This is a genomic window from Desulfosporosinus acididurans (assembly GCF_001029285.1).
In the GTDB taxonomy this organism is placed as follows: Bacteria; Bacillota; Desulfitobacteriia; order Desulfitobacteriales; family Desulfitobacteriaceae; genus Desulfosporosinus; species Desulfosporosinus acididurans.
Map to the genome: position 1 here is coordinate 1 of NZ_LDZY01000006.1, position 57,671 is coordinate 57,671.

Sequence of the window (57,671 nt, forward strand, 5' to 3'; positions counted from 1 at the left end):
TTTTTCTTAATTCCCCAGTGAGGCATCTGCGGGATTTGCTGTTCGATCGCCTTAAAATCAAGAGGAAGTTGTGCTTCAATTTTCTTCTCAAAGAGGGGTCGATTCTCTTCCAGTTCCTGTTGCTCTTTGAGCCATTTCTCCCGTTCCGCTTTCGGTTTTCGTCCGCGTTTTTTGGGGGTTTGCTCGACTGGGGCCTCTTCTTCTTTCTTTTTCTCAGGTTTACGATCTCTCGCTTCAATATGAGTAGCATCGATGGCGATAACATCCCCATCGATGAAGCCTTCTTGAAACGCCTGAGAGACTAGTTCATTTTGAATGTTTCCTAAAGCAGAAGAGACATGGATTTTTTGAATCATCCGAGTATAAGAGGACTCACTAGGGACTGAATCTGCCATCGTAAAACCGCAGTTGAAACGGAATTCCAAGCTATTTTTTAATCGTTTTCGTAAGTCTTTAATCGTAGGAATTCGTTCGATGACTCGAATGAATAAGGAGTAGATCATGGCAGAATAGTTAAGTCTTGTTGGAGCTCCGAGTATTGCTCTTTTGGAAACAACTCTCAACAACGAGGTGATGTCAAGTGTATCGAAAATGAGGGGATATGATTTTTTGGGAGACATTTCTAAAATTTCCTCCAAGGAAAATAGCCTTTCTTGGCGAATACTAAACATTGGGAGTACTCCTATCTACCTCTCGGTGTTGGTTTGGTCGCTTACACTTTTTCGAGGTTTTGGGGAGGTACTCCTCTTTTTGTCCTTAAAAAGATTAGTAATATCAATGGGTTCAAGTTATGAAACTAATTCAATTTCCGAAGGAAAATACTGATCTAAATCTAAAATTTCTTTGAGATTGGAATCATCAATTTCACATCGAAATTTTATTATATTATTTAGGGTTTTTCTTGACTGATCATCAGTTAAAATTTCTCGTAATAAATTTATTTTCTCTATATTATTTATAATAATTTTTTTGTCATAAAGATTATTAATAAGTCCATGACAATAAATAATAGAGTAATCATTAAACCCCATAAGGTCTAATTGGTTTTTAATTTCTGAAAAAAAGTTACTAGCGATAAAAATATGAAGATTAGGCATTAAATTAATCAAATTATCTGGCGAAATTATTTTTATTCCGAAAAGAGCTTTTCCCCACTTATTACTATCATTATCAATGAAATAGCTAATGTTTAGACCATTGTCTTTTAAATAATTAAAAACATATTCTCCACATTTTGATGCGCCGAAAATAACTAACGTATTATTTTTAAATTTATTTAAAGCTGTGCTCATATTCTTTACTCTCCTTCATTTAAAGAAGTTTCAATAGAAATCTCCTGCTACATTACGGAGATTGCCGAAAGTAATTATTTTTACTTTACATCGTTGAAGGGAATCTAGGAATGATGCTTGTTCAAACTAGTCACTCTCCCGCTATTTCGCGCTAATAATACGAGACAACGTACCCACCAGATCATAACCATCCCATATAACATCAATATCCATGGCATCCCCTATTGGGACAATTCTATCAATCCCAGGAATCTCATTGGCAATAACAAAGTTCTGCAGTTCATCTTTTTCCAGTCCAAAATAAGTCATCGTCTGATATTTTTCAGTTATAAAGGGTATCAAGTCTCTATAATCCTGAATGGCAAATTCATAGAAGTAGCCATTCTTTCCCCTCAAACATGTCAAATCGTTGGGCAAATTAACCAAATCAATGCGATAAAGCAAGTTGCTTTCATGGTATGTTCCTTGAATAGTATTCATCTCAATAATGTCTTCACAAAGATGACTATACTTATCCATTGCTGCGGCCTGTTCGAGAATATAGTGCCGGTTTACATAAGATTTTACCGAGCCCCAGAAACGTTCACGAGCCTCCCTGCTATCCTGCAGCCAAAAGACAGTTTGCGGTGAAGAACAGGCATTTTGATCCATTAGATACGTATCATTGTAAAATCGTTCAGCAAGTTTATTCATTATGGCTTCATCCGCCTCGATGATAGCCTCACCGTTTATGATGGCTATCGAATAACGATCAGCAAAGGTAATATCCACACAACGAGGTTTTGAAGGCATGGCCTTAATTAATTTTATGGTTTCATCTCCGCCCCAGATCACCCGTGCGTCCGCCATGGCAGAGAAGACGGAGGTGGTATCAGAATTCGCTGGATAAGAGATAATGGCATTTCTCTCTTTAAGCGTTGGAAATTCTGCGAAGACCTTCTCTATAGCTCTGCAAATGATTTGAACTTGCGGAAACGGCTTCGACGATACTCTGACAATATTGGAATTCCCGGCGAGCAGAGAAAACATCCAGGAAAAGGAAAAGTTTACGGGAATGTTTGAAGGAGCAATATGAAACGTCAATCCTCTGCCCAACCTGTTCTCATAGGGGCCATAGTTCTCTTTCAGCTTGGTAATATTTGCTTTTCTGCACCAGAAAGCGAACGACATGATATCCGAATACTCTTTCGCTTCTTTGCTATGCATCAGTACAGATGACAACCTATAAGCAAATTCACAAGCCATGCCGTTATAAGGCCTGGCGGGGACATTTACGATATTATCTGTGCCAGCCAAACAATTAACGCCGTTCATAAGTATCACTGCACCCCCTTATTTCAGCTCCCTTAACCCTGCCATGAACTTTAAAATACTTTCCCAAGCGTCCGCAGGGACAGTCATCAACCCCTAATAGTTCCCCCTCATCCTCGGTCAGCAGAACGTGTCCCGGATAACTGGTGGGAAGCAGCGAAGTACATTGGATCAGACCTTTTCCGCTTGGCAGCTCTGAAAAATCGAGGGGATTACGAATGCTTATATCCGAAAAAATTGAGGCGTGCAGATGCCCGTACTCGCATTCCATGAAAATCGAACCGGTTTGTTCCACCATACCGTAATAATTCAGAACCTGGTCAATACCCGCTGCTGAGCGGATTTCGTTTTTGAAAGTCTCATTATCGACAGATAAATCTCTAAGTTTCTTCCAGCCTCCCCCATGAATCATTACCCCGTTCAGGGAAAAGGAAATGCCTCGTTTCTTCAGGGCTAAATAAAAATGCTCCCATATCATGAAGGTAAAGCCAAAGACCAGGATTTTTTCCCCCGTATGTTTCTGACAAAAATCTTCAATGGCTTGGAGATTAAGGTTCATTTTTTCATCCAAGGCATACGTTATATCTCTGCCCAAGATAGAAAAGCCCAATATACCGGCGCCTCGGGCTGAAAACATATCTCTGTTTTTGAGTACTGCGGTTGAATCAATGATCAACATAGGCATACGTGCTTTACCGGTAAAATCGGATACGATTTTTGCTAATACTTTCGTCTGCCGGGCAGAATTTTCACGATCTAAATAAATTTTCGAGACAGCTTGTCCTGTAGTACCGGAAGAAGTCATGGTTTTAACGATTTTCTCTTTATCAATACTCAATAATTCATATTTCTTAAAAAGCCGTACGGGCAGAGGCCTTCCTAAACCTAACACTTTTGAAAGCTTCTTGTATGCCTCGCAATGTTCATAATGGTGGCGGGATAACTCCATGACTGCTTGTTTGTATAAGTCGTCTTTATCAGATTGGCGCAGCCCAAAAGGCGGCATTACAAACAATGTTTCATAATTTATCATTTCCACTGCCCCAATTCAGAATATAAAATTTTCCCCGACTCATTGCGCGGAATGCTCTCAATTTTGCTAATCTCGAAGGCACTTCGATTAAGTCCGGTCAAGCCGGTCATTATTTTCAAAACTTCATCAGGCTCGCCGTGATCAAGATAAATTCTGACATGATCATCTTCGCCGGCACAGGCTGCCTCAAACCCGCTTTTCTGGAGCAAACTTTCCAATTCATCCAGATTTACTCTGTTTCCATAGACTTTTAAAAACCGCTTTTTGCGGCCCACAATATAATAGAACCCATCTTCATCTCTCCTTGCCATATCGCCGGTCCTTAATATACCGCCCAACTCATCGCCCTTGGCTAAATCCTCTTGGCAGGTAGAATATCCCATCGTTACGTTATTTCCGTGATAAACAAGTTCTCCCGTTATATCGGGTTCATTAATCACCGAACCGTTATCGTTCTCAAGCCAAAATTTCCCGCCCGGAATCGAGATACCGATACTTCCCGCCTTACTAATTGAATACTCCTGGGGAACGTAAGACATCCGTGCCGTTGCCTCAGTTTGGCCGTACATGACTATGAAACGAATCCCTTTTTCAGCACAGCCCTGAGCAAACTCAAGATGCAGCTCCTTGCCCAATCTGCCGCCCGCTTGAGTCAGAACTTTTAGGGAAGGTAAATACATTCTTAAAAATCTCAAGCGCTTGAGCATTTCATAGGTGTAGGGAACGCCGCCGAAGGTGGTTGCCTGTTTTTCTTTAAGCAGTGACCAAAATGATTTTTCCATTAGAGAGTCATTCGTTAAAATGATCGCTGCACCTTTGAGTAAATGGCTGTTAATAATTGACAGTCCATAGGTGTAACTCATCGGCAATGTGGTAATAGGCCTGTCGTCACCGCTAATCGTTAAGTACTGGGCGATGGATTCCGCATTATGATTAATATTACGATATGTTTGACGCACAAGTTTGGGACTACCCGTACTACCTGAAGTTGTGAGAAGCAAAGCCAGTTCCGGATGAAGTTCAGCCTTCTGCCCATACTCAGTTTTAATAAGAGCATAATCCTTATACACATAGCGGGCTTGTCCTGGACAAAACCCTTTTGGGGCCCAAATATAGTTCGGTTCGTAAGTATGCAGCAAGCTAGCAAAGAGCTCTCTGTTAATAACCGGGTTGATCATCACCGGAACAACCCGCATCTGCAAAAAAGCAATATATCCTGTAACTGATTCAACATTATTGCTGCAAAGACAAAAGACCAAACACCGATCATTTATTTGGGCGCGGAGATCATTCACCGCAATCTGTAACTGTGCGTAGCTCAAACACTCTTGCTCAGTAATAAGGGCCTTTTTTTCCCCAAACTGTTCAAGCTTATCGTAAAACGTCATAATTACAGCTCCACTTCATATTTTGTCATGAACTCCTTACCCTTGTCGTAGGAACTGAAGTCAACAATGTCATCGGTATCGAACATAATGTCAAAAGCATCCTCCAGTGCTGCAATCAGCTGCATATGCCCAACACTGTCCCAGGCCTCAACCGACTGATAAACAAGGTCACTGTTCAATTGCTCTTCAGTTATATCAAAGGTCTCCATAAATGCCGTATTATATTTTTCCAAGTTTGTCATCCTTAAACCCTCCCTAGCATCATTCGCTAAAACTGATAGTTCTTAATCAGAAATTTTTCCCCATGCCCCGGATAGACAAGGGTGTCCGGCTGCAATGCCTTTAAAAAAGGTTTTGACGTTTCCTCAAAATCCTTAGACCCGTTTTTGTAATTCTTAGTCTCTGTTTTAACCTCAGGAAGCAATGTATCCCCGGAAAGGAGAATAGTTTTATCTAGCAGAATACAAATACTTCCTCTGGTATGGCCCGGTGTTTCTATGAGTTCAATTGTATGGCCCTGCCAGTCAAAGCTCTGATAATCAGAGAAGGTATCATCGGCAGTACAGGAATAGGGTTCAACCTTTGGCGCCTCCCCTTTTTTTAGGCCATTTTGAATAATACAGTAAGCTTCAAAGTGACGGGAATAATTTAAGCGGGAATCGATAATTCTCTCAGCACAAGCTTTACTGCAGAGCACTTGACATTCAAACTCTTTCTTAAAAGCATTAACCCCGCTGATATGATCATAATGTTCGTGGGTAAGAAGCAGATAATCTACACTCCCTCCCCATTTCCTTATTTTTTGCAGAAGTTCTTCTGTGGCATAGGGATCTATGATCAGAATGTGTCCGTCTTCAATGAATATATACATGTTTGACTTAAGAAATGGTGTAATAAACGTTTTAATTTCCATAGAAACTCCTGAACCAGATTTAACAATGTTTAATTGCATTAGTGAAGGTACTAACGCTGTTCACAATGTTAGCGACTCCTTCTCTGCAAACGAGTTGGAGAATCTTCTGACGAATTCGCTTTCTTTCCGCCGGAGTATCCAGAAGGGTATTCACGGCTTCAGACAATGCTGAAGAATCCACATCGGTATAGTTTCCTAAGACAAGAGAAAGATTATATCTCTCTAAAATTTGCTGTAAAGGCAGCTGGTTAGCAGCCTGCAGCACAAACAAGGGCACAACTCCCATAGCAAATAATTCTTTGACCGTTCCGCCGCCGGCAGAGATTGCTATATCACATTGGGCCATAAGTTTCGCCATTGACACAGGATTCCTGATAATCTCCACTTGGCTTTGGCACAAGTCTGCTGCACGTTCAATAGCGCCGATATTCTCCATGAGCGGCCCACAGATCACTTTTAGATTAATATTTTCAAGTTTACCCAAAGCCTTTAAAACAACGGGAGTAAAATTCCGGACATCGGCACCGCCCATGGTAATAAGTATCGTTTCGACGTGTTCACGGAATGGAGCCGGTGAGATTTCCCGAAATTCCTGCCTAAGAATACTAAACTTATGACCCAGAAGCTTTAGTTTTACATTGCTGGAACTATAATCTTTAGCAAGAGCATCGAAGTTGTCGTTGACAATCACATCACAGTCATAGCGATAAGTTAATGAACTGTCATCAATCGCAGCAACAACCGCTCCCGATTGTTTTAAAACTGGGTAATACTCATCAATGAGCCAATAAGAATCAACAAAAACAACATCTGTATTACCTCTGCTTAAATATGAGGCCAATTCAAAGGCTTCCTCCAGCAGTGAAGAATGTTGTTTAAGTTCAACAGCCTTAAACCCCTTTTCCCGCAGCCAATTCAGGCCCTTCGACTGGTACTCAGAATAAAAAACGACTGAGTCGCCCTGGCGAATGAACTCAGAGGCAATCGCACTGCAGCGCATAAGGTGTCCCATACCCTTTTTTCCGTCTCCGTCAGCACGAAAGGCAATGTTCATTTATTTAACCAGCTCCCACCTTAATGGCGTTCCCATCTCGATATCACAAGCTGCTTTTCTGCCCAGAATTTCATAATAATATCGAGTATGCAGCCCTTTTCCCGGCCTTACAGAACGAAGATTCTCTGCCGTAAATTCTTCGCCGGACTTAATGTCTTTGCTGACATACAGCGACCGTCTGAACCCCCGGCCATATAATTCGTCCTCTCCGTAACTATAGGGCGTCTCGCCAATCGCCGCCTGCGTTGCCCTCACCTCATCGACCATCTGCTTGAACTCTTGAGGTTCCATGGAAAAACTGCTGTCGGGATTTTTAATACGTCTATCGAGACAAAAATGTTTCTCGATAATCCTTCCCCCAAGTGCGACGGCAATGACTGAGGCCAGCGAACCCATCGAATGATCTGACAAGCCGGAAATTACATCAAAGCGTTCTGCTAAATCAGAGACTGTAATCAGATTCATTTTTTGTGGAATTGCCGGATACAGGGTGGAGCATTTAAGCAAAGCTAACTGATCGTTTCCTGTGCTTCGAACTGCCATCACTGCCTCTTCAATTTCCTCGACACTAGCCATTCCGGTAGAAATAATCATGGGTTTCCCTTTTTCTGCAGCATATTGAATCAAGGGAATATCAACAATCTCTGAAGAAGCTATCTTATAAAAATCTACATTGAGATCTTCCAGAAAATCAACCGCTGTGTTATCAAAGGGCGTAGACAAAAAATCGAGACCGATCTTTTCAGCCTCCTCCTTGATCTTGCCTTGCCATTCCCAGGGGGTATAAGCCTCTTTATACAAATCATGGAGATTGTATCCGCTCCAAGTACCGCTTTGAAGCATAAAATCCGGTTTCCGGCAATCGAGAGTTATGGTATCAGCCGTATAAGTCTGAACTTTGACACAGTCTGCTCCGCTTTCCTTGGCAGCATGAACGATTTCTAAGGCATTAGACAAAGATCCGGCATGATTAGCGCTCATTTCCGCTATTATATAAGCAGGGTTTTGCTGGGAGATAATTCTGTTTCCAATTCTTAATTCTTTCATAGCTCTATCTCCAGTTTGTTGTATTTAAAACGTGTTTTGCCGGCTGCCCATTCTTCTTTCAGCATTGAACAAACGATAACATCGAAATATTCACCATTTTTATAGACAGCCTTCCGCAAAACTCCTTCTTGGGTATAGCCATTAAGCACCAACATTTTCGCAACTCTTTGGTTGTTGCTCATTACCTCCGCTTGGATACGATTGAGCTTCAAGATGTCAAAAGCAGCCGTTAACAAACCGGTTTCCTGCGCTATCACCGTGCCAAAATCTCTGTCCTGCCGTTCGGCTATATATCCACCGGATTTGCAGCAAAGATTTTGATAGTCAATTCCAACTAAACTGGCTATACCTACCGGTTTATCGTGCACCATCGTAATCCAATGCTTTTGTGTAGGGTCAGTTTGAATTCTCCGGAACCACTCGCGCTGTCCGTCTAAGGTGAGAACGGGATCTGTAAACATGACCCTGGTAATATCCGGACGCATACGCCAGTTCATAATCATTTCCAAATCAGATTCCTGTATTTTCCTCCATTGAACCATTTTTATCACCATCCCCCAAAAAGCAAGTTTTTGTGAGTCTGTCGGTTAATATCATCTTCCGCTAGGTCTACCTAGGTTGTTTAGAATAAATAAAAATCCAGAGGAAGCCTTAGGTCAAGAAGTTGTTAGAAGTTTTAACAAGCCCCTGTCAGGAGAATTACTTTTTGGGATCCTTTTGCTGAATATGCCCATTTATGGTCTGCAGTTCAGGACTATGATCCATTAACTCAATAACTTTTTGCAAATCAATAATTTCGCGCTGACTAAGCAAGATCTCGTAGATACTTCGAATAAGTTGAATATCTGCCGGAGTATCAACAGTAAGCCTATAATTAGGACGATGCATCCATGCCGGTGCTTCCACAGATGCCAAACGGAATTTTTCCGGGTGTTCATACATATGGATCGTTACATGTTCCCGTTCGTAGGGCTGATGGGCTGTTTCATGGGCAAGCTTAAGAGCTGCAAAGGTAAAGACTTCACCGGTAAGCCCCCTTGGCAAGGGTTTACTATTAAATGATAGATAATCAACGTTTCTTTGTTCAATCTCCCCGATAAGTTCATCAATACCTTCATAATCCACAAGAGGGCAGTCCGCAGTCACTCGCACAACGATATCAGCCTGATACTGGCAGGCCGCATCGTAATAACGTGCTAAAACATCTAATTCGCTTCCCCGAAAAACAGAAGTGTTTCTTTCTTGACAAAAACGAGCAATTAAATCATCTTCTGGATTTGAGCTTGTAGCTACAACGACTTCAGTTATACGCTGAGAATGACTGAGCCGGACAAGAATATGATCCAGCATCGGTTTGCCGACAATATCCATCAGAACTTTGCCTGGTAATCTCTCCGATCCCATTCTGGCCTGAATTATACAAACGACTCTCATCTCGTTCCCGCCTTCCTAAAGACTTAAAGATTTAAAGTTTCAAGCACTTGCTAAAAACGTTTAGCTTCCTATGTTAATAGGATGGGGATTTTAGCGCAGATAGTGGGCGATAACCTTATGGACTGCTTCAATAACATCTTGAACATCCTGATCCTTCATCGCCGGAAAAGGCGGCAAGGTCACGATCCGTTCATAAAACCTCTCGGTTTGAGGACATTCCGGACGATAATCCAGACGAACGCCTTGGTAACTTGCACCATAAGCGTGAGCAGCATCCTCAATAATAGTCAAGCCATACTTTTGCGAGATTTGGCGAATTTTATCTATTTCTACAGGTCTGCCCGTATAATCTACAGGTATGATAGTCCTGGTTTTTGGCGTAATAAGGTCTTCAATCGTTTCTGGATCAATATTTCCCGTCAGAGGATCAATGTCGGCAAACACCGGATGTCCTTTTTGATATAGCACACAATTAGCCGAGGCAGCAAAGGTCATAGGCGTTGTGATTACTTCATCATTTTCCCCAATTCCTGCAGCAAAAGCCGCGCCCACATATGCCGCGACCTCCTGTTCAAACTGTGCAATCGCGGGTCCCGTTGTCAAAAAGTCCCCGCGCAGAATCTGAGCAACTGCTTCAACATCCTCGTCGCCAATCCACTGTTTGCCATAAGGGAGATAAGTATCACGTACTGGTTTTCCGCCGCAAATAGCTAATTGTTCGGTCATCATCTCATTATTTTTCTCCCATAAACTTAGATAAGATCTGTTTACTATTAATTTGCCATGTTTAAATTTTCAAATATCAACGTTCAGGTATCGACAATTATTTAATTTAGGTACTTATAACATCGGGTTGCTCACTCATCCAAGTCCTTATCCTTAATAATCCATCCTCAAGACTAACTTTTGGTTCCCAATTTAAGAGTTCTTTAGCTTTATTGGCATTGCAAAGTAATTTCTGAATCTCACTTTGAGGATGAATATGAGCAATGTGGTTAATTTGACGAGCATCTCCACAAATTTTATAAGCCAAACCGTTAATGGAAATATCTTTTCCTAAACCGGCATTGATAATTTGACCATTAACAGAATCACTCAGCCCTGCTGCCACGACAAAACGAGCACAATCCTCAACGTACAGCAAGTCGCGAGTTTGTTCCCCGGAACCATAAATATTTAATGTTTCATCTTTAAGAGCCTTACTGGTGAAAATGCTGACCACTCCGCCTTCTCCGGAGGCTTTCTGTCTCGGGCCATAGGTGTTAAAGGGACGTATGACCACAGTAGGCAAACCATAAGCATAAAAATAGGACAGCACCATATTCTCTCCAGCGATCTTTGAACCGGCATAAGGAGAAGCAGGCTTAATCGGTGAATTTTCATCGATCCCCTTGGTGCCTGTCGCTTTGTCATAAACCATGCAAGTGCTCATAAACACCATTTTAACACCATGGTTTCGACAATATTCCAGAACATTAAAGGTTCCAATCACGTCATTTTCAAAGGTTGTCTGAGGATCATCAATACTGTCTTGGACATTGATGCTGGCGGCTAAATGGTAGCATACAGCAAAGTCATTGGCGAACAGTTCCTCAAGGATACGATTATCTTTAATATCGCCGCGTATAAAGCCTTTAAACCCACTACTCTTAACATAAGATTTCAAGTTCTCCTCTGAACCATTGGATAAATTGTCTAAGGTCCAAACCTCATGTCCATCCTGTAATAACTGAGCAACAACCCAAGAACCGATAAACCCGGCGCCTCCAGTAACTAATGCCTTCATTGCCTATCCTCTCCAGTCAAAAGTTCTGCAGCCAGCAAACGGCGTATCTCGTTATGAGTGAGAACTTGTCCCCTTTCAGAGCTGTAATTTCCCTCAGAAGCTTTCTTAGCCGGATGTTTGACGGTTCTATTGCCGCCAAAAGGAGCAGGAATAGCATACATATGTGTGTATTCATAAGCATTCTTAGACTCTTCTGAAGTCATGAGTTCCTCATACATCTTCTCACCCGGTCGAAGCCCGATCTGCTGGACTTCCACTTCACTAGCTTTAATTCCATATTTTTCGCAAACAAGATCGATAATGACTTCCGCAAAATCGCCTAAGCGTACAATAGGCATTTTAAATACAAAAACTTCACCGCCAACTGCAAGCTTTATGGCTTCCAGTGTTAAGCGCGTTGCTTCAGAAACGGTCATCATAAAACGAGTCATCTCCGGAGAAGTTAAGGTAATTCTACGCTGCTTAAGAATCTGCTGCTCAAATAAGGGAATCACAGACCCTCTAGATCCCATAACATTGCCAAAACGCACGGCTGAAAAAACAGTAGAACCTGAACCTTTTTGATATTCGGCAGCGACAATTAAACGCTCTGCCATCAGTTTTGTAGCGCCCATCGCATTTGTCGGGCTAATCGCTTTATCTGTGCTGGTAAAAATAACTTTCTTCGCTTTAGATTCTAAAGCTGCTTGTATTACATTTTGAGTGCCGACAATATTCGTTTGAACTGCTTCAAAAGGATTGTACTCACAGGCCGGTACATGTTTTAAAGCAGCTGTATGGAATATATAATCAATTCCCTCAAAGGCTCGCACCAGACGGGAATAGTCTCTTACGTCTCCTAATAAGAAGCGAAGATTCGGAGTTCCCTGATATTGTTGCTGCAATTCAAACTGTTTAAACTCATCACGACTGTAAATACGAATAACTTCCGGCCGCTCTGCAAGCAGGGCCTCCAATAGAGACCGCCCTACAGTCCCTGTTCCACCGGTGATTAAAATTCGTTTTCCTTTAAACACTGACCGAACTCCTTTCTGCCTTACATTCAGACTTCCGAGAAAACCTTCAGAAAAAGAAGTCTTTTTGTGCCGGAAGATGATCACTGAGCTGCCACAGATATACCGATACTGCTGTTGAATGAGATAAGGCAAGACGTTGTGTGATATAATCAGATGTTGGAAAACACCATTTTTCCAGATCCTCTGTTAGCTCATGCTTATTTTCTTCTTCATAGTATAAACTTCTACGATTTCAATAATTTTTTCGGCTCTATTCCGCCATGTATGTTTTGTCTCAGCTTTCTTTCTTCCTTTATTTGCAATTGCTGAAATTTGATCAGGCTTTGAAAGATAGTCTGCAATTTTGTCCGGAAGAATATCAAGATCTCTCCAGTCAAATAAAAGAATTTCCTCCTCGGATTCAAATGCTGAGGCAAAATATTGATTGTTGTCTGCAACCGCCATTGCTCCGTTAAGCATCGCGGAGAAAACCCTTTCATGGGATCCGTTAGCAAAGTTCGGACCAATATTTAGAACAATTTTCGACTTATTCATTAACTTCAACATACTTAAAAAGTCTACCGGCTGATGTATTCTTAATGAGCTTGCACGATAGATATCTTCCCATCCATTCCCATAAATGTCGACTTCTATGCCGCTTTTTGCCAAAACTTCGATAACCTTTTCTCTTCTGCGAGCTCGGATAAATTGATCAACTGGACGAAGAAGCAAGTTCAATTTATAAGACAATTCGTCATCCACGTATATATCACGGTTTTCGATCAGCTTATTCAGTGAATCCTCCATTGAAATACCATTTTGCCATAAGGTCGCTTCAATTACTTCATCTAGAATTCTCTTTATATAGTTTGGTAAATCTTTGATTGGCTCATAAGCATGGTTAGAATTTAGATATGATCCCCCAAAGAGAACATTGATCTTCCTATTGCTTTCATCGGAGTCATTATCACCGATCCATTTGCTTCCTCCATGAGGTAGAAAAGCCTTTGTCGCTTGGTGTTTTACCTGCTTTAAATAATTAACATGATCACGATCGACACATGTTACAATCATGTTTTTCACTAAGCCAAGCCTTTCTTCATGATACAAAGGGTGATCCACGAGTACCGCTACAAAAGGGATGTCTAAAACATCATACATGTTTTGATTATCCAAATTAATAGCACCCCCCATAGCATTAAAGGCTACGGCAAATTCACAGGGTTGAGAAAACGCCTTGTTAAGTTCATCGTTCATATTTGGCGAAAGCAAATCGACAATATAGACTTCTTTTCCTAATTGTTGGCTAAAGGCAGCACCCAGTTGGTCAATAAAAATTCTAAGAACATCATACTGCGATTGCCCTTTTAAAAGCACTATTCTACCCATTTGTTACCTCATTATAATTATTATTGTTTCATATTTTATACTTCCCATAATACCCCTTTGTTTAGAAATTTTCTCACACTCTGTACTTCCTTAATAAAATTAGTTTGGGAATATTTTATCAAACATATTACCATCAATATTCTCATCTATATCATCGAGCCTAATAACTCTATTTTTCCTCTTGCGCCAGATTAGAAACAGCATCTTCGAGAATCTTTTTAAGTTTCGCCAGGAAGTCATTTAAATCCAAAAACATTTCCTGCAATAATTTAGCTTTATTAATAACCATTTCCTCTGTATGATCATCCATAATACCATTATTTAAGTTTATATAATCACCCATCCTGCTGACATATTCAGGTCTGAACAGGGAGTATATCCAATCATCGGCAATAATGTCATAAGCTATCTGATACATTTGGTTTAAGTACCTTTTTTTAATCTCAATAGAAATATTAACATCTCGAACAAATTCATACATATTCGCAGCTCGTATATAAACCTGTTCGGCTATACTCAATTTCTTAATTCTTGTCATAAACGATTGCTTGATTATTTCAATTCTCTCTTCGTATAGGATATCTTGAGAATAATCATCTAGCCAATTTGCAAAAGAAGTTTTCTTAGGCGAACCTATACCAACATATTCTTCCATAGCTTCCTGCAAGGTCATTTGAACAGTACCCATAATTTTGGCTCCACCTTCAGTTGCATTAATGAGTAACGTCGGATAGCGCTCCAAGAATATTTCATACCAATCTCTGAAAAATTTCCATGTTATTTGCGATGGTACCTTTTCTCCGTAATAGCCCTCTAAATAGACAACTTCAGATAGAGACTCTAAATTTACTTTAGCCTGATCGTATACACTTCCTGCACTATGAGTATGTCCTTCTTCGCCAAAAGCTAAATCCTGACCAATTAAAATAATTGCCGTAGCGCCAATATGACGGGCAAAAACAAAGGTAGAATGGGTTACCGATAATCCTAGGGGCATAATACCGTTCCCCAAAGCATGAGCCAACTCGTGCCCGAAATATTCTCCTCCTCCGAAGATAAATAAATGATGCTTAAACAAACTTGCACTGCGTGAGTCAATAACCGGGTTAGCGACTAAGACAATGGACTCAGGAATTGGTTCATCCCTCTTATAATGCTTTTCCGGAATAAGAGGGGTTCTATCCACACTAAAAGTAGCATCTGGAACTATCCCATTGTCCAATAATTTATTAAAAACAGTATTCACGCAAAAAATCGTGACTCGATCTTGCCATTCCTTAAGCACAGCAATATTCTTATTCAGAGATGGTCCCGCCAAAACAATTACCACCGGCTTTTTCCAAGTATTATAAATACGGTCAAGTGATGGTGAAGCGGCCAAATAAGGGACATGCTTTACGTGATTAGTCAAGCCTTGAACCGGCCAATTCAAATCACTCCCTAGGCCATGACGATGATACTGTAAAGTTTCAAGAACATAATGTCTTATTTCTTGTACTGATGGCAACTCTAAACGGTATTTCGGAGGAAAGTATAAGAAACCGATTCTCTGCAGCTTAAGCATTACTTTTCCTAAGATAAAAAGTCCGTCCAAAATAGCCCTGATTTCTGATGGTTTGCCAAAAGCCAAGACGACTCGACCGGTAGCTATTATTTCCTCAAAATCGATTACGTGCATTGCGGCTTTCACGATATCCCAATCTGTCTCTAAGACAAAAATAAGAGTTGATTTTGGTGTTTGATCTAATAACTCGATCAAATGATAACCTAAGCCTAAACCAAAAAGAAAAATTGAATGATAAGAGGCAATATCCCCTCCGGCAATCAATATTGAGGCCTCTTCCAAAGGGGCATAAGCGCTATGCAGGAGAATATCCTGCCCTTCTATTCGCTTTGTTGCCGTATAGTACCCCGTCTCACCCATTATTAGACTTACCGAGGAAGGTCTGTGCGAATCTAAGACCTGTTCTTCGAACCCTTGAGAGATAAGATAGGCTAAATTTTTCTCAAAAAAAGTCACATTAATCATCCTCATTCAGTCTTTAATAATGGTTTAATTTCATAGATCAATACATCTGAAAGCCGGACATAATCCTTAGCCTCTAGATATTTTAAAGACCGCAACAGTAATTGCTGAAATGTCCCTTGTGCAAGGACAGGCATTTCTTGGGCAATTACCTCCAATCTCTGAAAAACACACTCAAGCTCTTGGAGGGCCATACTATCCTCATTATGAATAAATAATTCACGAATATAATCTAAAGTAAGAATTAATTCCGGTTCTCGCTCTTCATTGTTTGTATTTTGCATTGTTTACCTTTTCCCCAGTCCGTTAGTTTGCTGATTAACAATCTTAGCGGCCTTTGCCCAAGTTTCACGAAAACTTCTCAAAAAATCTTCAACCGGTTTAAGACGTTCTGAACTTTTTTCGATATTCGCCATGAGCACTTCGTTTTGGTAAAATTCATAAAGTTTCCTTAAATTAACAGCAATTTCCCCTTGTTCCATGTCTAACGAAATATTTAATTCCGTAAAAATGTCTTGAAGTTTCTGCAGCCACTTATTCGTTTCTTCATAATTCCTCTGTTCCATTGCAACACGTGCCTGAATAAGGAACCGGATCGCTCCATCATATAGCATTAATAACAATTTATCCGGCGTGGCTGTTGATACTGAGGTTTGTCTATAGGCACTATAAGGATTACTGTTTGTTGAGTTAGGCACGATAGAGCGATCCTCCCTTGGCGAATTTTGTTAAAACAATAGGATGCATATACAACCTTAAGATTTTGAACTTGAATAACTTGGAATTGAATTAATCATGTTTGTTAACGAAGTTCCTTGCGAATTAAGTGAAGATAATATTGTCTCTAAATTAGAGAATTTTAGATTTAACATATTTTGATAGTCTGTAACCCGTTCTTGAAAATCGCTGATATCACTTTCCAGACCCGAAATCTGATTAGTATAATTTGTATTTATCGTACTAAGAACCCCGCCATACTCAATTAAAGGATTGAGATAAGCTGACAAGGTATTTCCCAGCCCTTGGACAGCTGTGCCGCCTAAACCGTTTGTTGGGAGTACTCCGTTATATGAAGCACTAAACAGGTTGGCGACACTTTGGGGATTGGCAGCATAGGCTGTTTCGAATTTTGAAGTATCAAAGTTTAAGGATGCACTTTCGCCAAAATTATCACTTGAAGTTGAGATACCAACAGCACTTAAAATATTATCCCCAGTGGTAGGATTATTAAATGTTCCCCCCATCATTTCTCTGAGCTTTGACTGGATATTCTCAAGTTCCGCATCTCCATACAATACACCCGCAGTACCTGTTGAGGTATCATAACTAAGGTCGGTGGAGATTAAACTTTGCACAGAATTATAAGCACTCACGAAGGATTTAATGGCGCTCTCCGCAGTTGATGTATCCGAAGCTACTGTTACCGTTGAGCTGCCGGGAGCAACCAGGTTCAAGGTAACTCCTGGGATTGCCGTTGTCACCTTATTGGAACCACTTGTTATACCGATACCATTAACGGTAAAGCTGGCATCCTTTGCAGCTTGAGATATTCCGGCAGGGGTAGCGGACAACGTGTCATAGGTCTGAGGATGACCTGAGCCATCCAAGGTCAATCCGAGCGCACTTAATGTCCCATTCGGATCTGTAAATGATATTGCATTAGCTTGCCCTGTGCTATTGCTGGTGACGGAAAGACGGTAGCTACTGCTGCCCACTTGGATTACCGATGCGCTAACTCCAACCTGAGCACTATTAATTGAGTTCGCAATATCCGTCAGTGATGGATCTCCTGAAGAAGAACTTTTCACAGCAATGTTTTTTCCATTAATAGCGAAGTCCCATGTTGAAGTTCCTGCTGTAGAATTGTAGCTATAATTGTTTGAGCCCATAGCACTTTGAAAAGTAGAATCATCGGTGGCAGCGCTGACCACCGTCTCGGCTGTTGCCGTATTAGCAACAGCGACTGTATAATTTCCCGCTAAAGCACCAGGTCCTCCCGTTGCATTTACGTAGCTTGTGTTACTGGAAGTTGCAGTAGTTGCACTCCATGTATCAGAAGACTCAAGTGCCGCAATGGTGTCATTTAAAGCAGATAAACGGGTGTTAATATCCTGCCAGGCAGATTGCTGCTGTTGCACCGTACTCTCTTGATTTTGCATTTGAGTTAAGGGAAGTTCATAATTTTGAACCATCGCCTGGATAACGCCTGTGAAATCATATCCTGACAACCCAGTCAGAGCCGTTGAAGATGTAGAGGATGTTGAACTGACGGACATAGAATATCACACCCTTTCTAAGTAAACTTATTAAGGATCAGCCCCGCTAAACTGCTAAAAGAACCCATTAATTCCATAAGGCTCTTGGGCGGGACTTCCCCTAGAACTTTACCTGTATCGCTATCTATAACCTTTACCGACACCTGATGGTTCTTATCATCGACACTAAATTTCATCCTTTTGTCGACAATCCCCATCATGCGATTCATCTTTTCTGCCGCTTTCTCAACTTCTTCCCGCGAAATTTCTTCTCGAGACGATGGAACTTCATCTTTTCGGTCTACAATCGGCACTAATATTTCTTGTGTAGTATTCGACTTCTGGTCAGGAAAAGCGTCGACCGGCAGAACGGCGACCCCGTTATTGGGCTGGATCGGATTAACCACTCTAGCACCTCCTGCTCAAACTCCATCAAACAGTTTTCTAATTTAACAAAAGAGACCGACCGGCTGACCGCCGACCGGCTCTCTTGTTAAGAATAACCTTATTCTAAAAATACCTATTGCAGGAGTTTAAGAATCATTTGAGGTGTTTGGTTAGCCTGAGCCAACATGGCCGTCCCAGCCTGAGCCAGAACTTGGTTTTGGGTAAAGCTTGACATTTCAGAAGCCATATCTACGTTAGTAATTTGCGATTGGGCAGATGATAAATTTTGTGCAGCCGTTGTCAAGTTATTCATCGTAAAGTTAAGCCGATTTTCCAAAGCTCCTAACTTTGCCCGTGCCGAAGATACGGAATCAATTGCCGCGCTGATAGCTCCGATTGAAACGCTTGCACCACCCCTAGTGGTAACAGAGACTTTAGTCGTATCAACCTTCAACCCTGACGCTGTCATTGTGGCAATATTAAGGGAAATTGTTTGACCCCCATTAGCACCAATTTGGAATTTTAATGCGGAGCTACTTAAACTTCCATTAATAAGGTTTTTAGTGTTGAATTGCGTTGTATTTGCAATCCTGGTAATTTCGGATTGCAGAGCTTTTACTTCAAGACTAATTTGGGTGCGGTCAGATGTTGTATTCGTATCATTGGCAGACTGGACAGCTAGTTGTCTCATCCGTTGAAGAATAGCTTGAGTTTGACCCATGGCACCTTCAGCAGTCTGAACTAGAGAAATTGCGTCTTGCGCGTTTCTGTTTGCTTGATTCAAGCCATTGACTTGTGCCGTCATCTTTTGAGAAATGGCTAATCCTGCGGCATCATCTGCAGCCGAATTGATCCGATAACCTGAGGACAGCTTGGCCAGCGAACTTTGAAGTGAGTTCTCAGTTCTGTTTAAATTGTTTTGAGCAGTTAAGCTGCCCATGTTGGAATTAATAAACATTGACATTGTTTTTCCCTCCATGAATTTAATTTTCCCACATCCGTGTGAGAATTTTACCAATCCTCTTACTCGTCGACGAAAGTAAGTAATTACATAGTATTTATCGAATAATCCTTTCACTTTCTAAAGGGCATTTTTAGGCAAAATATCAATAATTACAATGTTTATCTCTTTTTTTCTCGTATTTTCGCCCCATATTAATAAAGTCAATTCTTTGCCTTACGTTTTTACATAGGTTTTAATCAATTAATTATGAATTATCAAAAATAAAACACAATTGATCTCAAAGGAACAGGTTAGTAAGTATTACCACCTATAATGATAATGGGTCAATATATTAAAATCTGTTTGTTTGCTAACACATCTGGATGATTTGGTTTGTAAAATTCCGCTAAAGAATTGTGTTTTAATGCCTCTGTCATATCGCCTAATTTAATAAAACATCTACACATTTGAAAATTTGGTATAAAGTTCATATAGTCAATATTTAAATCCGCGCTTGCAGCACCTGAAGCCAAATAATACCAATATAAAGCTTCTTCGTAATCTTCCATTTTCATGTAATAACTGCCTAATTCACAACATATTTCAGAGCTAACAACTCCATTTAAGGTTTTTGTTATAACCTTAAACAGGTTATGCGCATCTGAAATTAAATTATAATATCTAGCTAAAACGCAATAAGAAAGTCTTTTATCGTCTGGTTTTAAAGTCTCTTCCATTAACGATCTATTAAAATAGTCGAAAGCTTTTAAGAAATCCTCATCAGTTCCGCAGATAAATAATTCTCTGGCATACATCATATGCAATCTTGAATTCAAGACTTGACCATTACCGGTAGATTTAACAAATATTGAAAGATCTCTTTGAAAATGGCCTTCTTCAGGTTTATGGATTATTTTTATATCACTTGTTAAGACGTTATTGTAACAATCGATTACTTCATGTATCGGGTCAATCCATCTAAAAGTCCTCAATCTCTTAAAAAGTTTGGGCCGATTCTCTTCATCAAAATTATAGGTACTACCCTTTTCCAATTGATTGGTGTATTGCATTTCTACAATATCAACATCAGGGCTGATATCACTTTTTAATAATAAAAATTTTTTAATATTATCATCATCGATAACTTCATCGGCATCGGCAGTATAAATATAATCCATGGTCGCCTTAGAAAAACAAAAGTTTCTTGCAGCTGCAAAATCATCTACCCATTCGAAATCATAAATCCCTGGTGTATAATTACCTGCTATTTCTTTAGTTCTATCGGTTGACCCGGTGTCAACTATGATTATCTCATCTGCTATATCTTTTAAACATTCCAGGCAGCGTTTAATAAACTTTTCCTCATTCTTCACGATCATACATAGGCTAATAGTTGTCACTAAAGTCGTCACCCCTACTTGTGTTCCTTAGCTATTTTCTTTTTTAACGATCCCAAGATCCCTTAAAATAATTTTAAGGGACTGTTCAAATTCTTCCCCTGTCACCGCTTCACGGTTTTGTCTCTGGATTTCTCCGTAAACCTCACTTCTAAGAATCCGAATTTCCCGCGGTGCCTCAATACCGAGCCGCACATTATCCCCAGATATGGCCACAACGGTTATCTCTATGTCATCGCCAATCTTGATGGTTTCATTCAGTTTCCGTGTAAGAACCAGCATTTAATCAACTGCCCCTTCCTGTCCCTGATTGCCAGCATCATCAAAAATCAAGGGTTGCTTCGTGAGATACTTTTCATCCATTAAAATAAGCTGAACTCCCACTTTTTGAACGTTATTCAAAAGAATCGGAGCCCTCAAATTCACAGTGCTCTGAGCCACATCCTGTCTATCCAAAGTTACTATCGACCAGATATCCACATTGATATTTGATCCTTCATCTGAAAGGGCGCCAATGCTTGCAGATCCCTCTGACACTTGATTTAGTTTTAAGACCTCTGCATTGTCATCATCAACTTCCACACCATAATCCGGGAATAATAACCCTGGTCGAATAAGAATAAAGCCAATTCTTTCTTCATCAACAGAAATAAGCCGGGCAAATGGTACACCTTTTTCCTCAATAAGGCGAAACTTTCTATAGTCTTCGAAGCCCGGAATGCCCTTAACAAAATTGTAGACATTATCTATCATTATAAAGTCCTCCACTTCAACCTTTCCCGTCAGGAATTTTTCTACATCTTGTCATCAAATACAGAACCCGTGGTATAAAAATGTATATAGGGGTTCTGCTCCATATAAGCTTGAACCGACCCGTATTGTACTTCTCCCTCTACTGTGCCCGGGGTTACGTTTACTGATACCCCACCCATTTGCGCCTGACATTCAACAGATTGAGACGTCACTGAAATCTGTATAGGCTGGGTACAGGCAATTTGAAGCTTTTTCTGACGCGGTGCCGCAGCGTCAGAGACAATCTTGGCTACGGATGCCTTTTGGCTAAGATTGCTGAATAGATCTCCTTCTAAGACAATCCGTGAAATCCCGGCTTCACATGCTCTCTTTGCGTCTTGTCCGGCGATCTGCTGCTCGGCAGCCATACCATAATACCCCAGCGATTCTCGCGCTGGGGTATTATCGATTTCTAAAGTTGCCGCCGGTTGTTGCAGGAAAATTTCCGCGGGACTCTGCTGCAACTCCAGATCCGCCTGGTTGACTGTTAAGTTATATTGTAAAGGAGTAATCGTCAGTCCTATCTGGCCAAATTGTTGCTGAATCTGCAAATCAATCATATGCGGTCACCTCAACCTGATTTTTACAACCTTAACTCATAAAACTAACTAAAGAAGGCTGAATAATCTTAGCTCCAACAGACAAGGCGGCCTGATAAGTATTTTGCTGGCTCTCAAAATTTGAGATAGCTTGCGCCATATCAACACTCTGAACAGACGAAATGGCAGAATTCAAATTCGTTGATGCTACAGTTAATTGGTTTGAAATAGCGGTTATGCGATTAACGTTAGCGCCTAATGTAGCACGCTCCGTTGAGATAGTGTCAAGACAGGCTGTTATATTATCGATAGCGCCAGAAATAGTCGAAGAATCCCCGTTCCTTAAGGCATAGCTCAGTCTATCCAAAATACCTGTAGAGGAACCCGGAGGCGTACTGCCAGAGGGATCGAAAGGAGAAGATGATGACGATAGTAAACCATAGTAAGTAACCCCACTAGGAGCAGTAGGAGCGTTCTTAAAGACATCCTCCCCATTTACTGAAATATTAACCGTCGTTCCATTGCCAACATCTAATGTAAGCGGCGAGTAAGTAGACGCGAAGTTTGAGCTTGTCGTATCATCTACCGGCGCTTGGTCTGTCGAAGTACCATTAAATATATATCTGTCGCCATATTTGGTATTAGCAAGGGTTCCAACCTGCTTTGTTATCTGATCTATTTCTGCAGCAATGTCTTCTCGAGAACTTGTTGTGTTTGTATCATTGGCCGCTTGTATAGCCAGCTCATAAGCGCGTTGAAGCGTTGACTGCACGTCAGACAAGGTTGAATCCGTCGTGCCCATGAAAGACGAAGCTTGGGTCGCATTGGTCTGGGTTTGCGTAAGCATAGACAAACTTGTTTTAAGACCCAGTACTTTGTTTGCACCTGACGGGTCATCTGACGGTTCTTGAATACGAAGTCCTGAAGACATTTCGTTTTGAAGGTTCAACAAACTTTCTTGAGATATATTAAGATTTTGGAGAAAATTTCTCGACATCATTCCACTGGTTACCCGCAAAATACTCCCTCCTCTAGATACTGGGATTATCCTTATCTTGTAACTCCTAAGCCCGTCACAATCGTGTTGAGCATATCATCCAAGGTCGTGACCACCCTCGCGGCCGCAGTATAACTCTTCTGAAATTGAATCATATTGGTCATTTCTTCATCCAGCGATACCCCTGATACCGAATCTCGCTGATTCGTTAAATTAGTAACCAAGGTATCCTCTCCGGTTTTCATTCCGGTTGCTTCTTGAACCTTTACCCCAAACCCGGAAACAGTAGAATCATAATAACCTCCTAAGGAGGATGCAGATCCAAATTCAGATTCCAGATTTGATAAGGCAGTGCCTGATAAAGTGGACCACCCAGACGATAAATTGGCAATTGCTGAAGCAATGCTCCCATCACCTGAGCCCGAAGTCCCAGCAACAATATTATTAACATTAGTGTCATATTCGGTATCTACAGACGAGTCCAGGGCTATGTCACCTGCAGTAGTATCAGTACCATTAAAAAAATTAGTACCTGTTCCGGACGGATTGTAAATACCGTTAACAGCCGTAACTATTCCTTGGGCTAAGGTATTATACTTTGACACTAAGTCCGGAATGTCCTTGTCGCGAATATCAATATCTGATTGAAGGGTACCTGTTCCAGAAGCTAGACTAAGATTGGTACCCGCTTGAGCGGCATGAGGATCAGAAGAATCTATAGTCACCTGTGTTCCATCCGGAAGATAATAAGAATTTGCCCATTTAATAGAGGTAATAGTGTTCCCCCCTATACCTGATGTATTCGACGAAGTCGCTAATTGATAAGCCCGATCATTACTGACAAGCACTTGCGAGCCATCTCCGATATCCAATTCAAAATCCGTAACATTCGCGTTACTATTTGGATCAGTGCTGCGCGATTCTTTCACGTTAACGTTAACAATTTTAGATAATTCGTCAATCAGATTATCCCTGCTGTCCAGGAGAGAATTCGGATTATCACCCGTTCTTTCCGCTTCTTGAATTTGCTGTGTGAGAGCAGCAATCTGCTTGGAGTAACTGTTTATTTTGCTCACTTGATCATTAATATCCGAATCAGTGTTACTTTGCTCTGTTTTGAGTTGATTATAAACAGAATGGAAAGCATCTGTCAGCGTTACACCAGTTTCCTGGACAACGGCACGTGATCCGGAATTTTGAGGGTCTGTAGAGAGATCACTCCACGCAGTCCAAAAACTGTTTAGATCTGAACTCAAGCCTGAACCAGACCCTGTACTTGAAGCTTCATTCATGTCACTTTGAATATTAGTTAAACTTGTTTCCCTGCTCGTCCAATACTGCTGTTTCGACGTTTCGTTTCGGAGCTGCATATCGACGAACTTATCCCGGGCACGAGTAACCGTATCCATTGCTACACCGGAGCCTAAACTCTCATCTTTTCCCGTTGCCCATATTGTATAGGGGGTAGTTTCTGTTAAATTGGCGATCTGGCGCGAATACCCAGTTGTATTCGCATTAGAAATATTATTAGACGTAACATTTAAAGCAGCTTGCTGTGCATTTAACGCTCTGCGTGCAATTTCCAAGCCAAAAAAAGTAGAAGTCATACGTCAAATCCTCCGATCTAAAAAATGCAGCACTTTGTTTGTATCCTGAATCTTCTGCTGCGGATGCGAATAGGTGTGACTTCCCTGATATGTGAACAAACCAATAGTAAACTCAACGATTTTCATAGATTGCTTCAAAAGCTGGGTATTAAGGCGATGAATCTTTTGCAGTTCTCTTACCTCCTTTTCCAGCTCAAGACGCACTCCCTGTAAAACAGGAAAACGATTCGCGAGCACCGCCAGAGTCAGATCCTTAGTCTCCAGACCTAGTACAGAGGCAATTTGCTTCGTAAACAAGAGACGATCCTCTTCCAACCGATTAGCAACGAGGAGGAGTTGTTCCTCCCGAGCCGTGAATTCGTCAATTTTTTGAATATCATTTTCTATTAAGGCTTTTTGTTTGCCTATTTCTAAACCATTAAGTTCTGTATAATAGGCAACTTGTTCCTTTAAGTTTCTGTCTAAGTCCTCAAGCACTTCAGACATGGAATCTTCCTCCTCGCATAGACGCTAGACGCTCTTAGAAATTCGGCGGAAGCAATTTAGCGGCAATTTTTTGGGCATCCACTTTAAACTCTCCCCGTTCAATCTGCTTGGACAGAGTTTGAACACGATCTTCGCGAACGTCAGAAACTTCTTTTGCTTTTTGCAATAATGTCTGAAATGTTTGTACTTTGTCTGAAACGGCAACATTATCCGTTTCGCTCGTCGATCTATTTTTTGCTGCCGGCTTCAAGCGATTAGCTGCTTGGGTACAGCTCACCAGCGACATAAATGTAGGATCTACCTTCATTTCATTCACTCCAAGATACATAGTCTTACTTTGCTTATCGAAAAAAACAAGGCAAAACTTAAGAAAAACTTTCTCCATATTCATGACTCATTCTTTTCTCCGACAGTGAACTCGTTCAGCTAAAGCTGAACATCGGAGTTTCAGATAGGACTCTACCCAACCTGAAGTTAACGAAAAACCAACCCTCACTTATAGAAGCGAGGGCCTAAAAAACCGGATAAATACTTATTTGTATTATGTAGAGATACTAAAGTTTAGAGTAAATTTTGTCGATATTAATTGTAGGGAGATGTTTTCCGCTTCCCATAATCTAAGCTTCTACGCTAAAATCATGTAATAAACGCAAAGGGAGGTATGTCGCAGCCCTTTATTTAGAAAAGCAACTGGGCCAGAGGATCCAGATTATTCTCTTTCTTTTCTCACAAACTGGAACTATGATCTCTATTGCTAATGTATAAAGGAGTGTCGTGGCAAGAAACATGGATTTATCAACGTTAATTGGCGTTATCGCCGGAATAGGCGCTCTAGTCATGGGATATCTTTTGGAAGGCGGCGCTCTTGGGGCCCTTTTCCAATTTTCCGCAGCAATTATTGTTTTCGGAGGAACCGCCGGAGCAGTCTTAACCAGCTTTTCTCTTTCGGACCTCAAACACCTCCCGCATTGGCTTAAGGTTGCTTTTACAAGCCAAACCTTTGGCACCGCAGAAGCTTATGAAGCTCTCATTGGTTTTGCTGAAAAAGCCCGCCGCGAAGGTTTATTAAGCCTTGAACAAGAACTCCAGACTGTTAACGATCGCTTTACTCGTCAAGGGTTACAGCTGGTCATTGATGGCACAGATCCTGAAATCACTGAGGAAATTCTGGAATCAAATATCGCTGTCCTGGAAAAACGCCATAAAGTTGGCATATCCGTCTTTGAAGCAGCCGGCGGTTTTGGACCAACCATGGGAATTATCGGAACTGTTATGGGACTCGTTAAGGTATTAGGTAATCTATCTGATCCGTCAGCACTCTCTGAATCAATTGCATCTGCTTTTATTGCTACCCTTTATGGTGTTTCCTCTGCCAACCTTCTCTGGCTTCCTATTGCCACAAAGCTTAAAATGAAAGACAAGGCGGAGGTTGCCGCTATGGAAATGGTTCGAGACGGAATCCTCTCGATCCAGGCAGGCGATAACCCATCTATTCTCAGAGAAAAATTAAAAACCCACGTCGGTTCTTTGCTCCCCTCTGAAGACAATGATGAAGAAGGTGCAGCGGCAGCAGGCCGTCCTGCAGTTAGTGAGAGCCGATGAGTAGAAAACGCGGAGAAGAAGTTGAAAAGGAGAACGGGGAACGTTGGCTGCTCACCTATTCAGACCTTATTACCTTACTTATGATTTTCTTCGTTGTCCTTTACTCGATGAGTAAAGTTGATTCTGAAAAGTTTCAGGCCATGGCTCAGGCTTTGAACTCAGCCTTAAGCGGAGGCAGTTCTGCCAAAATACAATTGGCAACCAGTCCATCAGGACCGGCTGCCATACCTCCTAAAACTCCTCAAAGTGATACTGTCAAACCCTCCACGACCACGCAGAATAACAACCAAAAGGCAGGTCAAGGAAATGTGGATGCAGATAACAAGTCTATCGAAACCATAAAGGCTAAACTCGATAAATTTGCCTCTGATAATGGCATTCAATCCACCTTAGTAACGTCTGTCGAAGAACGCGGCCTTGTCGTTAGTATTCAAGAAACCTTGCTTTTTGAAAGCGGCTCGGCAGATATAACTCCTTATGCCCGTAATATCTTAGAGAAAGTCTCCACGGTCCTTGAATCATCCTCCAATCAAATCAGGGTTGAAGGACATACGGACAATTTACCGATTCATACCGCCCAGTTCCCCAGCAACTGGGAATTATCGGTGGTCCGTGCTACTAATGTGGTGCAAATTTTACAGCATGACGGCGTTGACCCTAATCGTCTCTCCGCAACCGGTTACGGAGAATACCGGCCAATTGCGTCTAACGATACAGAAGCGGGAAGAGCTAAAAACCGCCGCATCGACCTTGTCATTCTTCGTTCGAAATATGATGTTACGGAACCCACCAGTAACGTTTCTTCAACGACAGCAACGCATTAGAAGCCTGGAAAGACACTCCGAGACAAAAGGCTTGCCCCGAGTCCTAACAACGTTTTTGAAAAAGCCCTACGAATTTGCATTATAAATATCCTTTCTAAAGGAGAATAACGATGGCTATTCGCATTGAGACACCAGCTCAAGCCTCTTCTTCCACGATTGATTCTCAAAATTCCTCAGAACGTACAGTCGATTTTAAAGGAGTCTTGACCCAAACTCAAAACATTCAAAAGACCGAACTTCAAGCCTTTCTCGAGCGTCTTGAGACCCAGGGCAAAAAGTTAGCTCAATCTCTTTCCATTCGAGACTTAAAAGATTTTCGTGATATGGTTAAATCCTTCCTGCGTTCAACCTTTGGTCAAAGCCGAAAAATGCAGGAAGAGTCCTCCTGGGATTTCCACGGCCGTCCGAAAATTATGGCTCGAATCTCCAAAATCGACCACGCTTTAGAAGATCTTGGAAAACAGCTTCTTGACCAACAAGCTAAGCCCTTGGAAGTTTTAACCAAGATCGATGAGATTAGGGGACTCATCGTGGATCTTTTTGCCTAATGTCAGGCTTTGGTGAAGTGACAATATCATACTAATTTATTCAAAGAGAGAGGTGTCATCCTTTTGGCTATAGCACCCATTTCCAATACCTATGAGGACTTTATTAAAGCTTTTCATCCTAAAAGCGGACTTGATCTTAAATTTTATAAACAAAACCAAATGCAGCGAAGAATTCTTAGTTTTATGAACTCCCACGGTTACCCAACGTTTCCTGAGTTCTTTAAAGCCCTCAATTCAGATCAAAGTTTATATGACGCTTTTTTTAAACATCTCACCATTAATGTCTCTCAGTTTTTTCGCGACACAAATCAGTGGAAAACTCTTAAAGAGTCCATTATCCCCCAGCTCCTTCAGAGCAAAAGCCCTCTAAAGCTTTGGAGCGCCGGATGTTCGAGCGGACAAGAGCCTTATTCTTTAGCCATGACCTTGATGGAATACTTCCCGAATAGCAAATTTACAGTCTTGGGTTCAGACATTGACATTAATGTTTTGAATCAAGCTAAGGAAGGCCTTTACAAACAAAATGATTTTGCAAGTACTCCCCCTGAATTCCTGCAAAAATATTTTATTTCAACTGACAAGGGCTATCAAATTAAAGAATCGGTAAAACGATTAGTCACCTTCCAGCACCAGAACCTCCTAACCGATCGATTTCAAACCGGCTTTGACTTTATTGCCTGTCGAAATGTTGTCATTTATTTTACAGACGAAGCCAAGGAAATGCTCTATAAAAAGTTCACAGATGCTCTTAAACCAGGAGGAATCCTTTTTACCGGCAGTACTGAACATCTCTTTGGTATGCAACACCTCGGTTTAAAAGCCGTTTCTTCCTTCTTTTATCAAAAAGGATAAATATTAAGAGGAGCTATTCTCGTAAAGCCAAGAGAAAAGCTCCTCTTCATTATTTCATCTTTAGAAAATTCCAATTAAGCAGTAGGACAGATCCTCTCGTATTGCTGGATAAACTCCTCTAAGGGATAGGTAACACCTTTGCCGTGAACCTCAAGGGATACTTGCTGATCCTTTGAATTATACCCAATAAACTTCATTCCTAGTAACTTGGCCATTTTGGATAACTCGATCCGTGCTCCGCGCCCAAAATCTTTGAATTGCATCCAACACACGCCCCTTTTTTTAGTCTAAAGACTTTTTTAAGTTCTAGGGTTTAGATTATCTTATCCTATTCATATTTTTCTTGCAACTTTCGTTTTCGACAACATTTGCTCTATTTCGCCTCGCCACAGCCCTTTTATTCTCAAAATCTACACGGATCTTCCGTTGTCAGCAGCTTACAACTGTGCTTTAAAGCTCTCTTTAAAGCTCTCTTTAAAGCTCTCTTTAAAGCTATGTCGCCCACAAGCCCAGAACACTAATCCCCGCCAAAATAAGAATGCTGCCCATAATTTTGGGAAATGAAAGATTTTCATGCAGAATCAATGTACCATAAAAGATGGCGATTACATACCCTAGAGCAACTAGAGGATAGGCATAACTTAATTCCCAGCGTGATATAACCACAAGCCATAGAAACGAGCTTAACCCAAAACACATAAATCCTAAAAAAATAGCCGGAGTAAAAATAATCGCTCCCAGTTGCCGCCAAATCCCCGTAACTGTAACTTTTCCATATGTCAGCATGCCTAAGCGAAATAGAAATTGTCCCGTGGCCCCCAGCATAATTGAACCTAAGGCCACGGCCATTGGAGAAAGTTCTGAATTAAGACCCATTAGAAAGAGTACTCCTTGTCTTTTTTCCTTTATAGCCTCTCTTACTTCTCCCCCTAAAAAGATAAACACAAAGTTTGTATTTTTAACCTAAGTTTTCGCAGCATCTCTAAAATTTATACCTGCTTTCTCATTCGGATTGATTGAATTCTAATCGTTTAATAAAACGAGTTAAGTCTTGCAGTAAATCGACATACATGGTTTGTTTGAAATATTGTCCTTCTTGATCATATAAAAGACGAAGGAGTGGCCGAGTCGGCATGTTCAGCGGTATATTGCTGCCACAACTCCAATTTCGCCAGTATTTAAGGTGACTAGGGAACCTTCTGGGTAGAGAATCAGGGATTCCTGAAAGGCTTTAACGATAAGAGGATTAAAATCAATTCCAGAACCGCCAATGACCATTTCCAAAGCCTGGTATGGAGGAAGACCTTTACGATAAGGCCTGTCAGCCGTGAGAGCTTCATAGACATCTGCCACCGCTACAATCTGGGCATCTTGATAAATCTCCTGACCTTTCAAACCAAAGGGATATCCTCTGCCATTCCAGCGTTCATGATGTTCTTTAATCGTAGCGAGCACTGAAGATCTCAGACGGGCATCTTTCAACATTTCTTCTCCCAAAAGAGGATGCTGCTTAATAACATCTCGCTCTTCCTCCGTCAAAATTCCAGGCTTGTTTAAAATTTCCTTAGGCACTTGTAATTTCCCTAAGTCATGAAGCAGGGCTCCCAAAATTAAATTCTTAAGCTTATTTTCATTGTAACCCAGCTGTAGCCCAATAATTGCAGACAATAAAGCCACATTCAAAACATGCATATAGGTCCCAAAATCATGTTGTTTATACCTTTCAAGATTAATTCGATTACCTTCCAAATCCAAGAACGTATCTTTCGTCCGTATTTCTTCCATAATTACTTGAACCAAAGTAAGCATTTTTTCAATATGCTGTGGCTGTAAGAGTTTGGCCTCATGATAGATTCTCCATAAACAGCCAACAAGTTTTACATAAACGTCCTTAGAAAACTCCTTAATTGTCTTAGAAGCCTTGATTAATGCTCTTTTTTCATTTCGAGTTTCCATCTTATATACTTCTTGTCGCTTAAGCTTCGCCAAGACATTAGAGGTAATTAAGCTTCCCTTTGCAAGCAATAACCTACCCTTTGAATCAAATAAGTCTAAAGGTGTTCTTTGCTCTTTTATTGAATTTGGGCTTAACTTTTTCAATACCAAATCCACGACCATTGATCCCCGCTTTCTTTACCTTAAGAAACAAATATTTGAGCTATTATCGTATAAAATAAGTTCAATCTATCAAATTGCTAATATGTATATATAATAAGTCAAATTATTGCACAAACCAACATCTTTCTTTCAACATATTTCGACTTTTTGCACTTCGAATTTATACCATATGTTATACTTTGAGTTTATACCTTAGTTCTTAAAATCCCCCAATGTTTTTTGAAAACCATTCTAATCAGATAAGGGTTTAAAGAACTTCTCTTTTTAGTGAACTCGTTCAGCTAAAGCTGAACATCGAGACTTCGGCGGGGGACCCACTCCCACTTAAAGAAGTGGGAGTCTTACGCTTGGATAAATGTCTATCATTAAGATCAGAAAAGGGAGAATCAAATCCATTGATTCTCCCTTTTCTGATCTTAATAAAACTGAAGGGAAACGGCTATGTATCATTATACATGAGCAGTTTCCCATAAGAATGGCGAAGTGAACCTATAAGCCGAGTTCTGTCTCTCCTTGCGGAGGTGATGATCATCTATCTCGAACTGCCGTTACCGACAGCCTCCAGCGACCTTACCCGGGAACAAAAACGGGCCGTTCATCGTTCCCCTATTCGGTCTTGCTCCAGGTGGGGTTTACATGGCCAGCCAGTCACCTGACTGCCGGTGAGCTCTTACCTCGCCTTTCCACCCTTACCTATCCGGAAGTCAGTCATCGGAATCCAGATGTCAGAAACAGAACTAATTATATCTGACTTCCATCCTCTGATGACTGGTCTCTGGATAGGCGGTATATCTCTGTTGCACTTTCCTTGGGGTTACCCCCACTGGGCGTTACCCAGCACCTTGCCCTATGGAGCTCGGACTTTCCTCAGGAGCGACTTTTCAGTCCCTGCTCCCGCGATCATCTAGCTTACTTCGCTCAGTTATTTTACTAAAAAAATCAGTTTTGGTCAAATGGAGAGTTTTGGTTCTTTTCCATTTCTTCCATTTCATCGTCAATGTCCATCAAGGCTGCTAACCATTTTGCCCGATTTGCATTATCTTCTTTAAAATTGGTTAAAACTTTTTCGCGTTCCATGCGGAGAACTTCTGCTCGATTCATGATGCTATCAACTCCTTCAGTTATTTTACTAAAAATTTCAGACCAAAAACAATTCAAAATTAACAACTATATTTTGGCCTTAATTTTATTTTCTGATTATTTTCTATATACATACAATAACATGATTCCTCATTCAGTGTCAAGTATTAATTATCACTTTCACAAACTTTTTGATTAATTCTTAACTACAATTTACTTTTTATAGCTGAGGAACCTCTGACGCAAGCGGCAGGTTAGTAAAAAAAATCCCCTAGCTTATAGCCAAGGGGATACATTTTTTGAACTAACTTTAAATTCTATACCTTGCAGCGACCTTTCAGAAGACAGGTAATAGTATAATGCCTGAAGCATAGGTGCTTCGCTTAGAAAATGGCCAAGGTCACCCACAGCCATTCCTCCTTCAAGGGCATCAAGGACCGCATGATGATCCACATCTCCTGTGATTAGTAAATCCGCACCTTTAAACAGTGCCTTCGGCACAAACCGACCCCCGCTGCCATTGACAATTGCCACCTTGCGTACATCTTTTTTTAGTGACCCGGCTAAACGTACTCCCGTCAAATTATAAGGATGGGCATAACAATTTGACTGCAGCAAACCTTCCAAAAAGTTCTCCCAGACAACTTCCAATGGTTCCGGGCGCTCCAAGTAACCAATAACTCCATATCCACGAAGTTCCTCTGTGGAATTTGCTGAACTTAAGTTGGCTTGGCGGCTATAGTTACTGCTATTACTTTGCTCTTCAAGAAGCTTTAGTTCTTTTAGGCCCAAAATCTCTCCTAATGTAATGCTGGATGACAGCCTCGACTGGTCAAGATTTGTATGTGCCGCATAGTATCCGATCTGATAGTTGAACAATGTTAAGGGAATCTTTGCCGCAGGATTATCCGACCTCAAATTTTTCAATGGCCGAAACATAAGCGGATGATGGGCAACAATAAGCTGCGCCCCAAAGTCTTTAGCCTCCTCAATTACCTCTAAAGTTCCATCTAAAGCAATCAAAATGCGCTCAACGGGCGCAGAACCAGATCCAACTAACAGACCAACATTGTCCCACTCTTCGGCCCAGCATTTCGGGGCAAGTTTTTCAATATGTTGTGCCACAAGACCTATGGATACTGCCATTTTTTGATTCCCTCCACGAAAACCAACTCCTCAGATACATCTCTGATTTTTTCAAGAGTTTCCGATTTATTGGATAGCTTCATTTGTTCTAATTGTCGCCTAAGCATCTCGCTGTAATCATCCAGATATTCTCTCAGAAGGTCTGCGGCTTCCTCTAAAATCAAAGGGCCAAAATACCAGACTAGCTTATCAACGATCATTGAGTGCCCTAAAAACTTGTTATCCTCCGGCTTTTGAGGGCTTAGTCGTTGGAGCCAGACATCCTTTTGGCAGGATAATTCAGCCATAGTTTGGCCTTCATCTCTGGAAAAAGCCATAACTGTATAGATGCGCTCATCTTCTTTTACCAATTGTTCTGTTTTTAATCGCCACCCACTGTTTAAAAGAGACAAACGTAAAGTCCTTTCCCCTCCTTGAGGCTGTACAATTAAATCCGTCACCGCTTGTAATACCTTTGGTCGAGCAGCGAAGATCTCTAACATGGTCTTTCCACCCATCCCGGCAAGGGTTAAGACATTTACTTCCCCTGCTGCAAGAGGCTTCAGCCCATCTCCCAATCTTACATCAATAACCGGTTCTAGCTGCCGTATTTTAACCGCATTTAAGGCGGATTTAAAAGGCCCTTCATGAACATCAACGGCAACGGCTTTGGCAATTCTTTGGGCTTCTACAAGCGCAATCGGTAAATAAGCATGATCTGTCCCAATATCCCCAAGGCTGGCGTTTAAAGGAACAAGGGATGCAACCAACTGAAGACGCGGACCCAATGTCATTGAAAAGGTCATAGGTCACCTCATAAAAATATTCCTTATTTAAAATTAGATTCTAAAGTATTATATCCAAATACGCATCAGAGAAACAAGAAGGATTAAATTAAAAATGGACTCTGGCATAGCTGCCACAGTCCATCATTTGCTTTATTGGTGGGCGATATTGGTCTCGAACCAATGACCTCATCCGTGTGAAGGATGCGCTCTACCGCTGAGCTAATCGCCCGAATCGATATTTGATATTCATTGTTTGTGGTTCAATCCATTCAAACAAGAACTTTGCGCTTCACATTATTAATCTAATTCACCGTTCGAACTACGAACCTCGTATCTCCAACTACGAATGTGGTGGGCCCACTAGGATTCGAACCTAGGACCAACCCGTTATGAGCGGGGGGCTCTACCGCTGAGCTATGGGCCCTAAAAAGAAAAATAAATTGGCTCCCCGAGTAGGACTCGAACCTACAACCTACCGGTTAACAGCCGGTTGCTCCACCATTGAGCTATCGAGGAATGCCCTTTGCACGGATTATTATAGTTAATCTTTCCGAAATAGTCAAGCTTTTATTTTAAAAATCTTAAATCTTGATATTATTTAACTACTCCAAGTAATCCTTTAACTTCTTACTTCGACTCGGATGACGCAATTTCCTTAAAGCCTTGGCCTCAATTTGCCGAATTCTTTCTCGTGTTACGCCGAATTCCTGCCCAACTTCTTCCAGGGTACGAGTCCTGCCATCGTCAAGTCCGAAACGAAGCCGAAGGACCTTCTCCTCACGTGGCGTCAGCGTTTCCAAAACTTCCTCCAATTGCTCTTTCAGGAGAATGAAAGAAGCTGCCTCAGCTGGAGCGGGAGCATCATCATCGGGGATAAAATCTCCCAAGTGAGAGTCTTCTTCTTCCCCGATGGGAGTTTCTAAAGAGACCGGTTCTTGAGCAATTTTCATAATTTCCCGCACACGTTCAACGGGAATATCCATCACTTTGGCAATTTCTTCGGGAGCAGGTTCACGTCCCAGCTCTTGTAAGAGCTGCCTGGAAACCCGGATGAGTTTGTTAATCGTTTCAACCATGTGCACAGGAATCCGAATCGTACGAGCTTGATCGGCAATTGCACGTGTAATAGCTTGGCGAATCCACCAAGTTGCATAGGTACTGAACTTGTACCCCTTGGTATAGTCGAATTTTTCTACGGCCTTAATTAAGCCCAGATTGCCTTCCTGGATTAAGTCCAAGAAGAGCATACCCCGGCCAACATAACGTTTAGCAATGCTGACTACCAGCCGTAGGTTAGCCTCCGCAAGACGGCGTTTTGATTCTTCATCTCCCGCCTCCATGCCTTTGGCGAGCTCAATCTCATCTTCAGCTGATAAAAGAGGAACCCGGCCAATCTCTTTCAAATACATGCGGACAGGATCATCAATACCTACCCCTTCTGGAACGGAAAGATCGACTTCTGTCTCTTCTTCGATATCATCCGGATCATCCACGAGGTCATCATCATCGTCAACTTTGCCCTTTTTTAAGACTTCCTGTTCAACATCCTCAGGCCCAGGCACAACGTCTATTCCCATTTGAGCAAGTTGTTGGTAAATATCATCGATTTGATCCGCAGAAAGCTCAATCCCTTGAAGAGCATCCATAATCTCTCCGTAGGTTAGGGAACCTTTCTTTTTGCCATTTTGTATAAGAGCCTGAACGTTGTCCATTTGCTGCTCTTGTTTCAATTGTCCCCTGTCCTCCTTAGGATCTTTCATTTGAGTGCCTTTAACCTTACTATTTGCCACGTTTCAACCGCTCTCCTATCTCTTTCAACAGAGCCATGGCCCCTGCCATGTCACCGGATTTTTCTAAGGCAACCATACGAGCCTGCAGATCTTCAACGGTCTCCTCTGTTTGAGCAGAGAGAATACCTTGAATGCAATCTTCAAGCAACCGCTCAGTTTGGGATGTATCAAACTCTTCCAGGAGTAGGCTTGCCAAACGACTTTGAACCGTTTCATTGCTACGGTTAGGTAAACTGCCTTCCTGATCGAGATAATCAAAAATTTGTTGATGCGTGGAAACTCTCCAAAAAGAGGTTCCTAATTGCTCCTTAATTTTTTTTATTAAGGAGATATCTTCTAATAACAAGCGCAAAAGTGTCCGTTCCGCTCTATATACCCCCAGATCAACGGTCGGCTGAGGGGCTTCCGAATCGCTCTTACATATAATGGCATTACTAATATTATCCCTATTTTTCTCAGAACTAATCGGATTTTGTGGCGAATATTCACCAGAACGTTCTTTTTTACTTTTTTTCTGTCGCAGGCTTTTAATCTCACGCTGTACCGCTTCTAATGTAAGCCCCAGCTCTAAACTTAAGAACCGTTCGTACCCTTCTCTTTCAACTGGGCTGACCACCTTAAGGATATCAGGAGCAAGCTTATGCACAAGCTCAGCTTTCTCTAAAATGTTCTGCGGAGGTTGGTTGTGAGTCAATGTTTGATATTTGAACTCAACATACGTCACTGCCTGTTTAACAAGTTTGTCAAAATCCTCACGGCTGTGATTTTTTAAAAACTCATCGGGATCTTTTGCTCCTTTCAAGATTACGACCTCAACCTGAAGTCCTGTATCGCGAAGGATCTCTCCTCCGCGTATGGCAGCATTGAGACCTGCATCATCAGAGTCATACAGAAGAACGACGCGCCCTGCATACCTTTTCAGGAGATTAGCCTGTTCCCGTGTTAGAGCAGTCCCTAAGGATGCTACGGCATTAGGATACCCTGCATTCTGAAGCGCAATAACATCCATATAACCCTCAGCCAAAAGTGCATAACCTTTTTCTCGAATTCCTTGATGAGCTCGATGCATTCCGTAAAGATGATGCCTCTTATTAAAAAAAGTCGTTTCAGGTGAGTTTAAATATTTCGGAACAGAATCATCTAAAACACGTCCACCGAAAGCAATCGGTATATTGCGGTGATCAAGAATACTAAATAGTACTCGATTGCGAAAACGATCGTAAAACTTCCTTCCATTCTTGTCTGACTTTCCTCTTTCCAAGGCCAACCCAGCTTCAGCGACTTCCGGAGGCTGTACTCCGCGTGTTTGCAAATACTCAAGTAAACCGTCCCACCGATCTGGAGCATACCCTAAACGGAATTTATTCATTGTCTCGGAATCTATACCGCGCTTTTTAAAATAACTTCGCCCGGGCTCCCCTTCGGGTGACTTTAACAGAAGATCATGATAGTAGTTGGCTGCCCATTCATTAATTTCTTCAAAGCGACGTCGGAGCCGAGCCTTTTCTCGCTCTTGAGTCGACATTTCTTTTTCCGGGAGCACAACACCGCACCTCTGCGCTAACCTTTGAACACTTTCTAAAAACGTCCAATTTTCCTTTTTCATAAGAAAAGAGAAAACATTTCCCCCCGTATGGCAACCGAAACAATAAAACATTTGTTTTTCTGGAGTCACCGTAAAACTTGGTGTTTTCTCAGCATGAAATGGGCAAAGGCCTAAGAAATTTTTGCCTTTGCGCTGTAAGCTGACATATTCAGATATGACCTCAACGATTTCAGTACGCATACGCACTTCTTCGATCACTTCGTCTGGAATTAATTCCTCATGAACCCTGTTTTCCACGTTCTTCGCCCTTCGATTTGCTTTCACAATTCAGATGGTTTGTCAACCCTATCTCTATAACAATTCTTCGCCGAAAATTCACGGAATCCTCTTTTTTAAACCCCTTATCAAGAATTAGTTTTAAGAAGGATGCAATTCTCAGTTCAAGATCTATTTAATTCTCTCTTTTAGTCCATAATCCCTCTTTTCTTCGACAAATATTTGCCGCATAACTATGACTTTTCTTCTTCAAAAAAGCCCTTAAGGGACTATATGTTATGGAATAATTTCCCATACCCTTTAACATTATCAAAAAGCATGTTAGAATAAGCAATAAACTAAATTTGTTGTGGGCATCGTTCTTTATAGGCCTGTTAAAACAGCACGATTTTGAGGAAGGAGAAATTATGACTAAAGGTATTCATAAAGTACATAGTTTCATGTTAATAGCCTTATTACTTATCGTCACAGTTTTGGCGGGATGTAACTCAGCAAAAACTCAGCAAACCCAGTCGTCATCAGATAACCAAACAACTACTACACCATTAACCCCCTCCTCACCTTCAACAAGTGAACCGGAAAGTTCTGCAACGCAAGCAGAAACAGTAAAACTAACACTTTACTTTCCTAATGCCGATGGGAGCGCTTTAGTTCCTGCTCAACGAACTGTTGAAGTTTCAAATCAAGAAATTATTAAAGCAATGTTTAAAGAGCTGTCATCTCCTCCTTCAGGTTTAGAACCTCCCCTTCCTAAAGGAACGATCTTGAGGAGTGCTGTTGTTAAAGACGGTGTTGCTACCCTTAGTCTTTCGAGTCAATTTCGAACGAATTTTGGCGGCGGATCGGACGCTGAATTAATGACTATCTACAGTATCGTAGACAGCATAACGAACTTGCCTGGTGTTCAAAGCGTTCAGTTCCTTTTAGAAGGGCAAAAACAAGATGCTATTCTTGGAAGCCTAGATACAAGTGTTCCGCTAAAGAGTAACCCAAGTTTGATTCGCAAATAATTACGTAAGTAGTAAGTAGGTCATGTAAATTATAGGTTGTGATTTCAGACTTTTGCCCAAACCTTAGTTTGGTTCTCTTTTCTAAAACTTATACCCTTGTATAAAAACAATCCTATATTATTGACAATTGCTAAGAGAAAGGTTATAGCAAACGAATTTCAGTTTCTATAGTCTTTCTTTTTTGCACCCTGCTTTACCCCTGCCGGTCTTAGCGCGGGATAAATAAAGTTGTAAAGAGATCAATGGCATAATTATCAGTCAATCCGGAAATATAGTCGACTACAGCTTGAGTTTTATCGCCTTCGGCCCAAGCTAAATAATTGCTCGGCAATTTTTCAATATTATTTATATAATAGTCAAACAGAGCTTGGACAATGTACTGTCCTTTACGACGTTCCTCCCGCAAGGCAGCACTGTTATATACTTTTACAAACATAAACTGTCTAAACTCGTTCATTGCCCCCCCAACTTCAAGAGTCTGGCGAATCTGAGATTTTCCCTTCGACGCTTCGATCATATCAACGACCATATTCGAAATCATAACACTGGGCTTTTCTCCCAATATCTTCTTCACGTTTTGCGGCAAATCGTCTTGGGATAATAACCCTGCCCGTAAAGCGTCATCATAATCATGGCAGAGATAGGCAATACGATCACCGGTTTTGACAATTTGACCTTCAAGGGTAAACGGAATTCCCTCTCCAGTATGGTTCAAGATCCCGTCAAGAACAGGCTTTGTTAAATTTAAACCTAAGCCGTCACGTGCCAGTACCTTCATAATTCGAATCGATTGTTCATTATGTTCAAAGCGCCCAATGATCTTCTGCAAGGCCTCTTCACCAACATGTCCAAAGGGAGTGTGGCCGACATCATGCCCTAAAGCAATCGCCTCAATAAGATCTTCATTTAATTGTAAACCTCGTCCAATGGTGCGGCAGATTTGTGAAACCTCAAGACTATGTGTCATTCGCGTACGATAATGATCCCCTGAAGGGGCGATGTAAACCTGAGTCTTATGCTTTAAACGCCGAAAGGGTTTGCTGTGTAAAATCCGATCCCGATCCCGCTGAAATTTTGTACGGATGGGGCATTCTTCTTCCATACGTTCTCGAAGGGCCGTTTTACTCTTAGCAGCATAAACCGATAGTCGTTCTTCATTTTTTTCTGTTCGTTCACGTATAGTTAAGCGAGTATCTAAGTTGGAAGAATCTTCCTTCAAAGGCTCAATTCTGTCACACATAGACATATCTCCTCACTTTCCAGACAAGCTAAGTTTCCATCTTGTCTTTATAAGTCATTTCTATTTTAACATATTATTTTGATCTTTTATTGTTCCCCATTTACACGTTCCGCAGAGGAACTCCACCCGCTCAGCTCTATCATCCGTCGACAATATACCTTTCCTCTGCAATAAAAAAGCCATAACCTCATTGTTGCTCCTTGATTATGGCTTAAATTTCTATGTTATTAGAGTAAGATTTTTTTTAAAGTTAATTGGTCATAAACATTACGCCAAGTGTATTAGGTCCGCAATGAGAAGAAATCGTACAGCCGGCCTTTGCAATTATGATTTCCTTAAAACCCATGATTTCTTCAACATTTTTCCGAACAAGGTTGATATATTCGGAGGATATACCGGAATGAACTATAAATACCCTATCTAAATTAATATCGGGATAGGCATGTAACTTATCTATTGTATAGGATTTCAGAACCTTATCGAAGGCACCTCGATATTTTTTGCCGACCTTCATTTTCCCGCTGCTATTGTCCACTTCAATACAAGGTTTAATACTAAGGACGTTAGCCCCGAAGACAGCAAGAGCAGAGCATCTGCCCCCTTCATAAAGATAAGTTAAGTTATCCAGGACAAAGCTCGCCTGAACCTTGCTCCTTAAAGCTTTAACCTCCTCAAAGATTTTCTCAGCCGACATTCCCTTTGCTAGACGTTCAGCCGCCTCAATTACAAGAAGACCTATTCCTGTTGAGAGATTGCCTGAATCGATCGGATAGACACCTTTTAATTCCTGTGCAGCTATACAACAATTCTGGTAAGAAGACGAAAGTCCTGATCCCAAGCTCAAATGGATAACCTCATATCCTTCATCCGTCCACCTTTTAAAATAATTGATGTATTCTGCAGGATTCGGAGCTGCTGTTTTAGGCAAGATATGTCTTTTTTGATAAGTATCAAAAATGTCATCTGGTGTAATGTCAATTCCATCCCGAAAATCATTTTCTTCTAAAAGAATATGTAATGGACAACAATTCAGCTCATATCGTTCTTTTAGTTTATCGTCAAAATCACAGGTACTATCTGCACTTAGAATAATTTTTTTCATTTTCTCACTCATCCTTTGAAACATCCATTTGAAAATCTATTGTCTACTATGCAGGCCTTATACATAGGGAAGAATTTATGAAGCTAATGGATTCTGGAGCATATATCTTTCTTATTGTAATCTATATTGCTCCATAAACAAAGCAGAAAACTGTCCTGTCAAAATCCTCAATGACATCTCAATTGAATTATTCCTTTGGCGTGCAACATCGTTTAGTTGAAACAGCATTGCAAATCATAGGATCTGTATGAAATATGGAAAAATTAATTATTGAAAAAAAATTATAGATATGATATTTTCAACTCATATCTATGCAAAATTGATGCTAAGGAACTCGCGTTATAATCCATAACATGAGTATTGACACTCCCACGGCTAAAGCCGATGGGATTCTTGGGTGATTAAACCGAAGTACATTTCTGCTATCGGAGTATGACCCCAAGTTCAGGGCTATGCCATTAGCCCGTCCTAGAGCAGTACACAATGGTACTCTAGGCTGATAGCCTGTTACCAGCTACCACAGTTTCTTTGAAAGCGATCGTTTTAACGTCTTTTTTCTTGACGACACATAGAGTTTTACCTGATAGACGCATTAGCTATCAGAACCTCTTACTCTATCCAGTTTTCAAAGATCAAACTAATACTAGTTTATCATAGTGCTAAGACATTTACATTTACATGAAATTACGAAGCCGCCTTCATCCCACGATTAAAACTGTGGGCTTTTGGCTACGTTTCTGTAATCGAATTAATGTATTCATATAATGAAACGACGTATCACAATAAGAAACGCGCTCTTTTGCGCCTATTTAAGATGAGGAAATGCCCCTCTGGAACCGCCTTACTTGGCTAATCTTATCTGGGAGGGATTCGTATGAACAATAAACGTGATTTAGATCAACTCAATCTCGCCCTAATTGCCAGCTATCCAAAACTATCTGAGGTCTTTGAAAAAACAGTAAAACGCGAAGGCATAAACTATATCAATGTATTTGCTGCCTTCGAGGAAGCTGCAAATCTTGCGCAGAAAATCGAACCTAAAGTAGATGCAATTTTGAGCCGAGGAGGTACTGCCGAGTATATTAGGCGGGTGGTAGACATCCCTGTTATTTCCGTTCCGATTACCCAGTTTAATATCGTTCGATCTATGTATCAAGTTCCAAAAGAAGTAAATGACATCGCCTTCTTCAACTATGGGCGAAACATATATGGTATACGAGATATTGAAGCGATGTTCAACAAAACTCTCCATGAATATATATATTTAAATAAACAAGATATTATACAGGCTGTAAGCGATGTTAAAAAGCGTGGCCTAAAAGTAATTATCGGCGGCAATGTTGCCATTCAGTTAGCTCAAGAAGAAGGTTTAGAAGGAATTGAGATATGTTCCGGAGAAGAAACTGTTTACCGTTCGATCCTGGAAACGAAACACGTCGTTCAAGTCCATCAACTCGTCAGAAATCAAGCCATTCGCTTAAATGCAGTCTTGAATTCCATAGCTGAGGGAATTATTGTCACGGATGAACAAAATCGAATTGTCACCTTCAACCCCTCAGCGGAACGGATTTTCCGTTTGCCGAAAGAAGATGCCCTGGGAAAACAGGTTTTAGACATCGTTCCCAATACCGGAATTCCTAATGTCTATAAGAATGGCGAACCGGAAATCGCTTATCTTCAAAAGATCAATGGGGGGATAATAACTGCTACTCGTCAACCCATTTTTCTCAATGACAAACCGGTCGGTGTCGTGAGTACATTTCAAGACGTTACAAAAGTCCAGAACTTGGAGCAACAAATTCGTAAGCGGATTTATCATAAAGGATTTATAGCTAAGCATCATTTTGAAGATATTCTGACAAACAACGCCAACATGCTTGAACTTAAAGAAATGGCTGCTTTGTATGCGACCACCCAATCTTCTGTCTTGATCGAAGGCGAATCCGGAACCGGTAAGGAACTATTCGCTCAGAGTATTCATAATTCAAGCCAACGTGCTAACGGGCCTTTTATTGCCGTGAATTGTGCTGCTATTCCTGAACATTTACTGGAAAGTGAATTATTTGGTTATGAAGGCGGCGCCTTTACAGGCGCTAAAAAAGAAGGGAAGCTGGGTTTATTTGAACTGGCTCACAACGGAACAATCTTTTTGGACGAAATCGGCGAAATACCGAAATCATTGCAAGCCAGGTTATTGAGAGTCTTGCAGGAAAAAGAAATCATGCATATTGGCGGCGATAAAATTATACCTGTGGATATTCGAATAATCAGTGCCACAAATAAGAACCTCGAAGAAAAGGTCAAACACGAAGAATTTCGAAATGATTTATATTATCGTTTGAAGGTCTTTGGCATCAAACTTCCCCCCTTACGAGAGCGCAAAGAAGATATTCCCTTACTAACGAAAGTTTTCTTCCAGAAATTCGGCAAAGAGCTCGATGTCAAAACCGAAAACGAATTGCTGCCATTATTGCTCGAATATACTTGGCCGGGAAATATCCGGGAACTGCGTAACGTGATCGAGCAGTTATCGTTATTAGTTGATCATTTTAAAAACATACCCAGCTGGATTGGAATCTTAAACAAAGTATTAAATAAAGAGATTAAAAAAAATAACAAAATGTTTTCACTACAAGTCAATCTTGAAAATGGCCTTAAAGATGCTTTAGATCAAGCTGAAAAACAAATTCTTGATTCGATGTTAGCACAGTATGAGAACGACCGAAATCTGGTAGCCCAAAAGTTAGGTATTGGACGTACCACTCTTTGGAGAAAACGTAATGAATTAAAAGACTAGTTGTTATTTGTTCCAAAGATGAAATGACAAATTTCATCTTTGGAACATTTCTTTTTGTTGCAAGCATAACTAAGATCATTTTAAGCTATCTGAATTTCCCTGAAAAATTATGTCTAATTAAACTTTGACTCATCGATTTAGCTGCAACCTACCAATATCAAAGGATTTTAAGCTGCCCAATTAGAACAAAGGATACCAATAGGTTTTTTTAGGAGAGTCCCTTTAAAAATTGGCATCAGAATTGCAATTCTTAAGCAGCAGTAATTTAAATGAGTTATTCACTTATTAATACCCCAGAAGGAGGGATAAAGAAAATGAACTTCGAGGGTTTCTGTCTTCAATGTCTATGTGCAAGTTGTGCAGACAGAGGTACCTGCGAAATCCTTCATCCAAGTACGGAAGATTTTTGCATGTATTATTGTCAGGGTGGTGAATTCTCGGTCATCTCATGTGTCCATTACAAAGAAAAAACAGCGAGTCCACCTCCAGAAGAATCATAGTATGGACAATCTTTAAAACGTCGTTTCACTTCGACACTATTATTACTTTGATAAATCATTATTACTTCGATTTACTATTATTACTTTAATAAATGTTAGTTACTATTCAGTTTACAAAAAACATTTCGTTCAGTGATTTCATGAAAGCTCCAATATTGTTCACTTATTAACAGTCAAGGATATTGACATCGGAACATCAAAAATCAAAATTTTACGTTTTGGAGGAGAAATTATGGCAAGATTCTTAGAGTATCAAGGTAAGGAATGGCTTTCTAAAGCCGGTATACCTGTTCCCAAAGGCCGTTCAGCTGCTACGCCCGAAGAGGCAAAGCAAGCTGCCGAATGGATTGGCGGTCCTGTTGCCGTCAAAGGCCAAGTCCAGGCAGGCGGACGCGGCAAAGCAGGGATCGTAAAATTAGTGAATACTCCGGAAGAAGCAGCAAGTGCCGCCGCAGAAATCTTGGCTAAGACGGTCAAAGGATTACCGGTGCGTCAGGTACTAGTTGAAGAAAAACTTGATATCAAAAAGGAATTTTACGTCTCACTCGTGATTAATGGGGCAAGAGAAGCTCGATCCCCCATGGTCATGTTTAGTACTGAGGGCGGCATGGATATTGAAAGTGTACTCGAAGAAAAGATTATCAAAATGTTTGTCAACCCAGTAAACGGACTGCAAACCTATGATGGAGTTGATTTAGCAAGTCAAGCGGGAATACCGGCCAAAGACTTGAGTAAATTTGCTTCCTTCTTTGCCAAACTTTCGCAAACGTATAAAAAATACGATTGTCAGACTCTCGAAATCAATCCTTTAATTATGACAGGAAACGGTGAACTTATTTGCGCTGATTGCAAGATGGAAATCGACAATAGTTCCGTTAGCCGGCACCCGGAATTCGGGATTAAGATTGCCCGAGATCTTCCCGGAGAGCCGACAGAGCTTGATTATATTGGCTGGAGTATCGAAGAGACAGATGCCCGGGGAACAGGATTTCTGATGAATATGGGGTATGACGAAGTTAGTCCTTACCATATCGGTTATCACCCCATTGGCGGCGGTTCCGCCATGATGGGTCTTGATGTCTTGAATCAAGTTGGCTTAAAACCTGCGAACTATGCTGATACCAGTGGAAATCCCGTGGGTTCAAAGATATACCGGGTGGCAAAATGCGTCCTCTCGCAGCCAAATATTGACGGTTATCTCCTTGGAGGTTTCATGATGGCCAATCAAGAGCAATGGCATCATGCTCATGCCATTGTCAAAGTTCTCCGCGAGATTTTGCCGACTCAAAAACCGGGTCTCCCCTGTGTTCTTCTTCTCTGCGGCAATCGGGAAGACGAGTCCTTGGAAATCCTCAGGACCGGCCTGGCAGATTTAATGACCCCGGATGGACCCGGAAAAAGAATCGAAATATACGGAAAAGAACACGTTACGGATACGAAATTTATCGGAGAACGACTCTTAGCCTTAAGCCAAGAATATCGGGCAGAGAAAGATGCCAGGAAGGTAGGATAAAATCATGATGGAATTTGCTGAGAAAAGCTGTACGATTAAAATTGACACCAGTAAGTGCCCAAGTTGTGAAACAAAGGCCTGTGCCGAAGCTTGTAAGAAATTTGCCAGAGGTATATTGGAAATCGATAGCGAAGGCAAACCTTCTGTTGCCCATCGCAGTCAGGAAGAGATTTTACGGCTGGGTACGGAATGCTTGGCCTGCGAGTTTGCCTGTCAGTTCAAAGGCAAGGACGCAATTCGAATTGAGGTTCCGATTAACGGATTCGATGAATATCTTCAAAAGCGTCAGCAAGCCTAAGTGAACTCAAATTTTTTAGGAAAATGAGGGATAAAATATGGGCATTTTGATAAGTAAAGGGACAAAAGTCATAGTCCAAGGGATTACCGGACGAGAAGGATCAGTTCGTACAAACTATATGAAAGAGTATGGAACTAAACTGATTGGCGGAACGAGCCCCGGCAAAGCGGGTGAAGAAATCCATGGCGTTCCCGTCTATAATACGGTCAAAGAGATTGCGCGTGAACACGGAGAGATAGACTTCAGCGTACTCTTTGTCCCGGGAAGGGGGCTAAAAACGGCTGTCATGGAGGCGGCAGATGCTGGAGTTAAATACATCATTCCTTGTGTGGAAGGAACGCCAATTCACGATATTATGGAAATGATTGCTTATGCTCAAATGAAGGGCTCGCGCGTTATTGGACCGGGGTCTATCGGGATCATTACTCCTGGAGAGGCGGTTGTCGGTTGGCTCGGAGGTAACGTCGATTGGGCGAATAAATTTTTCCAACGAGGCAATATTGGAGTATTTTCCCGCAGTGGAGGACAGTCAGGGACCATTCCCTGGGTTTTGCGGGAAGGCGGTTTTGGCGTCAGTACCGTCGTCCATACCGGTACGGAACCGGTACTTGGAACATCCATGGCAGATCTTCTTCCCTACTTTGAAGCTGATCCAGAAACAGCAGGAGTTGCTGTTTATGCTGAAATCGGGGGATCACAGGAAGAGGAATGTGCTGAAGTAATTGCCTCAGGCCGGTTTACTAAGCCCTTCGTTATCTATGTCGCCGGCGCCTGGGCTCCGGAGGGACAGCGCTTTTCTCACGCCTCCAATATTGTCGAACGAGGACGAGGTTCGGCCAAAAGTAAGATCGATGCGATTAAAAAAGCAGGAGGCTATGTTGCTGAAACTCCAACGGATATTCCGAAAATCTTAAGGGAGAAGATTAAGGTATAGCGCAATCCTTATCCTTAAATCTCAAAAAATCAGCCACAAGTTAAATTCCTGATTTGTAAACCTTAAATAGTTACTCTCATCAGAGATGATGGGAGTTTTTTTTATCCAATCGTAAGACTCCCGCTTAAAGTGGAAGTTATTCCAGTATTTAAAATAATATGAGGACGCCGAGGCGTCCTTTAAATAGTTGTGATTGAGTATTTAAGCTCTCTTATACCCCTAAAAAAATGAATATACTTTCATTTAGTTCGATTACTGCCTTAAAATCTTTGCTTTGCTAACTTTGCTTGCATTTTTCTACAAATTCAATAGGATGTTGAATGATTTTCGACGTCTCTTCAATGGAGCAGCCCTTAGCAAGATAACGTCTGGCAATAACCTCCATGGACTCACCGATTTCAATCATGTGATAGTCGGGATCATATATACGAACTACTCTTTGCTGCCATTCATATTTCTTCGGCAGATGAACGTATTCAATTGACTCATAGGCACTAAGCTTAGCAATAAACGCCTCAAAATCCTCAACCTCAAAATACAATTCCATATTATTTGATTTTTTAATAACTGATCCTGACGATAAGTTCGTCAACCAGGCAAAATCCTCTTGAATAGCGAAACCACCGCTAAAGGTTACATTTTTGCCCAAATCAAGAACAACTTCTTGATTAAATACCTCTTTATAAAACTGCTTAGATTTTTCAACATCTTTTACTGCTAGAAGAGCTAACTTAAACTCCATCCCTAACACTCCTAACCTTCAATCTGATTTTAACCATTCTCAGACGCTAGATATTTTGCCATTGATGCAAGTTGCTAATATATTAGTAAAATTGTACATTTTTGTCAAAGCTCCTGATTTGCTTATTCCCTTTCCAGAGCATCGCGTCCAATTCATGAAGCTCAGAATTTAGGCGAATTATACCTTTTTACTAAAAAAGAGTGAGCTATGGTTTAATTTAAAATAAATCTGTTGTATAATACTAGCAAAACTGTTGGGTTATTATATGATCATTCGGCAAACTTTGTAAAGATATAGGAGGATGGTAGGAATGAATGTACCCATGATTATTGTAGCACTTTATATCGTTGCCTTATTCGCAATTAGTGCTTATGCCCGCAAACTTGCGGCAAAGGGGAAGGACGGTTATTTACTGGCGGGACGTCAGTTGACAACTCTTCTTGTGGCTGTATCGATTACTGGTCTCGCCATTGGGGGAGCATCAACGATTGGTGTTTCCGAACAAGCTTACTCAGTGGGATTAGCTGCAGGTTGGTACAATGTTGCTTGGGGACTCGGGGCAATTATTATGGGATTTGTAGCGGCGGGACATTATCGCAGGCTTAATATTACTACAGTTCCCGAAATGTTTGAGCGTTTCTATGATGCTAAAGGCAGAGTCATTAGTGTAGCGAGCCAAATCACCATTCAACTCGTCATCACTTCACTCCAATACCTTGCCGGAGGAGCGATTCTTGCCTCCATGTTACCCTCAATCTTTACCCTGAAAAGTGGCATGATTATGAGTGCCATCGTGTTTATCGGCATTACCTTTGTTGGTGGAATGTGGTCTGCGGGGTTAGCTAATATTTTAAATGTACTCCTCATATATATCGGAATTACAGTTGCTGCGATTTTTACCGTAATTAGTCAAGGAGGAATTCATCAGATTGCCCTGAAACTTCCCCATAATGTGCCCTATTTTCATCCGGTTGCAGGCTTAGGTTGGGGTATTATTGTTGGCTGGCTTGCTGTAATGATTACCATGGGGATGTCAACCCAAAGTATCGTTCAAATCTCTTGTGGGGCTAAGGATATAAAAACTGCACGCCGAGGCTTTGTTATCGGCGGAATGCTGATGATTCCAATTGGCTTTTTATCCGCGCTTATTGGAATGGCTGCCAGAGTTGCCTATCCTTCGATGAGCGCTACTTTAGCGATGCCTAAAATTATTATGAGTTTAAACCCTCTTCTCGCTGGGATCACTCTTGCAGCATTATGGGCGGCCGATGTATCAACGGCGGGAAGCTTGTTGCTTGGTTCGGCAACCTTGTTCTCACAGGATATCTATAAACGTTTTATCAACCCCAATGTCAGTGAAAAACAATATGCAGCGATCACAAAAGCATCGGTCATCATCCTTGGGCTCCTAACCTTTTTGTTAGCCATGAATGTCGCAGGAATCTTAAAAACCCTCATGGTTGGTCTTAGCCTGACAACAGCCTTTACTGTGGTTTTCTTATTTACTATTTTTGCCCCAGGGCTTGCACGTAAGAATTCAGCTTTCTTTACTACCTTAGTTGGGATCATTGTCATAGTCCTATGGCAGCTGGTTCCTGCCATTCGTGTTGTTTCCAATGTCATTTATTTTGAATGGATTGCCTGTGTCGCTGCCTATTTACTTACGGCCTTCATCGATTCCAAGTCAGCAAATATTACCCCGGAATCCTTAGTCAAAACTTCAGAAATGTAGCTAAAAGACTTAGCTAGAAGATGTTATAATAGAGTAAAACAGGCCGGCAGCGAAAACTGTCGGCCTGTTTATGTAAACAGAGTATCACTAAACCCGCAACGGTCTAAACGTTTGCTATCAAAGGAACAACTCCAATTATTGCAATGAGTATTCTTCTACTCTTCATACTCAAATGGTCAAACATTAAGAAAAGTTGCTAGTTAATTAAAATTCAAGTGTTTTGTACCGAACCTCAGCACTAAATTACAACGTCATAACCATAATAAGCTGCCTTATATACTTGAATCAAATCTTCGACGCTGGGCTGACGTGGATTAGTTCCGGTGCAGGGATCTTCCAAAGCGGCCTTAGCAAAAGTTTCTACGTTTTCTAAGAAGGAACTTTCGTCCATCCCTAGTTCCTTAAGACTTGCCGGTATTCCGAGTGAAGAATTTAAATTTTTAATAGTTATGACTAAAGAACTGATCAATTCTTCATTAGAAGAACCTGGTAATTCCAGATATTTAGCAATTTGAGCATAGCGCTGACCGGCAACCTTAGAATTGTACTGGATGACAGCAGGCATTAGAATCGTATTACAACGTCCATGGGTAGTATTAATTGTCGAGATTTTATGCGACAAGCTATGGTCTATACCTAAGATTGCATTGGAAAATGACATACCGGCATAGTTTTGGGCAATATGCATTTTAGTTCTGGCTGTGATATCCGATCCATCTTTAAATGCTTTGGGAAGCCATTCAAAGATTGTCTTAATAGACTCTAGAGCTAAGGTATCAGTATAGTCATTAGCCATAGTTGATACGTACGCTTCAAGTGCATGAGACAAGGCATCAACTCCGGTATCAGCAGTAACATTAGGAGGCATCGAAAGACAAATTTCGGGGTCTAAGATTGCAATATCCGGAGTGATTTCATAGGAAGCCAGAGGATGTTTTATCCCGCCCTGTTCAGTAATTACTGCTACGCAGGTTACTTCCGTTCCCGTGCCGCTGGTAGAGGGGATAGCAATAAATTTAGCCTTATTTCTGAGCGGAGGAATACTAAACGGCGCTTTGATATCTTCAAACCGCTTATCGGGATATTCATAAAATACCCACATTGCTTTAGCTGCATCAATTGCGGAGCATCCGCCTAAGCCCAAAATTAAATCGGGCGCAAATGCTTTCATTTTCTCTGCGCCGCGATAAACAGTCTCAACAGAGGGATCGCCCTCAACTCCGTCAAAGATTGTATAGTCGATATTTGCTTCTTTGAGATATCCTGTTACCTTATCCAGTACGCCATTTGCTCTCATTGAATTTTTGCCCATGCATATAAATGCTTTTGAACCCTGAACTTGCTTTAGATACTCTAAGGTACCTGCACCGAACACTACATCTCTTGGTACTCTAAACCATTTCAAATCCAATCTTCTCTCTCCTTCACAATCATCCTTTTCGAGTCGACAGTCTCTAATCACCGCCAAAAAAGACTATGTGTAGCTGCTTAAATTTAGAACCATATTCTGCTAAAAAAATTGAGAGAGTTAGGATTGCCACGAATCCCTTAATCGCTCCAAAAAATATATAAATTGCTACTCACTTGATTTCCGTAAAATGATTTCCACGTCCTTAATGCCAAATTGAGAGAGTGTTAGCCGTAAAGCCTCTTTCATACTTTCGAACTGAGATTGTTCTACGTTTTCCGACTTAAGTGTCACAATTCCAGTCATTTCACGGAATTGAATCAATTCTAAAGTTGTTCCCTGGGGAAATGGGTTACTGAAACCTTCTATTGAAGCTTTTATGAGTAACGTAACCGCAGTGATACGGGGTGCTTTGATCGAGGTGCGATTCTTATAATTGACTTCCGTTGGTGAGAACTCCCCATTTTTCGGAAGATAAAGGACATACTTTTCTACCGTCTCTTCATTTCCTGCCAATTCCGGCATTAAATCTATCTCCTGTTCATTTATCTTTTCTAGGGTATCTATAACAATGTCTGTTTCATGAAAACCTTCCAGACGATAGAGCTCTCTGCCATTTTCATCAACAAAAAGTATCGTGGGATTTGTTTTAATTCGGTATTGATTGGCTTCATCCACTTGAATTTCTACATATACTCTTTCAACCTTTATAACAGGAAATAATGCCGCCACTTCATGTAATACGGTCCCCATTGATCTTCCCATCGGACAAGCATTTAACGTAAAAAGGATGATCTTCTTAGTTAAGAAACCATTCATTGCCTATTTCTCCTCTCTTTGATTTGCTAATTGAACTGAAAACCAGAAAGAATGTTCATGTTGGTTATGTCCGGCGATTACGTGAAGAGTCTAAACGATAAAAACGCTCAAACACCTGATCCGCTCATAACTTGATATTGCTTAGTGAGCAAACAAGCCCTTAGTAGGCAACAAAACGATACCCCATTCCCCTGACCGTTTCAATGATTTCATGGTTACCATCATATCTAAGTTTTTCCCGTAATTTACCGACATGCACATCGACTGTTCTTTCTGTAACGATTTTTTCCTGATGAGGATAAAGTTCGTCGACAATTTGTTCTCTGGTTAAGATCTGGTCGGGATGACTCATAAAAAAATACAATAAGCGAAATTCATGGTGCGTTAATGCAAGGGTTTCTCCGTTGTAATGAATTTCTCCCTTTAATGGTTTCAAGGTAAGTCCTCTGTAATTTATTTTCCTGCAGTTCTGTACGGTTCGCCGCAAAATGACCTCGACTCTTGTCACCAATTCTTGTGGACTGAAGGGCTTGGTGACATAATCATCCGCGCCCATTTTTAAGCCCTGAATACGTTCAGCCTCTTCAACTTTGGCTGATAACATAATAATTGGCACAGTGCTTCTCAATTCTGTTCGGATTATTATACAAACTTCTTCTCCGCTTAATTTGGGCAACATAAGATCGAGAATCAGCAAACAGGGATCGAATTGTTTAAACATTTTCAAAGCCTCTTCACCGTCTTCTGCTTCCAAGGCTTCATACCCTTCTCTTTCCAAGTATACTTTGACCAGTCGGCGGATTTTAGCATCGTCTTCAACAACGAGTACAGATTTCCCCTTGGGTGTCATGAACACGCCTCCATCCGTTTAACAGTGAATCATAACCACGATATCTTATCTTCCACACGGCTGCCTTATTTTAGGTTACCCAACATTTCTTGCATAGACTCATTGGTCATAGGTCCGACAATTTTATCACGAATTATTCCCTGAGAATCCAGGATGAAGCTGGCAGGGATTGACGATATATTATATAACCGAGCTGCATCTCCATTTTTATCCAGAAGAACCGGGAATGTAATACCATCAGCCTTCATAAATGAGGTAACCTCGGCCTGACTCTTTTCTGCTGTCGTTAAATTAACGGCCAGAATTTCAACCCCGGTGTTTCTATTCTTGGTATAATAGTTTTCCATTTCCGGCATCTCCAAGCGGCAGGGCGGACACCAACTTGCCCAGAAGTTGACAATAACCTTCTTCCCTCTCAAGCTGGAGAGCTTCACAGTTTCTCCATTTACACTCTGCAGTTCAAAATCCGGTGCCAAGTTTCCATTTTCCAGGCCGACAGTCACCGGCTGTCCTTGATCTGTATTTGTTGACGCTCCCGCAGAAGTTGAGGCGGACTTTGTGTTCTGCACACTGGCTGAATTGGCTGCAGTATCCGGGCTCTTACTCTTATTCCCCCCCACATCATACATCCCCCAAATCACTAAACCAATCAAAGCTGCAATCGCTAAATACTTTTTCATTGCTCAATCTTCCTTTCGTGCTAATATGTAAGATAGCTTAAACTGAACAGCCAGGCACTAATCTTTGGCAGCTGATCTGTATATAACAATAAACCCATACCAATGAGAATCCAGCCGTTAATTGTAGAGAGCAGACCCAAACTCCGATTGATTTTCTTTACAAATCCTAAAGAATAGGTAATGATCACCGAAATCGCCAGAAAGGGAATACCTAAACCCAACGAATAAACAAAAAGCATCATCATCCCACTATAAACCGTCTTGGCTGATCCAGCCAAAAGGAGGATCGAGGACAAGGCTAACCCAACACAAGGGGTCCAGCCGGCTCCAAAAGACATACCCAATATAACGGAACGCCAAATATTCTTTTCCCCTGTTTGTTTAGCTTCCCAGCGTTTTTCCATCATCAGAAAGCGTAGTTTTAGGATTCCCGCCATTTGTAATCCAAAAATAATAATCAAAAGTCCGCTTATCTTTTGAATAATATCCCGGTTATGGCTGAAAATCTGTCCCAAGGCGCTGGCCGAAGCCCCCATCATCACGAAGATTATACTAAATCCCAGAATAAAACTGAAAGAACGGGCCAGCAACAATCGCTTGGATACCTCAATCTTATTGTTTCCAAATGTTGAACCGGTAAGATTAGCAACATATGCCGGAATCAGCGGAAATACACAAGGCGATAAAAACGATAACATCCCTGCCGTAAAAGCAAATAGCACCGAAACATTCTCCACAAAACTTCACCCCCATGCTAGTATTACTTCGCAGTAACATTTTCTAATCTTAAGATAAGTTACTAATTCATTATGGTCAATCGTATAAACTATACCATCCAATTTTAAAGATTGTATAAAGATTGAAAATCAGAAAAGCAACCGAAGTCTAGTTAAAACTCGGTTGCTTAGTCAATTTTAGGATCTTAATCTCAAGAGAAATATAATCGTTTACTTTGCAGCTTTCACCAATTTTACAACACTGTTCTTACCGTTAGCATCTTTATACATAAGCTTAAACCAATCAACCTTATCAAAGCTCGAAACTTCGAAGGTCATTGAAACCACAGCTTTGTTATTGACCGTAGACATATCTGCCATCCCAGAGCTTTTATAACTATTGCCCTTCGAATCCACTAATTGAACCCTGGATATAATAGTTTCATCATTAGGATTTGGAGTAGCAAGAGAAAATTTAACATTGAACCCGGTCGGCAATAATTCAGCAGAGTCAATACTAAACACTTCATTATTATTCGCTGCAGTATAGGTTATACCTTTAGTGTTCGCGAACTGCTTGTCTAAGGAAACCTTCTGCTCCCAAGGCCCCTTGATAACTTTAAGGGGTTTATCTGCTCTGCCTTTAGCATATAAGGCAATACTCTTAATTTCCACGTTTAGTTGGTCGGTTTGCGGGATACTAGATGACGGAGATTGAAATAAAACATTATATCTTAAACTTCCGCTATTCTTGTTGGTATCATCTGTTATGGAATCAAATCCTCCTACCGGCTGATTCGGATAACCATCGCCTGAAATAACGTTTCCCTGACTATCGGTTATGAGCATATCCAAATTCATTGATTCCACGTTTTTTAGCGCCTTTAAATCATCAAATTTTACATCAACTGAGAGACCAAGTCTTGATTTGTCAATAACGACGTTGGTAACCTTAGTCTCTACTCCCTGAGATTTTACCGAAGCAGTTTGCAGTTCCTGCCCATATCCATTTTCGACGGCCCTTTCAACGCCGGTATGATTCCCCCAAAATGTTGCTTTTATAGCTGCAATTACCGGCTGATTGAACGTTAAGCCTAAGAAGAGCACAACTGCTGCTGCGGCCATCCAGCGTTCTTTAAAAGACACAAATTTTTTGGCAGACCTTTGTTTTCTTTGGTTGCGAATTTCATTAAAGGCTCCTTCAGCCTTATCAAGAACACTTTGAGGAATTTCAACATTACGACTTAAGGAACTTTTTAATCGCTGCTCAAAATCTCTTTCCATATTACTCTACCTCCAATAGTCCGGTACAGCTCAATTTTAACTGTGCTCTGGCCCGAGATAATCTTGATTTTATAGTTCCTTCCTTCTCATTAAGGATTTCGCTGATTTCTCTGGTATTAAAGCCATTGACATAATAGAGAACAATAACTGTGCGGTAGTCAATACTTAATCCCATCAGAATTCGCTTGAAGTCCATATCACCCTCTAGATAATCATGATTAACAGCTTCGGTTAACTTGTCCGCTTCTTCATAAGAGCCAATGCACATTACTCTGCTGTTTTGCTTGATAATATCATTGCATTTGTTAATGAGGATCTTAATAAGCCATGCCTTAAAACTGCCGGGATTTTTCAAGGACTGCAAACTTTTAAACGCTAAGAGAATGGTTTCCTGAATTGCATCTCCAATGTCCTCTTCAGCGGCAAGCCTAGTTCTTGCCACTTTATACAACATCGGCATGTAGGAGGTTAAAGCTCGAATAAAAGCTTCCTCATCACCTTTTTGAGCCTTTTTTATTAGAAATTCCATATTGCACCTCATTTATGGCATTCCGGAATGCACATATCAATTTGTCTTTCTATCTATAAGACTCAGTACCTTAGCAAATAGTTGCATGATGCTCAAATATTTTAGTGCCAACAATATATAAATTTACAAACAGCCTGCTTCGACGCTGCTTATAGTCCAAAACCCAGCAGTTCTCTTCTCGAATATCTCAGCACCATAACGAATTGAAGCGCCGCTAAGCCTAACCCGATGAGCAGACTGTAGCCGGCAGCCTGCCAGCCATAGCCATAAAATTCATTAACCGCGTAGCCATAAAGACTCCCCATAAACAGACCGGCGATTACTTGAGGCATAAAGTAATAGATGTTTTTATGACGTATCATTGTCAACATTTCCTCTGCAGTTACACCCAGCCGGCAGAGGCCGGATAATAGTCTCTGTTCTTCTTCCCCTTCGGCCTTAATCTTAAAATGAATCATGATATTGGCGGCAGCACAGAATAAAACCTCAACAAAAAACATCACAAACAGCAAAAATTCTGCCGACTGTTGGGCCAAGGTGTAAGATTCAACCCTCGATGTTGCCCAGTAATAACGTTGCTGTACCGGCTTGTCAACTCGATTCTTTTCTAATAAATAGTTCTGGACAGCAGCAATTCCTTTGCCCGAATTCTGCCACTGCTTAAACGAGTACAATTTGAGGATCCCCGCCCAAAAATCGGAGCTCTGCCCGGCTATTTTCCGATAATCAGCATCATTCAAAACCAAATTACGATCAGCCAAAGTCGGATTTCGATTGAATAAGATACGTACATCACTTCCTGCGGACTTTAATTCCATTGTCTCCTGACCGCAATCAAAACCGACCGTTGACGGTGAAGTCAGATCATGCCGGTATCCATCCTGAAAGTCAAACTGAAAAACCGTCAAAAACTCACCTTGGGGAATTTGATAGCTAGTGCCAAATTCCTTATTTACTTCGGAAAGCGGAAGCAAATTATAGACCCCGTTGCGCAAATAATCCACCTGCTTGACCCCTTGAACGGTTACCCCATTTTGAGCCAATAGGTTAACGATATTCCTGTCAGCCACCTGATTTTTACCGAAAATCTGTGAATACACCAAATCATAGGGAGAATTGCTGATAGCATCCTTGGTAAGAGCCTGATACATAATCCCGGTCGATCCGGCAAAAAAAACGCAAAATCCAACCAGCCAGGCAGCTATTATGCCAATCCTGCTTCTTGACCCGGCATGCTGCCTGTTAAAAGCAATCCCGAGAAAATGATGATCCCGAAACCCCGGAATTATTTTAGCCCAAACGTTATCCAACGTCTCCACCTGGGCCAAAATAAAACCGGAGCCTGCCAAGATAACGCCAAAACTAATTTCCAGCCAAAGCACTGAATTAGCCTGAACATAACCAATAAGCATCATCGGAACAGAAACGGAGACTAAGATCACGCCAAAGATTAATTGTCCCCTGCTTGATTTTCTTTTCCTTTCGCCTCGAAATTTTTCTTTGATCAGATCGATAAGTTCCATCTTTTTGAATCCTATGACACTCATTACCAGGGTAAAAAGGATCGTCAAGCCATAGAGCAAAGCCGTCCATTGATAAGACTCGACGTTAAAATACCAATGCAATCCGGATACCCCAATCACGTGTTGAATGACGAAATAAAAGACAAAGGCTATCAATGTGCCCAGGAGCAACCCAGCGAGCAGCGATATCCCAGCAATCAGGCACTGCTCTAAGAGCATATTGGTTAGGACTTCTGTTTCACTCATTCCCATGGTCATTAAAATACCATAGTCATGTTGGCGGAGTTTCATAAATTGCTGATAGGAATAGGGAATAAAGAGAACGAAAAAAATGCCGACAAATAGGCTTGGGGCATAAATATTGCTGGAAATAT

General features: G+C 41.1%; 58 protein-coding genes, 3 tRNA genes and 1 other RNA gene (1 of these 62 running past the window's edge). 10 read left to right on the forward strand and 52 right to left on the reverse strand.

Going from position 1 to position 57,671, the window contains the following annotated elements:
* The 29 genes from DEAC_RS09255 to flgM all read right to left on the reverse strand — a co-directional run.
* Nucleotides 1–671 (reverse strand): transposase (locus DEAC_RS09255; RefSeq protein ID WP_047810035.1); only part of this gene is annotated, 671 nt, incomplete at its 3' end.
* A gap of 117 nt (nucleotides 672–788) precedes the next feature.
* Nucleotides 789–1,292, reverse strand: a complete 504-nt coding sequence (locus tag DEAC_RS09260; RefSeq protein ID WP_047809789.1) for an LbetaH domain-containing protein — start codon at nucleotides 1,290–1,292, stop codon at nucleotides 789–791.
* Between the two features lie 141 nt (nucleotides 1,293–1,433).
* Nucleotides 1,434–2,606 (reverse strand): acyl-CoA reductase, encoded by a 1,173-nt coding sequence (locus DEAC_RS09265; protein WP_047809790.1) that lies wholly within the window; start codon nucleotides 2,604–2,606, stop codon nucleotides 1,434–1,436.
* Nucleotides 2,593–3,636 (reverse strand): LuxE/PaaK family acyltransferase, encoded by a 1,044-nt coding sequence (locus tag DEAC_RS09270; protein WP_047809791.1) that lies wholly within the window; start codon nucleotides 3,634–3,636, stop codon nucleotides 2,593–2,595. The genes DEAC_RS09265 and DEAC_RS09270 overlap by 14 nt, the downstream gene beginning before the upstream one ends.
* On the reverse strand, nucleotides 3,633–5,024 hold the full coding sequence (locus tag DEAC_RS09275; protein ID WP_047809792.1) for an AMP-binding protein: 1,392 nt from the start codon (nucleotides 5,022–5,024) through the stop codon (nucleotides 3,633–3,635). The genes DEAC_RS09270 and DEAC_RS09275 overlap by 4 nt, the downstream gene beginning before the upstream one ends.
* 2 nt (nucleotides 5,025–5,026) lie before the next feature.
* Nucleotides 5,027–5,266, reverse strand: coding sequence for an acyl carrier protein (locus DEAC_RS09280; RefSeq protein ID WP_047809793.1), 240 nt, complete (start codon nucleotides 5,264–5,266; stop codon nucleotides 5,027–5,029).
* Nucleotides 5,267–5,292: 26 nt separating this feature from the next.
* Nucleotides 5,293–5,976: an MBL fold metallo-hydrolase gene (locus tag DEAC_RS09285; protein WP_083996025.1), complete on the reverse strand. Its 684-nt coding sequence runs from the start codon at nucleotides 5,974–5,976 to the stop codon at nucleotides 5,293–5,295.
* Nucleotides 5,957–6,991 carry a UDP-2,4-diacetamido-2,4,6-trideoxy-beta-L-altropyranose hydrolase gene (gene pseG / locus DEAC_RS09290; RefSeq protein WP_047809795.1) on the reverse strand — a complete coding sequence of 345 codons (1,035 nt, stop codon included), beginning with the start codon at nucleotides 6,989–6,991 and terminating at the stop codon, nucleotides 5,957–5,959. Before pseG ends, DEAC_RS09285 begins: the two co-directional genes overlap by 20 nt.
* Nucleotides 6,992–8,038: a pseudaminic acid synthase gene (pseI, locus tag DEAC_RS09295; protein WP_047809796.1), complete on the reverse strand. Its 1,047-nt coding sequence runs from the start codon at nucleotides 8,036–8,038 to the stop codon at nucleotides 6,992–6,994.
* Nucleotides 8,035–8,580 (reverse strand): UDP-4-amino-4,6-dideoxy-N-acetyl-beta-L-altrosamine N-acetyltransferase, encoded by a 546-nt coding sequence (gene pseH, locus DEAC_RS09300; protein WP_047809797.1) that lies wholly within the window; start codon nucleotides 8,578–8,580, stop codon nucleotides 8,035–8,037. The genes pseI and pseH overlap by 4 nt, the downstream gene beginning before the upstream one ends.
* A 157-nt stretch (nucleotides 8,581–8,737) precedes the next feature.
* Nucleotides 8,738–9,472, reverse strand: a complete 735-nt coding sequence (locus tag DEAC_RS09305; protein ID WP_047809798.1) for a cytidylyltransferase domain-containing protein — start codon at nucleotides 9,470–9,472, stop codon at nucleotides 8,738–8,740.
* A 90-nt stretch (nucleotides 9,473–9,562) separates the two neighbouring features.
* Nucleotides 9,563–10,201: a DegT/DnrJ/EryC1/StrS family aminotransferase gene (locus DEAC_RS09310; RefSeq protein ID WP_047809799.1), complete on the reverse strand. Its 639-nt coding sequence runs from the start codon at nucleotides 10,199–10,201 to the stop codon at nucleotides 9,563–9,565.
* A 103-nt stretch (nucleotides 10,202–10,304) separates the two neighbouring features.
* Nucleotides 10,305–11,258 (reverse strand): dTDP-glucose 4,6-dehydratase, encoded by a 954-nt coding sequence (locus DEAC_RS09315; protein WP_047809800.1) that lies wholly within the window; start codon nucleotides 11,256–11,258, stop codon nucleotides 10,305–10,307.
* Nucleotides 11,255–12,274, reverse strand: coding sequence for a polysaccharide biosynthesis protein (locus tag DEAC_RS09320; RefSeq protein WP_047809801.1), 1,020 nt, complete (start codon nucleotides 12,272–12,274; stop codon nucleotides 11,255–11,257). The genes DEAC_RS09315 and DEAC_RS09320 overlap by 4 nt, the downstream gene beginning before the upstream one ends.
* A gap of 186 nt (nucleotides 12,275–12,460) precedes the next feature.
* Nucleotides 12,461–13,642: a glycosyltransferase family protein gene (locus tag DEAC_RS09325; RefSeq protein ID WP_047809802.1), complete on the reverse strand. Its 1,182-nt coding sequence runs from the start codon at nucleotides 13,640–13,642 to the stop codon at nucleotides 12,461–12,463.
* Nucleotides 13,643–13,811: 169 nt separating this feature from the next.
* A complete protein-coding gene (locus tag DEAC_RS09330) occupies nucleotides 13,812–15,662 on the reverse strand; it encodes a motility associated factor glycosyltransferase family protein (RefSeq protein ID WP_047809803.1) in 1,851 nt (616 codons plus the stop codon).
* Between the two features lie 11 nt (nucleotides 15,663–15,673).
* Nucleotides 15,674–15,952: a hypothetical protein gene (locus tag DEAC_RS09335; protein WP_047809804.1), complete on the reverse strand. Its 279-nt coding sequence runs from the start codon at nucleotides 15,950–15,952 to the stop codon at nucleotides 15,674–15,676.
* Nucleotides 15,953–15,955: 3 nt separating this feature from the next.
* Nucleotides 15,956–16,366, reverse strand: coding sequence for a flagellar export chaperone FliS (gene fliS, locus DEAC_RS09340; RefSeq protein WP_242847114.1), 411 nt, complete (start codon nucleotides 16,364–16,366; stop codon nucleotides 15,956–15,958).
* Between the two features lie 57 nt (nucleotides 16,367–16,423).
* A complete protein-coding gene (gene fliD / locus DEAC_RS09345; RefSeq protein WP_047809806.1) occupies nucleotides 16,424–17,944 on the reverse strand; it encodes a flagellar filament capping protein FliD in 1,521 nt (506 codons plus the stop codon).
* Nucleotides 17,945–17,961: 17 nt separating this feature from the next.
* The gene (locus tag DEAC_RS09350; protein WP_047809807.1) at nucleotides 17,962–18,330 is read right to left on the reverse strand and encodes a flagellar protein FlaG; all 369 of its coding nucleotides are present in this window, start codon (nucleotides 18,328–18,330) and stop codon (nucleotides 17,962–17,964) included.
* 113 nt (nucleotides 18,331–18,443) lie between these two features.
* Nucleotides 18,444–19,268: a flagellin N-terminal helical domain-containing protein gene (locus DEAC_RS09355; RefSeq protein ID WP_047810036.1), complete on the reverse strand. Its 825-nt coding sequence runs from the start codon at nucleotides 19,266–19,268 to the stop codon at nucleotides 18,444–18,446.
* Between the two features lie 329 nt (nucleotides 19,269–19,597).
* Nucleotides 19,598–20,632 (reverse strand): glycosyltransferase family 2 protein, encoded by a 1,035-nt coding sequence (locus tag DEAC_RS09360; protein WP_053006357.1) that lies wholly within the window; start codon nucleotides 20,630–20,632, stop codon nucleotides 19,598–19,600.
* 48 nt (nucleotides 20,633–20,680) lie between these two features.
* Entirely contained in the window at nucleotides 20,681–20,932 is a 252-nt protein-coding gene (gene csrA / locus DEAC_RS09365; protein ID WP_047809809.1) for a carbon storage regulator CsrA, read from the reverse strand.
* Nucleotides 20,933–21,403, reverse strand: coding sequence for a flagellar assembly protein FliW (locus DEAC_RS09370; protein WP_047809810.1), 471 nt, complete (start codon nucleotides 21,401–21,403; stop codon nucleotides 20,933–20,935).
* Nucleotides 21,404–21,444: 41 nt separating this feature from the next.
* Nucleotides 21,445–22,002: a DUF6470 family protein gene (locus DEAC_RS09375; RefSeq protein ID WP_047809811.1), complete on the reverse strand. Its 558-nt coding sequence runs from the start codon at nucleotides 22,000–22,002 to the stop codon at nucleotides 21,445–21,447.
* 31 nt (nucleotides 22,003–22,033) lie between these two features.
* Nucleotides 22,034–22,999, reverse strand: a complete 966-nt coding sequence (gene flgL, locus DEAC_RS09380; protein ID WP_047809812.1) for a flagellar hook-associated protein FlgL — start codon at nucleotides 22,997–22,999, stop codon at nucleotides 22,034–22,036.
* Nucleotides 23,000–23,031: 32 nt separating this feature from the next.
* A complete protein-coding gene (gene flgK, locus DEAC_RS09385) occupies nucleotides 23,032–24,585 on the reverse strand; it encodes a flagellar hook-associated protein FlgK (RefSeq protein WP_047809813.1) in 1,554 nt (517 codons plus the stop codon).
* Between the two features lie 3 nt (nucleotides 24,586–24,588).
* Entirely contained in the window at nucleotides 24,589–25,071 is a 483-nt protein-coding gene (gene flgN, locus DEAC_RS09390; RefSeq protein WP_047809814.1) for a flagellar export chaperone FlgN, read from the reverse strand.
* 34 nt (nucleotides 25,072–25,105) lie between these two features.
* The gene (gene flgM / locus DEAC_RS09395; protein ID WP_345788158.1) at nucleotides 25,106–25,462 is read right to left on the reverse strand and encodes a flagellar biosynthesis anti-sigma factor FlgM; all 357 of its coding nucleotides are present in this window, start codon (nucleotides 25,460–25,462) and stop codon (nucleotides 25,106–25,108) included.
* A 395-nt stretch (nucleotides 25,463–25,857) separates the two neighbouring features.
* Here flgM and DEAC_RS09400 point away from each other — a divergent pair, with 395 nt between their 5' ends.
* From DEAC_RS09400 to DEAC_RS09415, 4 genes are all read left to right on the forward strand, one after another.
* Nucleotides 25,858–26,673: a flagellar motor protein gene (locus tag DEAC_RS09400; RefSeq protein ID WP_047809815.1), complete on the forward strand. Its 816-nt coding sequence runs from the start codon at nucleotides 25,858–25,860 to the stop codon at nucleotides 26,671–26,673.
* Nucleotides 26,670–27,497, forward strand: a complete 828-nt coding sequence (locus tag DEAC_RS09405) for a flagellar motor protein MotB (protein WP_047809816.1) — start codon at nucleotides 26,670–26,672, stop codon at nucleotides 27,495–27,497. Before DEAC_RS09400 ends, DEAC_RS09405 begins: the two co-directional genes overlap by 4 nt.
* Before the next feature lie 110 nt (nucleotides 27,498–27,607).
* Nucleotides 27,608–28,045 carry a YaaR family protein gene (locus DEAC_RS09410; RefSeq protein ID WP_047809817.1) on the forward strand — a complete coding sequence of 146 codons (438 nt, stop codon included), beginning with the start codon at nucleotides 27,608–27,610 and terminating at the stop codon, nucleotides 28,043–28,045.
* Between the two features lie 63 nt (nucleotides 28,046–28,108).
* Entirely contained in the window at nucleotides 28,109–28,897 is a 789-nt protein-coding gene (locus DEAC_RS09415) for a CheR family methyltransferase (RefSeq protein WP_200903116.1), read from the forward strand.
* 74 nt (nucleotides 28,898–28,971) lie between these two features.
* Here the strand turns inward: DEAC_RS09415 and DEAC_RS09420 are convergent, their stop codons facing one another.
* The 12 genes from DEAC_RS09420 to dnaG all read right to left on the reverse strand — a co-directional run bounded on the left by DEAC_RS09420 (nucleotide 28,972) and on the right by dnaG (nucleotide 37,584).
* The gene (locus DEAC_RS09420; protein ID WP_047809818.1) at nucleotides 28,972–29,160 is read right to left on the reverse strand and encodes a hypothetical protein; all 189 of its coding nucleotides are present in this window, start codon (nucleotides 29,158–29,160) and stop codon (nucleotides 28,972–28,974) included.
* 229 nt (nucleotides 29,161–29,389) lie between these two features.
* Nucleotides 29,390–29,773 (reverse strand): EamA family transporter, encoded by a 384-nt coding sequence (locus DEAC_RS09425; protein WP_047809819.1) that lies wholly within the window; start codon nucleotides 29,771–29,773, stop codon nucleotides 29,390–29,392.
* A gap of 261 nt (nucleotides 29,774–30,034) precedes the next feature.
* Nucleotides 30,035–31,009: an HD-GYP domain-containing protein gene (locus DEAC_RS09430; protein WP_242847115.1), complete on the reverse strand. Its 975-nt coding sequence runs from the start codon at nucleotides 31,007–31,009 to the stop codon at nucleotides 30,035–30,037.
* A 482-nt stretch (nucleotides 31,010–31,491) separates the two neighbouring features.
* Nucleotides 31,492–31,931, reverse strand: an RNA gene (rnpB, locus tag DEAC_RS22205) — RNase P RNA component class A.
* A gap of 23 nt (nucleotides 31,932–31,954) precedes the next feature.
* Nucleotides 31,955–32,116: a hypothetical protein gene (locus tag DEAC_RS23740; protein WP_162531698.1), complete on the reverse strand. Its 162-nt coding sequence runs from the start codon at nucleotides 32,114–32,116 to the stop codon at nucleotides 31,955–31,957.
* A 255-nt stretch (nucleotides 32,117–32,371) separates the two neighbouring features.
* Nucleotides 32,372–33,241 (reverse strand): Nif3-like dinuclear metal center hexameric protein, encoded by an 870-nt coding sequence (locus DEAC_RS09440; RefSeq protein ID WP_047809821.1) that lies wholly within the window; start codon nucleotides 33,239–33,241, stop codon nucleotides 32,372–32,374.
* A complete protein-coding gene (locus DEAC_RS09445) occupies nucleotides 33,226–34,026 on the reverse strand; it encodes a tRNA (adenine(22)-N(1))-methyltransferase (protein WP_047809822.1) in 801 nt (266 codons plus the stop codon). Before DEAC_RS09445 ends, DEAC_RS09440 begins: the two co-directional genes overlap by 16 nt.
* Nucleotides 34,027–34,162: 136 nt before the next feature.
* Nucleotides 34,163–34,237 (reverse strand) — tRNA-Val (locus DEAC_RS09450).
* Nucleotides 34,238–34,357: 120 nt separating this feature from the next.
* Nucleotides 34,358–34,432: transfer RNA gene (locus tag DEAC_RS09455), tRNA-Ile, on the reverse strand.
* Nucleotides 34,433–34,449: 17 nt separating this feature from the next.
* A tRNA-Asn gene (locus DEAC_RS09460) sits at nucleotides 34,450–34,524 on the reverse strand.
* An 86-nt stretch (nucleotides 34,525–34,610) separates the two neighbouring features.
* Nucleotides 34,611–35,798 (reverse strand): RNA polymerase sigma factor RpoD, encoded by a 1,188-nt coding sequence (rpoD, locus tag DEAC_RS09465; protein WP_047809823.1) that lies wholly within the window; start codon nucleotides 35,796–35,798, stop codon nucleotides 34,611–34,613.
* Entirely contained in the window at nucleotides 35,788–37,584 is a 1,797-nt protein-coding gene (dnaG, locus tag DEAC_RS09470; RefSeq protein ID WP_053006376.1) for a DNA primase, read from the reverse strand. Before dnaG ends, rpoD begins: the two co-directional genes overlap by 11 nt.
* A 443-nt stretch (nucleotides 37,585–38,027) precedes the next feature.
* Here dnaG and DEAC_RS09475 point away from each other — a divergent pair, with 443 nt between their 5' ends.
* The gene (locus DEAC_RS09475) at nucleotides 38,028–38,630 is read left to right on the forward strand and encodes a GerMN domain-containing protein (RefSeq protein ID WP_053006359.1); all 603 of its coding nucleotides are present in this window, start codon (nucleotides 38,028–38,030) and stop codon (nucleotides 38,628–38,630) included.
* 208 nt (nucleotides 38,631–38,838) lie between these two features.
* Here the strand turns inward: DEAC_RS09475 and DEAC_RS09480 are convergent, their stop codons facing one another.
* Nucleotides 38,839–39,870 carry a deoxyguanosinetriphosphate triphosphohydrolase gene (locus DEAC_RS09480; protein ID WP_047809825.1) on the reverse strand — a complete coding sequence of 344 codons (1,032 nt, stop codon included), beginning with the start codon at nucleotides 39,868–39,870 and terminating at the stop codon, nucleotides 38,839–38,841.
* 250 nt (nucleotides 39,871–40,120) lie between these two features.
* Nucleotides 40,121–40,972, reverse strand: a complete 852-nt coding sequence (locus tag DEAC_RS09485; RefSeq protein ID WP_047809826.1) for a DegV family protein — start codon at nucleotides 40,970–40,972, stop codon at nucleotides 40,121–40,123.
* A gap of 874 nt (nucleotides 40,973–41,846) precedes the next feature.
* Here DEAC_RS09485 and DEAC_RS09490 point away from each other — a divergent pair.
* The 4 genes from DEAC_RS09490 to DEAC_RS09505 all read left to right on the forward strand — a co-directional run bounded on the left by DEAC_RS09490 (nucleotide 41,847) and on the right by DEAC_RS09505 (nucleotide 47,014).
* Nucleotides 41,847–43,769: a sigma 54-interacting transcriptional regulator gene (locus DEAC_RS09490; protein ID WP_047809827.1), complete on the forward strand. Its 1,923-nt coding sequence runs from the start codon at nucleotides 41,847–41,849 to the stop codon at nucleotides 43,767–43,769.
* A gap of 732 nt (nucleotides 43,770–44,501) precedes the next feature.
* A complete protein-coding gene (locus tag DEAC_RS09495) occupies nucleotides 44,502–45,782 on the forward strand; it encodes an ATP-grasp domain-containing protein (RefSeq protein WP_047809828.1) in 1,281 nt (426 codons plus the stop codon).
* Nucleotides 45,783–45,786: 4 nt separating this feature from the next.
* Entirely contained in the window at nucleotides 45,787–46,080 is a 294-nt protein-coding gene (locus DEAC_RS09500) for a hypothetical protein (protein ID WP_047809829.1), read from the forward strand.
* 37 nt (nucleotides 46,081–46,117) lie between these two features.
* Nucleotides 46,118–47,014: a succinate--CoA ligase subunit alpha gene (locus DEAC_RS09505; RefSeq protein ID WP_047809830.1), complete on the forward strand. Its 897-nt coding sequence runs from the start codon at nucleotides 46,118–46,120 to the stop codon at nucleotides 47,012–47,014.
* Nucleotides 47,015–47,291: 277 nt separating this feature from the next.
* Here DEAC_RS09505 and DEAC_RS09510 read toward each other — a convergent pair whose 3' ends face one another.
* Nucleotides 47,292–47,756 carry a glyoxalase/bleomycin resistance/dioxygenase family protein gene (locus tag DEAC_RS09510; RefSeq protein WP_047809831.1) on the reverse strand — a complete coding sequence of 155 codons (465 nt, stop codon included), beginning with the start codon at nucleotides 47,754–47,756 and terminating at the stop codon, nucleotides 47,292–47,294.
* A gap of 310 nt (nucleotides 47,757–48,066) precedes the next feature.
* Here DEAC_RS09510 and DEAC_RS09515 point away from each other — a divergent pair, with 310 nt between their 5' ends.
* Nucleotides 48,067–49,488 (forward strand): sodium:solute symporter family protein, encoded by a 1,422-nt coding sequence (locus DEAC_RS09515; RefSeq protein WP_047809832.1) that lies wholly within the window; start codon nucleotides 48,067–48,069, stop codon nucleotides 49,486–49,488.
* 238 nt (nucleotides 49,489–49,726) lie between these two features.
* Here DEAC_RS09515 and DEAC_RS09520 read toward each other — a convergent pair whose 3' ends face one another.
* The 8 genes from DEAC_RS09520 to DEAC_RS09555 all read right to left on the reverse strand — a co-directional run.
* The gene (locus tag DEAC_RS09520; protein ID WP_083996033.1) at nucleotides 49,727–50,899 is read right to left on the reverse strand and encodes an iron-containing alcohol dehydrogenase; all 1,173 of its coding nucleotides are present in this window, start codon (nucleotides 50,897–50,899) and stop codon (nucleotides 49,727–49,729) included.
* 165 nt (nucleotides 50,900–51,064) lie between these two features.
* Nucleotides 51,065–51,715 (reverse strand): thioredoxin family protein, encoded by a 651-nt coding sequence (locus DEAC_RS09525; protein WP_047809833.1) that lies wholly within the window; start codon nucleotides 51,713–51,715, stop codon nucleotides 51,065–51,067.
* Nucleotides 51,716–51,875: 160 nt separating this feature from the next.
* On the reverse strand, nucleotides 51,876–52,565 hold the full coding sequence (locus DEAC_RS09530) for a response regulator (protein ID WP_047809834.1): 690 nt from the start codon (nucleotides 52,563–52,565) through the stop codon (nucleotides 51,876–51,878).
* A gap of 65 nt (nucleotides 52,566–52,630) precedes the next feature.
* Entirely contained in the window at nucleotides 52,631–53,245 is a 615-nt protein-coding gene (locus DEAC_RS09535; RefSeq protein WP_047809835.1) for a peroxiredoxin family protein, read from the reverse strand.
* A 20-nt stretch (nucleotides 53,246–53,265) separates the two neighbouring features.
* The gene (locus DEAC_RS09540; protein WP_083996035.1) at nucleotides 53,266–53,982 is read right to left on the reverse strand and encodes a cytochrome c biogenesis CcdA family protein; all 717 of its coding nucleotides are present in this window, start codon (nucleotides 53,980–53,982) and stop codon (nucleotides 53,266–53,268) included.
* 210 nt (nucleotides 53,983–54,192) lie between these two features.
* Nucleotides 54,193–55,245, reverse strand: coding sequence for a DUF4179 domain-containing protein (locus tag DEAC_RS09545; protein WP_047809836.1), 1,053 nt, complete (start codon nucleotides 55,243–55,245; stop codon nucleotides 54,193–54,195).
* 1 nt (nucleotide 55,246) lies between these two features.
* Complete coding sequence (locus tag DEAC_RS09550; RefSeq protein WP_047809837.1) at nucleotides 55,247–55,774, reverse strand: RNA polymerase sigma factor; 528 nt, start codon at nucleotides 55,772–55,774, stop codon at nucleotides 55,247–55,249.
* A 149-nt stretch (nucleotides 55,775–55,923) separates the two neighbouring features.
* Nucleotides 55,924–57,671: the 3' portion of an FtsX-like permease family protein gene (locus DEAC_RS09555; RefSeq protein WP_047809838.1), read on the reverse strand. The gene runs 157 nt beyond the window's last position; 1,748 of the gene's 1,905 nt are visible here — the last part of the coding sequence; its start codon lies beyond the right edge, outside the window — the gene reads right to left on this strand; it ends in the stop codon at nucleotides 55,924–55,926.

Bases quoted from the DNA above. Each gene is read 5' to 3' on its own strand.
- DEAC_RS09260 (WP_047809789.1), bottom strand. From the start codon at position 1,292: ATGAGCACAGCTTTAAATAAATTTAAAAATAATACGTTAGTTATTTTC.
- DEAC_RS09285 (WP_083996025.1), bottom strand. From the start codon at position 5,976: ATGCAATTAAACATTGTTAAATCTGGTTCAGGAGTTTCTATGGAAATT.
- dnaG (WP_053006376.1), bottom strand. From the start codon at position 37,584: ATGCGTACTGAAATCGTTGAGGTCATATCTGAATATGTCAGCTTACAG.
- DEAC_RS09375 (WP_047809811.1), bottom strand. From the start codon at position 22,002: ATGATTGATTTGCAGATTCAGCAACAATTTGGCCAGATAGGACTGACG.
- DEAC_RS09370 (WP_047809810.1), bottom strand. From the start codon at position 21,403: ATGATAGATAATGTCTACAATTTTGTTAAGGGCATTCCGGGCTTCGAA.
- DEAC_RS09275 (WP_047809792.1), bottom strand. From the start codon at position 5,024: ATGACGTTTTACGATAAGCTTGAACAGTTTGGGGAAAAAAAGGCCCTT.
- pseI (WP_047809796.1), bottom strand. From the start codon at position 8,038: ATGAAAGAATTAAGAATTGGAAACAGAATTATCTCCCAGCAAAACCCT.
- pseG (WP_047809795.1), bottom strand. From the start codon at position 6,991: ATGAACATTGCCTTTCGTGCTGACGGAGACGGAAAAAAGGGTATGGGA.
- DEAC_RS09305 (WP_047809798.1), bottom strand. From the start codon at position 9,472: ATGAGAGTCGTTTGTATAATTCAGGCCAGAATGGGATCGGAGAGATTA.
- DEAC_RS09410 (WP_047809817.1), top strand. From the start codon at position 27,608: ATGGCTATTCGCATTGAGACACCAGCTCAAGCCTCTTCTTCCACGATT.
- flgK (WP_047809813.1), bottom strand. From the start codon at position 24,585: ATGACTTCTACTTTTTTTGGCTTGGAAATTGCACGCAGAGCGTTAAAT.
- DEAC_RS09515 (WP_047809832.1), top strand. From the start codon at position 48,067: ATGAATGTACCCATGATTATTGTAGCACTTTATATCGTTGCCTTATTC.
- DEAC_RS09505 (WP_047809830.1), top strand. From the start codon at position 46,118: ATGGGCATTTTGATAAGTAAAGGGACAAAAGTCATAGTCCAAGGGATT.
- DEAC_RS09485 (WP_047809826.1), bottom strand. From the start codon at position 40,972: ATGAAAAAAATTATTCTAAGTGCAGATAGTACCTGTGATTTTGACGAT.
- DEAC_RS09325 (WP_047809802.1), bottom strand. From the start codon at position 13,642: ATGGGTAGAATAGTGCTTTTAAAAGGGCAATCGCAGTATGATGTTCTT.
- DEAC_RS09480 (WP_047809825.1), bottom strand. From the start codon at position 39,870: ATGTGTGACAGAATTGAGCCTTTGAAGGAAGATTCTTCCAACTTAGAT.
- csrA (WP_047809809.1), bottom strand. From the start codon at position 20,932: ATGCTGGTTCTTACACGGAAACTGAATGAAACCATCAAGATTGGCGAT.
- fliD (WP_047809806.1), bottom strand. From the start codon at position 17,944: ATGTCCGTCAGTTCAACATCCTCTACATCTTCAACGGCTCTGACTGGG.
- flgN (WP_047809814.1), bottom strand. From the start codon at position 25,071: ATGTCTGAAGTGCTTGAGGACTTAGACAGAAACTTAAAGGAACAAGTT.
- DEAC_RS09280 (WP_047809793.1), bottom strand. From the start codon at position 5,266: ATGACAAACTTGGAAAAATATAATACGGCATTTATGGAGACCTTTGAT.
- DEAC_RS09545 (WP_047809836.1), bottom strand. From the start codon at position 55,245: ATGGAAAGAGATTTTGAGCAGCGATTAAAAAGTTCCTTAAGTCGTAAT.
- DEAC_RS09550 (WP_047809837.1), bottom strand. From the start codon at position 55,774: ATGGAATTTCTAATAAAAAAGGCTCAAAAAGGTGATGAGGAAGCTTTT.
- DEAC_RS09510 (WP_047809831.1), bottom strand. From the start codon at position 47,756: ATGGAGTTTAAGTTAGCTCTTCTAGCAGTAAAAGATGTTGAAAAATCT.
- DEAC_RS09530 (WP_047809834.1), bottom strand. From the start codon at position 52,565: ATGACACCCAAGGGGAAATCTGTACTCGTTGTTGAAGACGATGCTAAA.
- DEAC_RS09525 (WP_047809833.1), bottom strand. From the start codon at position 51,715: ATGAATGGTTTCTTAACTAAGAAGATCATCCTTTTTACGTTAAATGCT.
- DEAC_RS09335 (WP_047809804.1), bottom strand. From the start codon at position 15,952: ATGCAAAATACAAACAATGAAGAGCGAGAACCGGAATTAATTCTTACT.
- DEAC_RS09500 (WP_047809829.1), top strand. From the start codon at position 45,787: ATGATGGAATTTGCTGAGAAAAGCTGTACGATTAAAATTGACACCAGT.
- DEAC_RS09535 (WP_047809835.1), bottom strand. From the start codon at position 53,245: ATGAAAAAGTATTTAGCGATTGCAGCTTTGATTGGTTTAGTGATTTGG.
- DEAC_RS09405 (WP_047809816.1), top strand. From the start codon at position 26,670: ATGAGTAGAAAACGCGGAGAAGAAGTTGAAAAGGAGAACGGGGAACGT.
- DEAC_RS23740 (WP_162531698.1), bottom strand. From the start codon at position 32,116: ATGAATCGAGCAGAAGTTCTCCGCATGGAACGCGAAAAAGTTTTAACC.
- DEAC_RS09310 (WP_047809799.1), bottom strand. From the start codon at position 10,201: ATGATGACCGAACAATTAGCTATTTGCGGCGGAAAACCAGTACGTGAT.
- DEAC_RS09265 (WP_047809790.1), bottom strand. From the start codon at position 2,606: ATGAACGGCGTTAATTGTTTGGCTGGCACAGATAATATCGTAAATGTC.
- DEAC_RS09440 (WP_047809821.1), bottom strand. From the start codon at position 33,241: ATGGCAGTATCCATAGGTCTTGTGGCACAACATATTGAAAAACTTGCC.
- DEAC_RS09475 (WP_053006359.1), top strand. From the start codon at position 38,028: ATGACTAAAGGTATTCATAAAGTACATAGTTTCATGTTAATAGCCTTA.
- DEAC_RS09490 (WP_047809827.1), top strand. From the start codon at position 41,847: ATGAACAATAAACGTGATTTAGATCAACTCAATCTCGCCCTAATTGCC.
- DEAC_RS09495 (WP_047809828.1), top strand. From the start codon at position 44,502: ATGGCAAGATTCTTAGAGTATCAAGGTAAGGAATGGCTTTCTAAAGCC.
- DEAC_RS09270 (WP_047809791.1), bottom strand. From the start codon at position 3,636: ATGATAAATTATGAAACATTGTTTGTAATGCCGCCTTTTGGGCTGCGC.
- flgM (WP_345788158.1), bottom strand. From the start codon at position 25,462: ATGAATATGGAGAAAGTTTTTCTTAAGTTTTGCCTTGTTTTTTTCGAT.
- DEAC_RS09420 (WP_047809818.1), bottom strand. From the start codon at position 29,160: ATGCAATTCAAAGATTTTGGGCGCGGAGCACGGATCGAGTTATCCAAA.
- DEAC_RS09400 (WP_047809815.1), top strand. From the start codon at position 25,858: ATGGATTTATCAACGTTAATTGGCGTTATCGCCGGAATAGGCGCTCTA.
- DEAC_RS09445 (WP_047809822.1), bottom strand. From the start codon at position 34,026: ATGACCTTTTCAATGACATTGGGTCCGCGTCTTCAGTTGGTTGCATCC.
- DEAC_RS09315 (WP_047809800.1), bottom strand. From the start codon at position 11,258: ATGAAGGCATTAGTTACTGGAGGCGCCGGGTTTATCGGTTCTTGGGTT.
- DEAC_RS09355 (WP_047810036.1), bottom strand. From the start codon at position 19,268: ATGTTTATTAATTCCAACATGGGCAGCTTAACTGCTCAAAACAATTTA.
- DEAC_RS09360 (WP_053006357.1), bottom strand. From the start codon at position 20,632: ATGATCGTGAAGAATGAGGAAAAGTTTATTAAACGCTGCCTGGAATGT.
- pseH (WP_047809797.1), bottom strand. From the start codon at position 8,580: ATGGTTCAATGGAGGAAAATACAGGAATCTGATTTGGAAATGATTATG.
- DEAC_RS09425 (WP_047809819.1), bottom strand. From the start codon at position 29,773: ATGGGTCTTAATTCAGAACTTTCTCCAATGGCCGTGGCCTTAGGTTCA.